The organism is Nitrosomonas eutropha (assembly GCF_003201195.1).
GTDB lineage: Bacteria > Pseudomonadota > Gammaproteobacteria > Burkholderiales > Nitrosomonadaceae > Nitrosomonas > Nitrosomonas eutropha.
The window spans coordinates 1-55,732 of record NZ_QICQ01000018.1 but is presented as its reverse complement, the minus strand read 5'-3'; the positions used below and the strand labels follow the sequence as shown (position 1 = coordinate 55,732).

The 55,732-nt window shown below is 47.9% G+C and carries 49 protein-coding genes, 2 tRNA genes and 2 pseudogenes; 22 read left to right on the top strand and 31 right to left on the bottom strand.

Features of this window, described 5'->3' with window-relative positions; translation table 11 throughout:
- The 4 genes and pseudogenes from C8R14_RS07935 to C8R14_RS14075 all read left to right on the top strand — a co-directional run.
- Positions 1-86, top strand: a pseudogene (locus C8R14_RS07935) (IS5/IS1182 family transposase); the annotation flags it as partial.
- A gap of 784 nt (positions 87-870) precedes the next feature.
- Positions 871-1,929, top strand: a complete 1,059-nt coding sequence (locus tag C8R14_RS07930; protein ID WP_011633498.1) for a sulfite exporter TauE/SafE family protein — start codon at positions 871-873, stop codon at positions 1,927-1,929.
- Between the two features lie 17 nt (positions 1,930-1,946).
- Positions 1,947-2,117, top strand: a complete 171-nt coding sequence (locus C8R14_RS14080; RefSeq protein WP_502526225.1) for a hypothetical protein — start codon at positions 1,947-1,949, stop codon at positions 2,115-2,117.
- Complete coding sequence (locus C8R14_RS14075; RefSeq protein ID WP_242500189.1) at positions 2,114-2,296, top strand: hypothetical protein; 183 nt, start codon at positions 2,114-2,116, stop codon at positions 2,294-2,296. The genes C8R14_RS14080 and C8R14_RS14075 overlap by 4 nt, the downstream gene beginning before the upstream one ends.
- Positions 2,297-2,369: 73 nt before the next feature.
- Here C8R14_RS14075 and C8R14_RS07920 read toward each other — a convergent pair whose 3' ends face one another.
- The 5 genes from C8R14_RS07920 to trhP all read right to left on the bottom strand — a co-directional run bounded on the left by C8R14_RS07920 (position 2,370) and on the right by trhP (position 7,531).
- Positions 2,370-3,068, bottom strand: coding sequence for a tetratricopeptide repeat protein (locus C8R14_RS07920; RefSeq protein ID WP_011633499.1), 699 nt, complete (start codon positions 3,066-3,068; stop codon positions 2,370-2,372).
- Positions 3,069-3,173: 105 nt separating this feature from the next.
- Positions 3,174-4,298 carry a deoxyguanosinetriphosphate triphosphohydrolase gene (locus C8R14_RS07915; protein ID WP_011633500.1) on the bottom strand — a complete coding sequence of 375 codons (1,125 nt, stop codon included), beginning with the start codon at positions 4,296-4,298 and terminating at the stop codon, positions 3,174-3,176.
- Positions 4,291-5,400 (bottom strand): 3-dehydroquinate synthase, encoded by a 1,110-nt coding sequence (aroB, locus tag C8R14_RS07910; RefSeq protein ID WP_011633501.1) that lies wholly within the window; start codon positions 5,398-5,400, stop codon positions 4,291-4,293. The genes C8R14_RS07915 and aroB overlap by 8 nt, the downstream gene beginning before the upstream one ends.
- 48 nt (positions 5,401-5,448) lie before the next feature.
- A complete protein-coding gene (locus tag C8R14_RS07905; protein ID WP_011633502.1) occupies positions 5,449-6,096 on the bottom strand; it encodes a shikimate kinase in 648 nt (215 codons plus the stop codon).
- A gap of 73 nt (positions 6,097-6,169) precedes the next feature.
- Entirely contained in the window at positions 6,170-7,531 is a 1,362-nt protein-coding gene (gene trhP / locus C8R14_RS07900) for a prephenate-dependent tRNA uridine(34) hydroxylase TrhP (protein ID WP_011633503.1), read from the bottom strand.
- A gap of 90 nt (positions 7,532-7,621) precedes the next feature.
- On the opposite strand from trhP, the gene dnaE reads away from it, so the two are divergent.
- Complete coding sequence (gene dnaE, locus C8R14_RS07895) at positions 7,622-11,122, top strand: DNA polymerase III subunit alpha (protein ID WP_011633504.1); 3,501 nt, start codon at positions 7,622-7,624, stop codon at positions 11,120-11,122.
- Between the two features lie 13 nt (positions 11,123-11,135).
- On the opposite strand, the gene C8R14_RS07890 is transcribed toward dnaE, so the two are convergent.
- Entirely contained in the window at positions 11,136-11,327 is a 192-nt protein-coding gene (locus tag C8R14_RS07890; protein WP_011633505.1) for a twin transmembrane helix small protein, read from the bottom strand.
- A 150-nt stretch (positions 11,328-11,477) separates the two neighbouring features.
- Between C8R14_RS07890 and miaA the strand changes: the two genes are divergently transcribed.
- A complete protein-coding gene (gene miaA / locus C8R14_RS07885; RefSeq protein WP_011633506.1) occupies positions 11,478-12,431 on the top strand; it encodes a tRNA (adenosine(37)-N6)-dimethylallyltransferase MiaA in 954 nt (317 codons plus the stop codon).
- A 228-nt stretch (positions 12,432-12,659) separates the two neighbouring features.
- On the opposite strand, the gene C8R14_RS07880 is transcribed toward miaA, so the two are convergent.
- The 9 genes from C8R14_RS07880 to def all read right to left on the bottom strand — a co-directional run bounded on the left by C8R14_RS07880 (position 12,660) and on the right by def (position 20,133).
- Positions 12,660-12,735 (bottom strand) — tRNA-Glu (locus C8R14_RS07880).
- A 25-nt stretch (positions 12,736-12,760) separates the two neighbouring features.
- Positions 12,761-12,836: transfer RNA gene (locus C8R14_RS07875), tRNA-Ala, on the bottom strand.
- 127 nt (positions 12,837-12,963) lie between these two features.
- Positions 12,964-14,229, bottom strand: a complete 1,266-nt coding sequence (locus tag C8R14_RS07870; RefSeq protein WP_011633507.1) for a sigma-54-dependent transcriptional regulator — start codon at positions 14,227-14,229, stop codon at positions 12,964-12,966.
- A 101-nt stretch (positions 14,230-14,330) separates the two neighbouring features.
- Positions 14,331-14,537 (bottom strand): hypothetical protein, encoded by a 207-nt coding sequence (locus tag C8R14_RS07865; RefSeq protein ID WP_041353415.1) that lies wholly within the window; start codon positions 14,535-14,537, stop codon positions 14,331-14,333.
- Positions 14,530-16,704: a sensor histidine kinase gene (locus C8R14_RS07860; protein WP_011633508.1), complete on the bottom strand. Its 2,175-nt coding sequence runs from the start codon at positions 16,702-16,704 to the stop codon at positions 14,530-14,532. The genes C8R14_RS07865 and C8R14_RS07860 overlap by 8 nt, the downstream gene beginning before the upstream one ends.
- Positions 16,705-16,713: 9 nt before the next feature.
- Entirely contained in the window at positions 16,714-17,319 is a 606-nt protein-coding gene (locus C8R14_RS07855; protein WP_011633509.1) for a DUF4390 domain-containing protein, read from the bottom strand.
- 1 nt (position 17,320) lies between these two features.
- The gene (gene rsmB, locus C8R14_RS07850; RefSeq protein WP_011633510.1) at positions 17,321-18,601 is read right to left on the bottom strand and encodes a 16S rRNA (cytosine(967)-C(5))-methyltransferase RsmB; all 1,281 of its coding nucleotides are present in this window, start codon (positions 18,599-18,601) and stop codon (positions 17,321-17,323) included.
- A gap of 12 nt (positions 18,602-18,613) precedes the next feature.
- The gene (gene fmt / locus C8R14_RS07845) at positions 18,614-19,564 is read right to left on the bottom strand and encodes a methionyl-tRNA formyltransferase (RefSeq protein ID WP_011633511.1); all 951 of its coding nucleotides are present in this window, start codon (positions 19,562-19,564) and stop codon (positions 18,614-18,616) included.
- Between the two features lie 62 nt (positions 19,565-19,626).
- On the bottom strand, positions 19,627-20,133 hold the full coding sequence (gene def, locus C8R14_RS07840; RefSeq protein WP_011633512.1) for a peptide deformylase: 507 nt from the start codon (positions 20,131-20,133) through the stop codon (positions 19,627-19,629).
- Between the two features lie 174 nt (positions 20,134-20,307).
- Here def and C8R14_RS07835 point away from each other — a divergent pair, with 174 nt between their 5' ends.
- The 4 genes from C8R14_RS07835 (at position 20,308) to C8R14_RS07820 (ending at position 25,722) form a co-directional block, all read left to right on the top strand.
- Positions 20,308-21,336, top strand: a complete 1,029-nt coding sequence (locus C8R14_RS07835) for a LysM peptidoglycan-binding domain-containing protein (protein WP_011633513.1) — start codon at positions 20,308-20,310, stop codon at positions 21,334-21,336.
- A gap of 98 nt (positions 21,337-21,434) precedes the next feature.
- Complete coding sequence (gene dprA, locus C8R14_RS07830; protein ID WP_011633514.1) at positions 21,435-22,556, top strand: DNA-processing protein DprA; 1,122 nt, start codon at positions 21,435-21,437, stop codon at positions 22,554-22,556.
- 81 nt (positions 22,557-22,637) lie between these two features.
- The gene (locus C8R14_RS07825; RefSeq protein ID WP_011633515.1) at positions 22,638-23,096 is read left to right on the top strand and encodes a Smg family protein; all 459 of its coding nucleotides are present in this window, start codon (positions 22,638-22,640) and stop codon (positions 23,094-23,096) included.
- A gap of 127 nt (positions 23,097-23,223) precedes the next feature.
- Positions 23,224-25,722 (top strand): DNA topoisomerase III, encoded by a 2,499-nt coding sequence (locus tag C8R14_RS07820; protein WP_110332593.1) that lies wholly within the window; start codon positions 23,224-23,226, stop codon positions 25,720-25,722.
- Between the two features lie 52 nt (positions 25,723-25,774).
- Here the strand turns inward: C8R14_RS07820 and C8R14_RS07815 are convergent, their stop codons facing one another.
- Entirely contained in the window at positions 25,775-26,026 is a 252-nt protein-coding gene (locus C8R14_RS07815) for a hypothetical protein (RefSeq protein ID WP_011633517.1), read from the bottom strand.
- 351 nt (positions 26,027-26,377) lie between these two features.
- On the opposite strand from C8R14_RS07815, the gene aroA reads away from it, so the two are divergent.
- The 6 genes from aroA to pyrF all read left to right on the top strand — a co-directional run bounded on the left by aroA (position 26,378) and on the right by pyrF (position 31,791).
- Positions 26,378-27,679: a 3-phosphoshikimate 1-carboxyvinyltransferase gene (aroA, locus tag C8R14_RS07810; RefSeq protein ID WP_011633518.1), complete on the top strand. Its 1,302-nt coding sequence runs from the start codon at positions 26,378-26,380 to the stop codon at positions 27,677-27,679.
- Between the two features lie 79 nt (positions 27,680-27,758).
- The gene (cmk, locus tag C8R14_RS07805; RefSeq protein WP_011633519.1) at positions 27,759-28,433 is read left to right on the top strand and encodes a (d)CMP kinase; all 675 of its coding nucleotides are present in this window, start codon (positions 27,759-27,761) and stop codon (positions 28,431-28,433) included.
- Between the two features lie 100 nt (positions 28,434-28,533).
- Positions 28,534-30,246: a 30S ribosomal protein S1 gene (rpsA, locus tag C8R14_RS07800; RefSeq protein ID WP_011633520.1), complete on the top strand. Its 1,713-nt coding sequence runs from the start codon at positions 28,534-28,536 to the stop codon at positions 30,244-30,246.
- Between the two features lie 9 nt (positions 30,247-30,255).
- Complete coding sequence (locus C8R14_RS07795; protein WP_011633521.1) at positions 30,256-30,573, top strand: integration host factor subunit beta; 318 nt, start codon at positions 30,256-30,258, stop codon at positions 30,571-30,573.
- 299 nt (positions 30,574-30,872) lie between these two features.
- Positions 30,873-31,082 carry a LapA family protein gene (locus C8R14_RS14385; protein WP_074684678.1) on the top strand — a complete coding sequence of 70 codons (210 nt, stop codon included), beginning with the start codon at positions 30,873-30,875 and terminating at the stop codon, positions 31,080-31,082.
- A gap of 13 nt (positions 31,083-31,095) precedes the next feature.
- Positions 31,096-31,791 (top strand): orotidine-5'-phosphate decarboxylase, encoded by a 696-nt coding sequence (pyrF, locus tag C8R14_RS07785; protein WP_011633522.1) that lies wholly within the window; start codon positions 31,096-31,098, stop codon positions 31,789-31,791.
- Here the strand turns inward: pyrF and C8R14_RS07780 are convergent.
- From C8R14_RS07780 to C8R14_RS07760, 6 genes are read right to left on the bottom strand one after another with little or no spacing between them, the layout of a single operon-like run.
- Positions 31,786-32,826: a phytoene/squalene synthase family protein gene (locus C8R14_RS07780; RefSeq protein ID WP_011633523.1), complete on the bottom strand. Its 1,041-nt coding sequence runs from the start codon at positions 32,824-32,826 to the stop codon at positions 31,786-31,788. The genes pyrF and C8R14_RS07780 overlap by 6 nt on opposite strands.
- Before the next feature lie 21 nt (positions 32,827-32,847).
- Entirely contained in the window at positions 32,848-34,101 is a 1,254-nt protein-coding gene (lysA, locus tag C8R14_RS07775) for a diaminopimelate decarboxylase (protein ID WP_011633524.1), read from the bottom strand.
- Entirely contained in the window at positions 34,098-34,217 is a 120-nt protein-coding gene (gene lptM, locus C8R14_RS13745) for an LPS translocon maturation chaperone LptM (RefSeq protein ID WP_219907249.1), read from the bottom strand. The genes lysA and lptM overlap by 4 nt, the downstream gene beginning before the upstream one ends.
- A 28-nt stretch (positions 34,218-34,245) precedes the next feature.
- Positions 34,246-34,848, bottom strand: a complete 603-nt coding sequence (locus C8R14_RS07770; RefSeq protein WP_011633525.1) for an ABC-type transport auxiliary lipoprotein family protein — start codon at positions 34,846-34,848, stop codon at positions 34,246-34,248.
- Positions 34,845-35,750 (bottom strand): MlaD family protein, encoded by a 906-nt coding sequence (locus C8R14_RS07765; protein WP_011633526.1) that lies wholly within the window; start codon positions 35,748-35,750, stop codon positions 34,845-34,847. Before C8R14_RS07765 ends, C8R14_RS07770 begins: the two co-directional genes overlap by 4 nt.
- A 25-nt stretch (positions 35,751-35,775) precedes the next feature.
- Positions 35,776-36,603 carry an inositol monophosphatase family protein gene (locus C8R14_RS07760; RefSeq protein ID WP_011633527.1) on the bottom strand — a complete coding sequence of 276 codons (828 nt, stop codon included), beginning with the start codon at positions 36,601-36,603 and terminating at the stop codon, positions 35,776-35,778.
- 50 nt (positions 36,604-36,653) lie between these two features.
- On the opposite strand from C8R14_RS07760, the gene C8R14_RS07755 reads away from it, so the two are divergent.
- Positions 36,654-37,400, top strand: coding sequence for an RNA methyltransferase (locus C8R14_RS07755; protein ID WP_011633528.1), 747 nt, complete (start codon positions 36,654-36,656; stop codon positions 37,398-37,400).
- 83 nt (positions 37,401-37,483) lie between these two features.
- Here the strand turns inward: C8R14_RS07755 and C8R14_RS07750 are convergent, their stop codons facing one another.
- Positions 37,484-38,098 carry a glutathione S-transferase gene (locus C8R14_RS07750; protein WP_011633529.1) on the bottom strand — a complete coding sequence of 205 codons (615 nt, stop codon included), beginning with the start codon at positions 38,096-38,098 and terminating at the stop codon, positions 37,484-37,486.
- A gap of 136 nt (positions 38,099-38,234) precedes the next feature.
- Between C8R14_RS07750 and purB the strand changes: the two genes are divergently transcribed.
- The 4 genes from purB to dnaJ all read left to right on the top strand — a co-directional run bounded on the left by purB (position 38,235) and on the right by dnaJ (position 43,646).
- Positions 38,235-39,611, top strand: coding sequence for an adenylosuccinate lyase (gene purB / locus C8R14_RS07745; protein ID WP_011633530.1), 1,377 nt, complete (start codon positions 38,235-38,237; stop codon positions 39,609-39,611).
- A 137-nt stretch (positions 39,612-39,748) separates the two neighbouring features.
- Positions 39,749-40,339 (top strand): nucleotide exchange factor GrpE, encoded by a 591-nt coding sequence (gene grpE / locus C8R14_RS07740; protein ID WP_011633531.1) that lies wholly within the window; start codon positions 39,749-39,751, stop codon positions 40,337-40,339.
- 63 nt (positions 40,340-40,402) lie between these two features.
- Positions 40,403-42,346, top strand: coding sequence for a molecular chaperone DnaK (dnaK, locus tag C8R14_RS07735; protein WP_011633532.1), 1,944 nt, complete (start codon positions 40,403-40,405; stop codon positions 42,344-42,346).
- A gap of 190 nt (positions 42,347-42,536) precedes the next feature.
- Complete coding sequence (dnaJ, locus tag C8R14_RS07730) at positions 42,537-43,646, top strand: molecular chaperone DnaJ (RefSeq protein WP_011633533.1); 1,110 nt, start codon at positions 42,537-42,539, stop codon at positions 43,644-43,646.
- 97 nt (positions 43,647-43,743) lie between these two features.
- Here dnaJ and C8R14_RS07725 read toward each other — a convergent pair whose 3' ends face one another.
- From C8R14_RS07725 to msrA, 7 genes are all read right to left on the bottom strand, one after another.
- Positions 43,744-47,088: a mechanosensitive ion channel domain-containing protein gene (locus C8R14_RS07725; protein ID WP_011633534.1), complete on the bottom strand. Its 3,345-nt coding sequence runs from the start codon at positions 47,086-47,088 to the stop codon at positions 43,744-43,746.
- Positions 47,089-47,343: 255 nt separating this feature from the next.
- Positions 47,344-47,493: a hypothetical protein gene (locus tag C8R14_RS13525; RefSeq protein WP_166484987.1), complete on the bottom strand. Its 150-nt coding sequence runs from the start codon at positions 47,491-47,493 to the stop codon at positions 47,344-47,346.
- 58 nt (positions 47,494-47,551) lie between these two features.
- Positions 47,552-48,118, bottom strand: coding sequence for a TetR/AcrR family transcriptional regulator (locus C8R14_RS07720; RefSeq protein WP_011633535.1), 567 nt, complete (start codon positions 48,116-48,118; stop codon positions 47,552-47,554).
- A 57-nt stretch (positions 48,119-48,175) separates the two neighbouring features.
- Positions 48,176-49,369 carry a flavin-containing monooxygenase gene (locus C8R14_RS07715; protein ID WP_011633536.1) on the bottom strand — a complete coding sequence of 398 codons (1,194 nt, stop codon included), beginning with the start codon at positions 49,367-49,369 and terminating at the stop codon, positions 48,176-48,178.
- Positions 49,370-49,430: 61 nt separating this feature from the next.
- Positions 49,431-49,973, bottom strand: coding sequence for an OsmC family protein (locus C8R14_RS07710; protein ID WP_011633537.1), 543 nt, complete (start codon positions 49,971-49,973; stop codon positions 49,431-49,433).
- Positions 49,974-50,718: 745 nt separating this feature from the next.
- Positions 50,719-53,340: an aminopeptidase N gene (gene pepN, locus C8R14_RS07705; RefSeq protein WP_011633538.1), complete on the bottom strand. Its 2,622-nt coding sequence runs from the start codon at positions 53,338-53,340 to the stop codon at positions 50,719-50,721.
- 72 nt (positions 53,341-53,412) lie between these two features.
- The gene (gene msrA / locus C8R14_RS07700; RefSeq protein ID WP_011633539.1) at positions 53,413-54,672 is read right to left on the bottom strand and encodes a peptide-methionine (S)-S-oxide reductase MsrA; all 1,260 of its coding nucleotides are present in this window, start codon (positions 54,670-54,672) and stop codon (positions 53,413-53,415) included.
- 334 nt (positions 54,673-55,006) lie between these two features.
- Between msrA and C8R14_RS07695 the strand changes: the two genes are divergently transcribed.
- Positions 55,007-55,549: a response regulator gene (locus C8R14_RS07695; protein ID WP_011633540.1), complete on the top strand. Its 543-nt coding sequence runs from the start codon at positions 55,007-55,009 to the stop codon at positions 55,547-55,549.
- Here the strand turns inward: C8R14_RS07695 and C8R14_RS14070 are convergent.
- Positions 55,544-55,732, bottom strand: a pseudogene (locus C8R14_RS14070) (IS481 family transposase); the annotation flags it as partial. The gene C8R14_RS07695 and the pseudogene C8R14_RS14070 sit on opposite strands and share 6 nt — an antisense overlap.

Below are 55,732 nucleotides of genomic sequence, written 5' to 3'. Positions count from 1 at the left end.
TGTGGAAGAACTGTGAGCGCTTACTCAACACCAGCTTGCAGTTTATTCACCTGGCCTTCCTGGCCCTTCTACTCAAAAGACTTTGAACAGGTTCTAACAAGATTATTGGCTGGCTTGCAGCTGGTAGTTGAAAAATACAAATAAGGATTGTTCGTGTTCAGGAGTTAACTCTTGACTACAGTAATTAGGTTGATCCCGGAGTGAGGATGATAAACATGCGCGCGTTATCAACTGCTTGAATGCGCATTCTTCAAAGCAGTTGGCCTATGTGTGCGTAATGTGTAAATCAAATATTCTTTATTATTTAATTTTTAATAAGAATAATTATAATTAATGTTAACGTTAGTATCAATATTTTTATGCTTTATGGGAACTATTTGAAATTGATACCTTGCCAGATGGGGAAAAATACGTGATTAAGGCGGGTAGAGAGTGGCAGATAAGAAGTGAATCCCAGATATTTCACTAGGAAAGGCAGATGATAGAGATCTGAATGTGAGTCGAGCGGAAAGCACCATACTACTTTTCCGCATTTGTAAACATCAGCAAACCTTGACTGCAAACCACGAACAAAGTGTGGCAAGCAGTGGAATAAAGCAATTCGGAATAATATTGATGGAATGTGCGAGACTACTTATACGCCTGTTGCGGTCAGGTACTTTCACAGCGGTTATTCCTTAATTGTTTCGCTCTAGAATATTGGCAACATCTATTCCAGACGAAAATTCAGGTATAAGAAGATAGTGGTTGAATCATTGAAATAGAGATAGTCTGATAAAAACGGATATTCTTTCTGGGTACAATGATTAAAACCGGGATGTTGCCAGGTTCGTTTTGATGCAGAAAAATCGATTTATTTAAGGCTGATTAATGTTACTGAAGATAGCTTTGCTTTTTCCTGGCATGATTTTGACTTTCTGGGTTAGTGCTATATGTGGAGGGGGGGCCAGCCTGATTCTGATCCCGCTGCTTAGCTTGTTTCTTCCTGCTTCGCTGGTCCCTTTTTCGCTGACGCTGGGTACATTTGCCAGTGCAGCATCACGTATCGTTGTTTTCAGAAAACACGTCAATACCCGGATATTTCTCTGGTTTATTCCATTTGCCATTCCAGCGGTGCTTCTGGGGGCGTGGTTGATCAAGTTTATTAATCCCCTATATCTTCAATTTGGGGTGGCTTTTTTTCTCTTGTTTAATATTCCACAGCTATTTCAGTCAGGGCAAGAACTGCAAAAAGGTGAAAAACCTTACCCCAATTATATACTGGCTCTGGTTGGCTTCCTTTGTGGCTTTGTTTCAGGAGTGATTGGGGCGGTAGGGTTACTTTTTAATCGCTTTTATTTGAGATATGGATTAAGCAAGGAAGAAATTATCGCAACCCGGGCTGCCAATGAGGTATACCTGCATGTGATAAAACTGGTTGTTTATACTTCACTTGATCTGTATTCGGAAGCAGCCTTGAGTTTGGGGCTGCTGATAGCGCTGGCAGCTATCGTATCTTCTTTTTCCATAAAGTTTATCTTGCCTCTAATCAGCAATTTTGTTTTTAGAAAAGTTGGATATGGAGTAATGGTGGCCTCGGGTTTTGTCATGTTGTTCAGTACATCGTCACATGTTATCGAGCAAGATAATCTGCACTTTCTTTCACAAAGTAGAGGGTATGAAAACGAGATTGCGATTTCATGGCGTAGCAGTCATTTTGTACTCGAATATGACGCCAAGGATGGTGAGTTTGGAATTGAATGGCCAGTTGGTTATGAGGATTTGCCTCAGGATCTGAAGCGATATTTTGATGAATTGAAGGATCAATATGACAAAATACTGCTTGAAAAAGTTTTCAAGTTCAAAGGAGTATCAAGCTATGAATTTTACTGCTATAAGAACGGTGCACTTACCAGGATGGATTTTAAATCTGTTCTGACAGCGAGCTGAAATACGGTTAGCAAGTGATGTGGCAATATGGCATCAAAATTTTTATTACGGTTGTTCTGGTTGTTGCTGTTTCCGAGATCAGTCGGCGCAGCTCGTTTTGGGGTGCAATTGTTGCGTCCTTGCCGATCACTTCTCTGCTTGCGTTTAATGGCTCTACACTGGCACTGGCGATATTGAAGTCGTGGTGAAGCTCTCATACAGCATTTTCTGGCTTGTCCTGGCATCATTACCGTTGTTCCTCGTGTTGCCCGCCCTGCTCAGACACGACATCATGTTCTGGCCTGCGCTTGCAATTGCGTGTGGTGTTACGGTCGTCGTATACCTCAGTTTGATCTGGGTACTGGGGCGTTTTAATGTGCGGCTGTAATATTTGCTATACGCCACTTCACTCAAGATACTGTCCGGCCAGGTAGATGCTGGCCGGATTTTATTTGACTCGATTATTTTTGTTCGCCACTGGGTTTTTGGGAAGCTTTCTGTGAAGCGCGGACCGCTTCCAGATTTTTGATGGCTTCTTCATTTCCTTGTTCGGCAGCTTTTTCAAACCATTCGACTGCTTTATTGGTGTTTTGCTCGACGCCTTCCCCCAACAGGTAAATAACGCCCAGATTATTTTGTGCGTCAATATTTCCTTGTTCGGCAGCTTTAGTGAATAGCTCTACGGCCTTGGTTTTGTCCTGAGGAACGCCTTCGCCAGTGAAATACAGCAACCCGAGGTTAAATTGTGCGTCAGCATGACCTTGCTCTGCTGCCCGGTAGAACCACCCTGCCGCAGCTTCTGGATCTTTACTCAAGGGGTTTCCCTGGGCGTCGTGTGAAACGGCTTCTCCTGAAAAATACATGGAACCCAGGCCATTTTGTGCTTCTGCATCACCAGCTTCTGCTTTCTTACGCAGATTCAGAAAGCGCTGCTCAGGAGTCAGTCCGTCATCCAGTGTTGGCATGATTTTTTTCTTCAGTTCATCTTGCTCTTTTTCTGACAAACCTTCTTTCAGGAATGATGGAAGTTCGCCGGCGGTGGTGGATTCACCCATTAATGTAACTTCTGCTTCATTGGTTGCTGTTTTTTCGGTGGAGCTCTTGTTCCCACAGCCGGCGGCCAACAAGAGTGCTGCCAAAAGAACTGCGATAGTTTTCATGCTGTTTTCCTTTTTTCTGATTTATTGGATAAAGATCAACCGGATAGCTCCGGTGTTGTTGCATTGGCTGGTTTCATGTATTTCGTTGATTGGTAATAAATTAGTTCAATCTTCAATGATGGCAAACATGCGCCGGTATTCCTTGATTGCATAGCGATCGGTCATGCCGGCAATATAGTCGGCGATTATCTGATGCCCATGGTCGCGAAATTTGTGCTGGTATTTGGGAGGCAATAATGCAGGTTCAGCCGCAAATGCTGAAAACAGTTTTTCAACGATATGGTGTGCTTTATTGCTCATGCGCATCACCTGATAATGCTTATAGAGATTTTTATGCAGAAAACGTTTCAGCTCCTGTTGCTGTTGCCTGATCGTATCGCTGAAACCGACCAGGGTCGGCATTTCTCGCACGTTGTCCGGGCTGTTCGGGTTGGCCGCTTCAATGTGGACTTTGCTTTGTGTCGTCAGGTCAGTTGCTAAAGTATTGATCATGCCACGTACAGTTTCATGAACCAGACGTCGTCCGGCAATATCCGGGTAGTGTTGCTTTACCTGATGCAAATGCCGAGCGAATATTTCGATTTCTTCCAGTTGTGCCTGTGTAATGAGGCCGGAACGCACCCCGTCATCTACGTCATGATTGTTGTAGGCGATTTCGTCTGCCAGGTTAGCCAGCTGTGCTTCCAGTGATGCACTACGGCCATGCAGGAAACGTTCACCCAATTCTCCCAGTGCTTGGGCCTTGGATTTCGTGGCTCTTTTCAGAATTCCTTCGCGGGTCTCAAAACATAAATTTAATCCATCAAATCGGGCATAACGTTCTTCCAGTACATCTACTACCCGGAGTGACTGCAGGTTGTGTTCGAATCCACCATGGGCTTTCATGCAGTTATCCAGGGCATCCTGCCCGGCATGGCCAAACGGAGTGTGGCCCAGATCATGTGCCAGTGAGATGGCTTCCACCAGCTCTTCGTTGAGTTGTAAGTTGCGTGCGATGGAGCGGCCGATCTGGGCAACTTCTAAACTGTGCGTCAGGCGTGTGCGGAACAGGTCGCCTTCATGATTGACGAATACTTGGGTCTTGTATTCCAGCCGCCGGAATGCGGTGGAATGAATGACACGATCCCGATCGCGCTGAAACTGGCTGCGCCCGATCGGCGGATCTTCATGGATGCGGCGACCGCGCGAGTTGGTATCGGATACGGCGTAGGGGGGCAGATTATTACGCATTGGCAACACAGGCTGACAATGTTTCAAGCAGCAGCAGAGTGGGAACAGTGTTGTCCAGTGAAGCCTTGCCGATCCGATCCAGCAGGATGAAACGGATTGCGCCGTCCTTCACTTTTTTATCGAGTTGCATTGATTCCAGGTAGCGTTCAGGTGTGATACGTGGGCCTTTTACTGGCAGCCCGGCATTTTCAAACAAGTGCTGGATACGATCGGTATCCTGTGAAGTGATGCGTTGCAGGCGCTTGGAGAGATCGGCCGCCATGAGGGTGCCGGCAGCAACGGCTTCACCATGCAGCCATGCGCCATAGCCCATAGTGTTTTCGATAGCATGGCCAAATGTATGCCCAAGATTGAGCAGTGCACGCACACCGCTTTCACGTTCATCCAGCGAAACAATTTCTGCCTTGATTTCGCAGCTGCGGCGTATGGCATAATTCATCGTTTCAGGATCACGCGCCAGCAGCTGCTGCATGTGACGCTCCAGCCAATCGAAGAAATCTGCATCATGGATCAATCCATATTTGATGACTTCTGCAATCCCGGCACGTAATTCTCTGTCCGGCAGGGTAGTGAGCGTGGCGGAGTCGGCTAAAACCAGGCGTGGCTGGTAAAAAGCGCCGATCATGTTTTTACCCAGGGGATGATTAATGCCGGTTTTTCCACCTACGGATGAATCCACCTGGGCGAGCAGCGTGGTGGGAATCTGGATAAAGGGTACGCCACGCAAATAGCTGGCAGCTGCAAAACCGGTCAGATCACCGACTACCCCGCCTCCGAGTGCGATCAGCGGTGTCTTGCGTTCACAGCGATGTTCCAGCAGCGCATCGAAAATCAGATTCAGGGTTTCCCAGTTTTTATATTGCTCACCGTCCGGCAGAATGACCGCAAAGGTTTCTACCTGGTGTTCAGCCAGCGCGCTGCGCAGTTTTTCCAGATAAAGCGGCGCGATGGTGGTGTTGGTAACAATTGCAGCTTTCTTGCCGGGCAGATGAGGGAGCAATAGGTCAATCCTGGTGAGCAGCTCCTGTCCGATATGAATGGTGTAACTGCGATTTTCCGGGAGAGTATCAAGTGCGACTTCAACTGATTCCATGGCATTCATCTGGCGCTCTTCAAAGGTTGGTTTGCCTGGTATAAAATTAATCTGCTGTTATTTCGGCTGTTTAACGGAGGGATGATTTTTCAGCTCAGCGCCGGTTGATTCCTGATTGAGCTGATGCAATCTCTGCAGCAGTTTCTGTACGAAGGTGCGGGCGCTTTGTTTGCCGCTGTCCATGATGATGTGTGCTGTTTCACGATACAGCGGGTCGCGTTGTGTAAACAGCCCGGCCAGCTTGGCATGTGCATTTCCTGTTTGCAGCAGTGGACGGTTTTTATCCTGATGCGTACGGCGACGTAACTCGGAGACAGGTGCGCATAGATAAATCACAGTGCCGTGTTGCCGCAATAAAGTGCGATTATCTGGATATAATATTGCACCACCTCCTGTCGCCAGGACGATATTCTGCTGCTGGACGACTTCCCGCAGCACTTCGCTTTCACGTTTGCGAAACCCGGCCTCTCCCTCTATTTCGAAGATCACGGGGATCCCCACTCCCGTACGTTGCTGGATTTCATGATCGACATCGATGAAAGTTTTGCCGACAAGATTGGCCAGCAATTTTCCAACCGTTGTTTTACCAGCGCCCATCATCCCGATCAGAATGATGTTGCCCGGTATCAACTCGGCATCAGAATTTTTTGTGGTTGGGGTTTTACTGCGTTGCATAATGCAATTGTACTGTAAATCCACAGCCATCCTGCGAGTTCCCCTAGGGTGGATCCTGATTTAATGGAATAAAAATACAGCAAAAATAGAATTAACCGCCAGTTTATAAAAACCTGGCAACAAATGCTTTCTCGACATTTCCGGTGAGTGGGATTTTAACGCGATAGCCGCTGCCGGGAGCAACGCTGACAGTGTTGCCGTCAAGATCCTGCATGTATTCGAGCTGGATGATACGATTACCGGAGGGATGAACGATTTCCAGGCGATCACCGATTTGAAAGCGATTTTTGACCAGAATTTCGGCCATACCGGAAGCAGCATCAACCTGTTCGATATCTCCGACATACTGGCTGCGGGAGGATTCGGAGTGGCCACGCAGGTAGTTCTGGGTTTCCTCGCTGTGATGACGCTGATAGAAGCCATCGGTATAGCCGCGATTGGCCAGCCCTTCCAGCTGACCCAGCAAGGCGGGATCAAAGGGGCGCTGGTGGGTGGCGTCGTCAATTGCCTGACGATAAACCTGTGCAGTGCGCGCAACGTAATAGGTTGATTTGGTACGCCCTTCAATTTTGAGCGAATCAATGCCAATCTCGGCTAGGCGTGCGACATGCTCAACTGCGCGCAAATCTTTTGAATTCATGATGTAGGTACCATGTTCGTCTTCCATGACGGGCATCAGTTGTCCCGGCCGTTTGCCTTCTTCAATCAGGTAAACCTGATCGGCGTTAGGGTGGCGTTGCGTGGGAACATTGTCAAAGGGAGAAGATTGCGATGACAACAGCGCTTCATTGAAGTCGAAGTCAATTTTTTGCAGTGGCTCGATGTCTCCACTGGCATTTTCTGTGGCAGGCTTTACCTTGTAGTCCCAGCGACAAGAGTTGGTGCAGGTACCCTGGTTGGGATCGCGATGATTGAAATAACCGGACAGCAGGCATCTACCAGAATAGGCAATGCATAAGGCGCCATGCACAAATACTTCCAGTTCCATATCCGGACAGAGTTCGCGAATTTCGGTAATTTCCTCCAGCGACAGTTCACGCGATAGGATCACGCGCGGCAGACCAAGCGATTGCCAGAATTTGACGGCGGCGTAATTGACGGTATTGGCTTGGACAGACAGATGAATCGGGACATCCGGCCATTTTTCCCGGACCAGCATGATCAGACCCGGGTCGGCCATGATCAGCGCATCGGGTTGCAACTCAATGACCGATTCCATATCGCGCAGATAGGTTTTGACCTTGGCGTTATGCGGCATCAGATTACTGGCCACAAAAAACTTTTTGCCAAGCTGACGCGCTTCGGTAATCCCGGCACGCAGTTGTGGCAGTGTGAATTCGTTATTGCGGGCACGCAGTGAATAGCGTGGCTGGCCGGCGTAGACTGCATCTGCGCCGAAGGCATAGGCAGCACGCATTTTTTCCAGGGAGCCGGCGGGCAGGAGTAATTCGGGGGCTTTCAGCATGATGTAAAATGAGGTGATGTGTCAGCAATAATTTCCGCCGCACTGATTATCCGGTTTTTCAAAATTTCACTTGGTTTTTATTGTATCACCATGCTGATTAACCCTGTTTTTGTTCATTTGCGGTTGCACAGTGAATATTCCGTTGTAGACGGTATTGTGCGGATTGAAGAAGCGGTTGCCAAAGCGCGCGATACTGGTATGCCGGCGCTGGCGCTGACTGATCTGTCTAACCTTTTCGGATTGGTCAAGTTTTATCAGCATGCCTGCAAGGCTGGAATCAAGCCGATTGCCGGATGTGATGTCTGGATCAGTAATGAGAATGATGCGGACCGGCCGTTTCGCTTGCTGCTGTTGTGCCAGTCATTTTCCGGTTATTTGCTGCTGAGCCGTCTGTTGTCGCGCGCCTATCGGGAGAACATGCAGCGTGGTCGTGCGGAACTGAAGAAAGACTGGTTTCGGGAGGGAGCCGGGACAGAAGGATTGATTGCCCTGTCCGGAGGGGAGCAGGGCGAAGTGGAGCGATTGTTGCTGGCGGATCCAGACGCCGCAACAACAGCTGCTCAGGAATGGGCAGCGTTATTCCCTGAAAGGTTTTATCTGGAAATTCAGCGCTGTGGCCGGCCTGATGAGGAAGTAACAAATCATGCCATGCTGGAGCTGGTTTCTGGTCTAAAACTACCTGTGGTAGCAACGCATCCGGTGCAGTTTATGCAGCCGGAAGATTTCAGAGCGCATGAGGCACGGGTGTGTATCGCACAGGGTTATGTGCTGGGAGATCGCCGACGCCCCCGGGAGTTTACCGAGCAGCAGTATTTCAAGACAGCGGCAGAAATGAGTGAGCTGTTTGGTGATGTGCCGGAAGCACTGGCCAATAGCGTGGAAATTGCCCGTCGCTGTTCACTGATGCTGGAATTGGGAGTCAACCGGCTGCCGGATTTTCCAACCCCGGCGGGAATTAGTGTTGAGCAGTATTTGCGTGATCGGGCGCAAGCAGGGCTGGTTGTACGGATGACACAGCTGTTTCCGGAAGCAGCGCAGCGTGATGAAAAATATCCGGCTTATCAGGCACGGCTGGATTTTGAAGTGGAAACTATCATTCAGATGGGGTTTGCCGGTTACTTCCTGATTGTGTCTGACTTTATCAGCTGGGCGAAGCAGCACGATGTACCGGTCGGACCGGGGCGTGGTTCCGGAGCGGGCTCGCTGGTGGCCTATTCGCTGGATATTACTGATCTGGATCCGCTGCGTTACGACTTGCTGTTTGAGCGTTTCCTCAATCCAGAGCGGGTTTCCATGCCGGATTTTGATATTGATTTCTGTCAGGATCGGCGTGAGCAGGTTATTGAATATGTGCGTGATCGTTACGGTGCAGAGAGCGTGGCGCAGATCGCAACGTTCGGCACAATGGCGGCCAAGGCAGTGGTGCGTGATGTCGGTCGCGTGCTCGATCTGCCTTACAATTTTGTCGATCAACTAGCCAAGCTGGTGCCATTCGAGTTGGGTATGACCCTGCACAAGGCGCGTGAAATTGAGCCATTACTTAATCAACGTGCAGAAGCGGAAGAAGATGTGCGCAATCTGCTGGAACTGGCCGAGCGTCTGGAGGGATTGACGCGCAACGTGGGAATGCATGCCGGGGGGGTATTGATTGCTCCAGGGAAAATAACCGATTTTTGCCCGGTTTACTGTGCTGATTCGGGGGATGCGGTCGTCAGCCAGTATGATAAGGATGATGTCGAGAAAATTGGGCTGGTAAAATTCGACTTCCTCGGGCTGCGGACATTAACCATTCTCGATCGGGCGGTTGCTGATATCCGACAGTACCAGTTGGCTTCATTGGGTGGGAAAGATGCTGGTGAGCAATCTGTGGAAGAAAATCGCTTTTCACTGGGCGATATTTCCCTTGAGGATGCAGCAACTTTTGCATTAATGGCAAAAGGCAACACCGTCGGAATTTTTCAGTTTGAATCACGCGGCATGAAAGATCTGCTGCAGAAGGCGAAACCGGACCGCTTTGAAGATCTGATTGCGCTGGTGGCGCTTTATCGGCCGGGACCGATGGATCTAATTCCCGATTTCATCGAGCGTAAACATGGCAAACGGGTGGAGTATCTGGATCCTCGCTTGCAGCCAATTCTCGGGCCGACTTACGGCATCATGATTTATCAGGAACAGGTGATGCAGATTGCCCAGGTGATTGGCGGTTACAGTCTGGGCGGAGCTGATTTACTGCGGCGCGCCATGGGTAAAAAGAAAGTGGAGGAAATGGCGCAGCAGCGCGCGGTTTTTGTTGAAGGCGCTATCAGAAATGGCATGATGGAAGCAGATGCCGTAACGTTGTTCAGTCTGATGGAAAAATTCGCCGGCTACGGCTTTAATAAATCCCACGCGGCAGCGTATGCGCTGATTGCTTACCAGACTGCCTATCTCAAGGCACATTATCCTGCAGAATTCATGGCAGCCTGTATGTCATCGGATATGGATGACACTGACAAGGTGAATGTGTTTTATGAGGATTGTAAGCTGAACGGTATTGCCATTCTGCCGCCGGATATTAATCAGTCTGCCTATTATTTTGTTCCGGTTGATCGCAAAACTATCCGCTATGGGTTGGGTGCTATCAAGGGAACGGGGGAGGCGGCTATTTCGGCAATCGTGCGGGCACGGGAGCAGGGAATAGCATTTACCGGCCTGTTCGATTTCTGTCAACGAGTTGATCGGCGTATTGTTAATCGCCGTACCATTGAGGCGCTGATCCGCGCAGGGGCATTTGATACGGTTGAAGCTAATCGTGCTGCACTTATGGCATCTGTCGGGATGGCACTCGAATACGCAGAACATTGCAGCCTGACTGCCAGCCAGGTCAGTCTGTTTGATGACAATGCTGATCTATTGCAGCAGCCGGTTATAACGGAGATCGCACAATGGCCGGAGAAAGAAAAGCTGCAGTATGAAAAAATGTCATTGGGGTTTTATCTGAGTGGTCATCCGTATGACAGTTATGCCAAAGAACTAAGCCGTTTTATCCCGGCGCGCCTTGGACGGATTGCTCCCGGGCGTGAGCCGCAGCTGATTGCCGGTGTGATCTACGCGATCCGGACACAAATGTCCCGGCGTGGGAAGATGGCGATTGTTACACTGGATGATGGTATGGCGAGAGTTGAACTCGTGGTTTACAGTGATTTGCTAAGTACGAATTCGCAGTTTTTGAAGGCGGATCAGCTGCTGGTGGTAAGCGCTGTGGTCAGCCATGGTAATGGAGAAAATGCTGAAAAACGTATTGTGGCAAAAGAGGTTTTTGATTACGCGACTGCTCGCTCAATGCATGCCAGAAAACTGAGAATCGTGATTGATAGCCCGGTGCTTCTCACTCCCGCGCAACTCAAGGAATTATTGACTGCATATCTTCCAGGAAGTAGTGTGCATAATGTGCTGCCTTCAGCAGTTTGTCCGGTGTCAATTGATTTTCGCAATGAGGGGGCCGGATGTGAAATTGACTTGAGCAGTCGCTGGCGTGTTCATTTGCATGAAAGGCTGATCGAGGCGCTTATGGATAGTCTTGGTCATGACAAGGTGGAGGTGATTTACTGATAACCGGTCTGCCTCAGGTTCCGTGAATGTACTCCACATAAACCCATAACATCATGATTGCAAACAATGTCAGAGATAGTATGACGCGTGCGGTGAGCGCCTTGACCATCCGCGTGCTGTTACCCTTGTCTTTGATCATGTAATACACTGCAGAGCCGAGGGTATACAGAATGGATAGTAAAAGCAGGATGGCGAGTATTTTCAAGGATTCTCCCGGTGGATAATGATGGTATTAGTAAACCATTTTAATATTCCTTGTTGTCATTTGAAAACTTCAGCTGACAACATTAAAAATCATGATTCGAATAACCGATCGGTTGTTCACACTTTTTATTGTAACTGATAACAGTTGGCCGTGAATCTTCCTGATACAGAATCTCCAGCAGCCATTTTTCTGATGGGGCCTACTGCCAGCGGTAAGTCTGGCTTGGCAATAGAAATCGCACGTCACTTCCCGGTAGAAGTTGTTAGTGTTGATTCAGCGCAGGTTTACCGGTATATGGATATCGGCAGCGCCAAGCCGGACAAATCGATTCAGATAGAAATCCCGCATCATTTGATTAATTTGATTAACCCTGATGAAAGTTATTCTGCTGCGCAATTCAGGGAGGATGCCTTGTCTGTCATGCATGGGATTACAGCACGCGGCAGAATACCGCTGTTAGTTGGCGGTACCATGCTTTATTTCAAGGTGTTGCAACAAGGATTGGCCACACTGCCTGCAGCTGATGAGGCTGTGCGCAAGGAGCTGGAACAATCAGCCCGCGAACAAGGATGGCCTGCTATGCATACTGTTCTGAGTCGGCTTGATCCTGTCATAGCAGAACGCATCAAACCGAATGACAGTCAGCGTATTCAGCGCGCACTGGAAGTCTGTTATCTGACTGGCAGACCTATGTCAGCAGTGCTGAAACAACAGCAGAGCCGTGATTTTCCATATCGTGTTTTTAATATCGCTCTACTTCCGGGTGATCGCAGCGTTTTACATGCTCGCATCAGTCAGCGGTTTGACAAAATGCTGGAAATAGGGTTGGTGGATGAAGTACGTATGATCCGTGATCAATTCCAGGTGACCGCTGATATGCCTGCAATGCGTTGCGTCGGATATCGTCAGGTATATATGTATCTGGAGAATGAAATCAGCTTGGCTGAAATGCGGGAGAGGGGTGTTTTTGCAACCAGACAGCTGGCCAAGCGCCAATTAACCTGGCTGAGAGCAATGAATGAACTGCATGGCTTTGACTGCCTGGCTAATCAGTTAGCCCAACAGATTATCGGCTTTATACAGAAGCAGCGTATCTTTGCCTGAGCAGTGTTTCAGCAGTGGTGGTTGTCTGTTTTGTGCCTGCAACTGGAATGATGTTTGCATCCCGCAGCTACAACGCTACACCCACGTCGGAATTGTATAGTCTGATTTATCAATCACACAACGATATCAAGGAAGAATACGCAGGGATTGCGCAATAGAACAAGATTGATCTTCCACCCGGCATGCTGGACAGATTATATGAATATTGATGACGCCAGGATTTGTTGATGGCGTCCCCAAGGGGATTCGAACCCCTGTACCCACCGTGAAAGGGTGGTGTCCTAGGCCTCTAGACGATGGGGACCAGTATTGCGGATAAAGTAAAAAGCTGGTGGAGATAAGCGGGATCGAACCGCTGACCTCTTGCATGCCATGCAAGCGCTCTCCCAGCTGAGCTATACCCCCGGTTAAGACAAGTCGGCAATTATACTGATCGCCCTATTTATTGTAAAGCTGCCTGTTGGAATTGCTAATTTTCATATGGTCCTGTATTCAGTTAGGATTGAAGATTGCTCCCCAGTTCCGTGTTCTTTTAATAATTTTGGCTGCGCGGCTTGATGCCCAATGTTTTAATTTTCCGGTAAAGATGAGTACGTTCCAAGCCTGCGCGCTCAGCAACACGGGTCATGTTGCCGTTTTCCTGTTCGATCAGTTTCTCAAAATAATTCTTTTCGAAAATATCCCGTGCTTCGCGCAGCGATATGTTGAGCGGAATATCTGAAACAACAGACACGGCTTCGCGTGAGGAGAATGCCAGGGCCTGTTGTACAGCATCGACAGAGATCTCATCATCCGCACAGGTTAGCGCCAGTGAATGCACGATACTTGTCAGTTGTGCAAGATTGCCTGGCCAGTCATAATTACGCAGTGCATTAAGTGTAGCTGTACTGAAATGCATGAGAGGTACTTCTCCTGATTCAATCCAGCTTGAAAGCAATTGGTTGGCTATTTCCGGCACATCTTCGCGGTGAGCACGCAAGGGAGGGATGGTGATACAGAGATTGCTCAGTATTTCAAACAGTTTTGGGTGATAGGCTCCCTGCGCCGTCAACTCTGCCAGAGAGCGTGTTGTTGCACAAACCAGTCGTACCCCATATTGCTCCAGCTTGCCGAGCAGCAGTAACAAGCCTTTCTGTTCCAGTTTGCTGAGATCTCCAACTTCTCCGAGGAAAAGTAATCCGCCTTTTGCCTGTTCCAATTGTGCCAAAGGGCTTTCTGCAAGGAATGAACAGGATTCCGGAGCAACCCAGGCCGTGTTAGGACGATGCAGGAATCGTGCGCAGTGTTCCACGCCAACCCCCGGCTCGCCGGTTAACAAGACGGGAATTTTAAGGTTTTCCACTTGCTCTAGTTTTTTTCGCAGCTCCGTGATTAGTCCGCTGTGTCCCAAATGTGACAGGGAAAGAGCCGGCGAAGATTTATGTTGTCTGCCGCCGCGCATGACCTGCCCGACCGTATTGAGTAATTTCTGCAGTGGAATTGGTTTTTCCAGATAACCAACTGCACCGACACGGGTTGCTTCTACTGCTGTATCAATTGTGCCGTGGCCAGACATCATGACGACCGGCATGGTCAGGAGGCCGTTATTCGCCCAATCTTTCAGCAGTGTGATGCCGTCTGTATCCGGCATCCAGATATCCAGCAATACCAGATCGGGGCGTGTCTGGTTGCGATAGTTTCTCGCCTGTTCTGCATTTTCCGCGAGTGCAACGCTGTAACCTTCATCCCCCAGTATCTCGGATAATAATTCGCGTATCCCCAGCTCATCATCCACAACGAGAATAGTGTTATTGGCCATGTGATCCTTATCCTTTCATGTGACTGGGGTACGAGAATTTGTTTCTGCGGGCGGTATCCATCCCTGTTTACGCTTGTTATGGTGCAGATTCAGATTCAGATTCAGATTTGATTCCAGCCTTCTGGTCGGGTGTTGTCCCGGAGCTCTGTTGTTAAGAGTTTTCGATTTTGTAAATGGCGATGGACTGCTTTGGGCAGAGCAGTTATCTCTATATTGTGCCTTGCATGTTTTGCCTGTGCAAAATTTTGTGAAAATGCCAACTGATTTACTTTGCAATCTGCAATTGGATCACTGAGCATCTCAGGCATGAGCTGCCTCAGATGAAACATGCGAACTGTTGTGGAGGAATGCAGGCAGAATGATTGAAACCTGTGCACCATGCGGCTGAATATTTTGTATTTTGACAGTGCCACCGTGCTCATCCACAATTTTTTTGACAATCGGCAACCCGAGCCCGGTACCTCTTGGTTTGGTGGTGACATAGGGCTCAAATACATGTGTTTTGACCTGCTCCGGGAATCCTTTGCCATTATCAGTCACACTCAGCTCGATTCCGTTATTAACGGATCTGGTCCGCACAGTAATAGCAGCTTCTTTTATATTGGCCAGTGCATCTTGCGCGTTCTGCAGCAAGTTGTGAATGACTTGACGCAACCTCGCCGGATCTCCTCTGACAGGGGCAAGCTCTCCTGCTAGTTCTATCGTGATTGGCGGCAGTGGTGATTCGTTTTCTGTGTTGTCAGTCGTCTGATAAAGCGCCAGAATCTCCCGTACCAGCCGGTTGATATCTACCTGGTATAACTCGGGTTCAGGTACTCGTGCGTATTCCCGGAATTCGTTCACCATTTTTTTCAGGGCTTCAACCTGATTCACGATTGTTTCTGTAGAACGCTTCAGAATTCTGGCATCTGGCTCGTCGAGTTTGCTGATCAGCTTATGCTGCAAACGCTCAGCGGATAACTGGATCGGCGTAAGTGGATTTTTAATCTCATGCGCCAGGCGTCGTGCTACTTCTCCCCATGCTACGGTACGCTGGACTTGTAACAGGCTGGTGATGTCGTCGAATACCACAACACCGCCACCGGATGCCTGGGGTAGGCGAGAGCCTCGCAGAAGCAGCACCTGCTCCTTATCTGCATTGAAGTGCAATACTTGTCTTTGCCATTCACCAACCTCTTCAGAATCAAAGCCGCTTCTTATTTCCCCGGCCAATAACCGCAATCCCGCTTCCTGTTTGGCGCATTCTTCTATGGTTAATCCCTCGAAATTGGTCAGCGGAATTTGCAGTATTTGCTCTGCACTCTGATTGACTGCACGTATTCTCAATACTTTATCAAAGACGATAACACCTGATGACAGATTGGCCAGAATATTTTCGAGATAGGCACGTGCATTTTCAATTTCCTGTTGATGCTGCTGTGCGATGGTGCGTGCGGCCTCCAGTTGTTCAGTCATGAGATTGAATGATTCAGTCAAGATACCGAATTCATCGGTACTGTGAATCTGGTGTCGCCGGCTGAAATCACCCTGAGCTACGGCGCGTGTTCCTTCTGCCAATGACCCCAGTGGCGCGCTTAATTTTTCGCTGATCAGAAATGCACCGGCCAGTGCGGAAAACAGAGCAAGCAACAAGGCCAGGGTCAATGTTACGCTGTACAGCCGAGTCAATCCCTGACGAGACAGCATTAATTCCTGATAATCACTAAAGCCAGCCTGAACGATTTCCGCGTTGTGTGCGATGGATTGCGGCACCCGTTGCAGTACCTGTAGTACTCGGATATCTTCGTTGGCGCTTAGTATGTTGACTGGAACAAGTACTCGCAGATACAGCGTGTTATTCGCGAGTGTTTCGACCGCACTGTAATCCCTCTGCATCCGGATGCGCCGCATCGCTTCTGTATTGGGGATTTCGGGAAACAATACGGTATCATCCAAACCGGTAAAGGCGATGACCTTTCCATCCTGGTTGAACAGGGTAGCTTCCTGTATTTGTGATTGAATTAGAAGCTGATTCAAAACGGTCAAAGGAAATGATGACGGTTCAGCCAGATCAATTGCGGCGGCCCGCGCCTTTTTCTGCAATTCCTCCAGCAGGTTATCCAGTATCGTTTGCCCCAGCGTTAGTCCACCTTCCAGTGCGCGATCCACTTTGACATCAAACCAGGATTCAATACTTTTTCCCAGAAACTGTACTGAAATACCATACACCAGCGCGCCGGGCAGAATGGCCATCAGGGAAAAAACCATCAGAAGCCGCAGTGCCAACTTTGAACCGAATACACCAGTCTTGAGTCTGCGCCGTAATCGTCCGAGTAGAAATCCAACGATTCCAATCAAGAGCAGCAGAAAAATTACGATGCTGACAATCAGCCAGCGGTAATGGCGTTCAAAAAATTCGGTATTGGCTCCGGCTGAGGCCAGCAGGAATAGCATAATGGTACTTAATCCTGCGACAACGAAAATAACGTATTTCATAAACGGGCTCTAACGATAATCAGATTCGTTGTCAGCTTCAGGGGTAGGCGGAAATGTAACCTGCCAGATTTTTTTTTCAGAAATGAGATTCCAGTCCTGAGTATCAAGCCATTCCAGTTGAAACGGTTTAGATAGCCGTGAGACATCCAGCCATACCTGCAGAACTGCGGTGTAAGTGGTGTCCGGGAGGAGTGGGGTGTGTTCCCTGATCAAAAGATCTGGCTGATGTCCCAAAGCCTGTAATGCTGCTTTTAGTGTTGGAAAATTTTGTGACTGGCCGCGTTGAACCAGGCGATATTGCCTGGTTAGTGCCTGATAGCTGAGCGTGGTTCTTTCTTTATAGCGAGCGACTTCTTCATTCAGCCAATACCAGCGTGGTTTCATAATCAAAAGCCGGGTGACGAAATAAAGATCGACCCCCTTTTTCAGGGCTTGCTTCATCGTTTTGCTCAAACCAATGTCAGCCTGGACATCGATATAAAAGCGTTTGCCTGATTCTTTAAGCTGGAAAGACTCTATTTCTATATGTCCTTTGGCGGCAAGTGTGGTTGATGAAAACAGCACGATTAACAATAAAACGATACTGAGCCAGGGACTCCTTATGTCAGCGTGCATGTCAGTTTTTTTGGAGCAAGGCATAAAAAAAGCCATCATGGTGCGGTCCCGGCAGCAGCTGGCCGTTGTTAATTTCTTCGTGGGAGCAGGGTAATCTGCTGGCATCCTGATGGATTGACAGGAATTTTTCAGTAATCAGGTTATTTTCTTCATTGAATACGGAGCAGGTGGCATACAGCAGTTTTCCTCCATGCCGCAGTAATGGCCACAGTTCATTCAATATGGTTGTCTGAATTTGTGCGAAGTTATCTGTGTCACCTGGTCTTCTGAGCCATTTGATATCCGGGTGGCGGTTGACCACGCCTGAAGCAGAACACGGGACATCAGCCAGGATTCGATCATACAATTGGCCATTCCACCATTGCGACGGATTCATTGCATCGCCACAAATCAACTGATAATCAGTTATTTGCAGGCGAGAGAAATTTTCTGTCAACCTGGTAAGCCGATCTTCATATTTATCCAGCACCGTCAATTTGATATTTTCAGTTAACTCAGCCAGATGGGTGCTTTTTCCGCCTGGTGCGGCACAGGCATCCAGCACACGCATCCCTGCTTTGACATCCAGCAGGGGGGCGGCAAATTGTGCGCCCGCGTCCTGTACAGTCACCAGTCCTTCGGAAAACCCGGGTAATTTCTCCACAGAGACCGGCCTGATAAGTTGCAGGGCGCTGCCCCCCAACCATTCGGAGCCAATCCCCTGAGCATCCAGCATTGCCTGATAATGATTAACCGAGGTGCGTAACGAATTAATGCGTAAAATCATAGCAGGGTGCTCATTGCCTGCGAGCAGAATGGCTTTATAGTCCTGCGGATATTGCTGACGCAGTTTGTCAATCCACCATTGCGGATAGGAATAGCGGGCGACTTCATTGCTCTTGATTTGATCAAGCAATAAAGTGCGCTGCCGCATGAAATTACGTAACACAGCGTTGATCAATCCCGATGCGGCAGGATTGCGTGTGATTTTGCGGGAAGATGACACGGCGTGATCGACAATGGCATGTGCCGGGGCTTTGCTGTAACAAAGCTGGTAGAGTGCGATTGCCAACAGGTAATGAAGTGATTTGTCTTGTGCCGGTTTATTTAATAATTGATGAAGGATGGCGTCAAGCTGACCATAATGGCGGAGCGTGCCATAGGCAATGTCCTGAATGGCGCCGCGTTGTTGGGGCGTAAGCCGGGAATTGATCTGCCAGATGTTACGCAATACTTCGTTCAGATTGGCGCCTGCAAAAACCTCCCCGATTGCCTGTATAGCCAGTAATTGAATTTCAATCATTTTCAAGAAAAATCACAGGTGACCCTGTGTGGTTTTTTGGAAATGTTCTCCAGGTTGCAAAGGGTGCCCGGCAAGGAATTGCGCGGCAGTCAGTTTTTTTCCACCTGCTTTTTGCAGAATGTTGATGGATAAAGCATCTCGTCCGCATGCCACGATTATCCCGTTATGGTCAGCAGCAATAATCTCACCGGCCTGACGGGTGTCGCTGCGATTGATGATATTGGCCTGCCATAGTTTGATCATGCTGCCATGCAGGCTGGTAAATGCGCCGGGATACGGGTTAAATGTCCGGATCATCCGGTCAATATGGGTGGAATCACGTGTCCAATCGATCTCAGCCTCGGATTTTCTGATTTTTGCTGCATAACAGGCGCTTGCATTATCCTGTAACGTGGGAGTTAGTTTGTCCTGATCCAGCAATGTCAGGGTTTCCACAATACATTTACCACCCAGATCAGCCAGCTTGTCGTGCAAGGTGGCGGCAGTGTCATGTGGTTCTATGAGAAATGCGCGTTTTAGCAGAACTGCTCCGGTATCCAGCCCTTGATCCATTTGCATGATGGAAATACCGGTTTCTGCATCACCCTCCAAAAGAGCGCGTTGAATAGGGGCGGCGCCACGCCAGCGTGGCAGCAGGGAGGCGTGGATGTTGATGCAACCGTGACGCGGGATACGCAATACCGCTTCCGGTAATATTAGTCCGTAGGCTGCGACAATCATTACGTCAGGCTTGAGTGTTTCAAGTTGTGTTTGTATATCCGGTGACTTTAATGTTTCTGGTTGTAATAGTGGAATGTTGTATTGCTGCGCCAGTATCTTAACCGGACTTGCCTGTAGTTTCATGCCGCGTCCAGCCGGTCGATCCGGTTGGGTCAGGACCAGGAGGATATCGAATCCTGATTTTTGTACTGCCTCCAGGGCTTTCGCCGCAAAAACGGGAGTGCCTGCGAAGATGATTTTCATGCGTGACCGTGCTCGCTGGATCAATGTGAGTTACCGGAATATGAGCGCTGGTTGGTATCTGGTCAGGCAATTTGTTTACGCGCCTGTTTTTTTAGCTTGCTCAGAATACGGGATTGCTTGAAAGGTGATAGATATTCGACAAATACCTTCCCGATAAGATGATCCATTTCATGCTGAATACAAACCGCCAGCAATCCGGTTGCATCCATTTCAAATGATTTTCCATCAATATCAGTTGCCCGGACAGTAATCTGTTCGGCGCGAGAAACTTTGTCAAAAATACCGGGTACGGAAAGACAGCCTTCCTGTGTTTCCGATTTTCCTGTGCTGGCGATAATTTCCGGATTGATTAAAACCAGCAGTTCGTCACGAGTTTCGGAGGTATCAATTACGACGACTCGCTTATGAACATCCACTTGGGTGGCTGCCAGGCCAACACCGGCAGCGGCATACATGGTTTCGGCCATATTGCTGGCCAGGATGCGTATTTCCCGAGTGACTGATGGTACGACGGCTGCAATTTTATGCAATCGTTCATCGGGATATCGAAGTATGTTCAGAATTGCCATAACAAATTTGCATAGTTCAAATACTGGAGTTTTGGGGAAGGTTCTATCATTGTGCACTGGTCAATTTTTATGATCAATCCGGTGCTCTGTCCAGTCTGGTGATTTTGTGGTTCGTCCGGAACAAACAAAATAACTTTACTTTTCCGGGTACCTTGATGGAGATGAAGAACCCTTATGCGTACTTTGACAATTATATCTGCGATTTTGTTTATCAACCTGTTTTCCGGGTTGTCTTCTGCGGCTGGTGAAACCAGATTGCGAGAGAATGCACCTGAGCATTACCAGGTTGTTCCCGGTGATACGCTCTGGGGCATTGCTTCCCGGTTTCTCAGAGAGCCGTGGCGCTGGCCTGAAATCTGGCGGATGAACCGTGAGCAGATCAGGAATCCGCATCGGATTTATCCAGGAGATGTCATCATTGTGGAAAATACTTTGTATGGCAGCCGCCTGAGAATGGCAAGTGAAAAAGGTACCGTCCGGCTTTCTCCCGGGATTCGCGTTGAGAAGTCAGCGGTGCGGGCCATTCCTGGTATTCCTGCTGAGAAAATAGAACCTTTTCTAAGTCAACCACTGGTAATCGAAAAGGGTAGATTGGATGGAGCCCCTGTTATTTTAGGAGCAAGTGATGATCGGGTGATTCTGAGCACCGGTGACAAAATTTATATACGTGATCTGCCCGTTGATCAGGGTGTAATCTGGCAGGTATTTCGTGACGGGAAGGCATTAACTGATCCTGATCGCGATAATCGCATCCTGGGTTATGAAGCAGTTTATCTGGGGACTGTTGAAATTACTGATTTTGCAGCTATCAGTACCGCAATAATTTCCCGTTCGGTACAGGAAATTCTGAAAGGCGATCGTCTGCTTCCGCTTTCATCGGCAAAAATAGATAATTACTTGCCGCATGCCCCTGATTTTTCCGTGGTCGGTCGAATCATTTCAGTTTATGGTGGAGTGAATGAAATTGGCGAGAATATGATTGTTACGCTTAATCTGGGGAGCAACAGTGGAATTGAACCGGGGCATGTATTGGCTGTTTATCACGAGAACAATATTCGGTCGCATGAGGGAAAGCAGATTGGTTTGCCTGATGAGCGGGTGGGTTTAGCGATGGTTTTCCGTGTATTTGATACAGTTTCCTATGCGCTGATTATGCAGAGTACCCGGTCAATCAAGGTGGTGGATGTTGTAAAAACACCCTGACAAGGTGGTGCAAAGTTACTATACTCGCCCGCGTGTTAATTTTTGTAGTACAGCTTTTCAGTTGTTTAAAGTTGTTATCGGGATGAGTTCTTTTTTCTATGCAGATTGACCGGGATATTGAATCTTGGCTGCGCCTTGGCCTGACAGAGGGTGTAGGGAGTGGAAGCTTGCGCCGATTGCTGGTCGCTTTTGGCGATCCAGCTGAGGTGCTTGCTGCAAATCAGCGTGCGCTTGAAGGTGTCGTAAAAAAAACAGTTGCCACCAGTATTTTTCAGCGCAAAGTGGATGAGGATAAGTTTGCCAAAACGATTGAATGGCTGCAAGACCCGCTTAATTCACTGATTACGTTAGCAGATCCGGATTATCCAGGACTTCTGCTCAATATTCCTGATCCCCCTCCAATCCTGTATTTTAAAGGCCAGCGGAAATTTCTGGCGCGACCGGCCCTGGCAATAGTCGGCAGTCGCAATGCAACGCCACAGGGATTTGCAAATGCCGATGCTTTTGCCGAGGCTGCCAGTAACGCAGGATTCTGTGTGATCAGTGGTCTGGCGCAAGGTATTGATACAGCGGCCCATCAGGGTGGGCTGCGCGGTGCATCTTCCAGCATGGCTATTGTTGGCACCGGACTTGATCTGGTCTATCCCTCCAAGAATCGTGAACTTGCTCATAAGCTGGCAGATGAGGGTGCTCTGATTTCCGAGTTTCCCTTGGGGGTGCCCGCCATGAGCAAAAATTTTCCGCGCAGAAATCGTATCATCAGCGGTATGTGTCATGCATGTTTAGTTGTGGAAGCTACGTTGTATAGTGGGTCACTCATTACTGCCAGGCTGGCGCTGGAGCAAGGGCGTGATGTGATGGCCATACCCGGTTCTATCCATTCTCCTTTGTCAAAAGGCTGCCATGCGTTGATTAAACAGGGCGCGAAACTGGTTGAGAATATCCAGGATATTCTGGATGAATTGAATCATCAGCCGATACAACAAATTGAAGCTGCTCCGGTTAATCATAATGAAACGGGTGGATTGGTAGATGCAAGTAGTGATTGTATTGATGATACCGGGCTACTAATATATTTTGACTATGATTCCATCGATATTGATACGCTTTGCATACGCAGTGGCTTGACGGTTGAGGCGGTATCCGCCATGCTACTGATCTTGGAATTGGAAGGTAAGATTGGTAGTCTTCCTGGAGGAAGATACCAACGTGTTCGTTGATTCATTGAGTGTTTGGTGGTAATTCGTTACCCTGTTTAAGGTGTCTTGTAGTAATTTTAATTTGAGGTTGCAGGGTGGGCTATGTTCGATATTCTTGTGTACTTGTTTGAAAATTACTTCGATACCGGAAACTATCCGGATTCTGCTACGTTGACCCGGAAATTAACCATGGCGGGCTTTGATGACGAAGAAATTACGCTGGCACTTGACTGGTTGTCCGAATTTTCTCATCACGATACGGAGGGTTATCTGGCTGGGCTGGCTGAAAGCAATTCAATGCGCCATTTTACAAAAGAAGAGATGGAGATTATTGATACGGAAGGACGCGGATTCATTTTCTTTCTTGAACAGGCTGGTGTCATTAATCCGCTGCAACGTGAATTGTTAATCGATCGGGTCATCCGCATGGATGGTGATACTTCCAGCGTGGAAAAGATAAAACTGGTGGTGCTGTTTGATCTTTGGATCCAGAATCAGCTGGCCGACAGCAATACCATCGAAAAATTATTTGTAGTCAGTGATTCCCACCAGCGGCACTAATGCCTTGCAGATACTCTTTCCATCCAACCCGTTCATGACCGGCAGCCAGGAGACCGGATGATTTGATCGGCTGACGTAGCCCGTGTGTCAGTTGTTCATTGTGTCTATAGCAGTTTATAAGTACCTTATGAGTAAAAAACTAATCATCGCCGAGAAACCTTCTGTTGCTAATGATATAGCGCGTGTCCTGGGCGGATTTACCAAGCAGGGTGACTATTTCGAGAGTGATGAATATGTCTTGTCCTCCGCAATCGGGCATTTGCTGGAATTAATTGTCCCGGAGGAATATGAGGTTAAGCGAGGGAAATGGAGTTTTGATCATTTACCCGTTATTCCTCCACGCTTTGATCTTGCTCCGATCGAGAAAACCATGGATCGCCTCAAGCTGTTGAGCAAGCTGATCAAGCGCAAAGATGTTGATGTGTTAATTAATGCATGCGATGCAGGACGTGAAGGTGAACTGATTTTTCGTTATATCGTGCGTCATACTGGCAGCAAAAAACCGATTAAACGTTTGTGGTTGCAATCTATGACACCCGTGGCCATACGGGAAGCTTTTACAAATCTGCTGGAAGATAGCGAAGTGCAGCCTTTGGCAGATGCGGCCGTTAGCCGTTCTGAAGCGGATTGGCTAGTAGGTATTAATGGCACGCGTGTCATGACTGCATTCAACTCGCAGGAAGGCGGATTTCATAAAACGACAGTCGGGCGTGTGCAAACGCCTACACTGGCCATACTGGTTGAACGAGAAGAGGCGATCAAGAAGTTTGTGGCCAGGGACTATTGGGAGATTCATGCTGTTTTTCAGGCAGAAAATGGTTCCTATAAAGCAAAATGGTTTGATGAAAGCTTTAGCAAGCGTAAGGATGAATCTGAATCCAGGGCGGATCGGATTTGGGATCATGCCAGAGCTGAAGCGATTCGGGATAAATGCGATGGGCGAACCGGGATTGTTTCCGAAGAAAGCAAACCGACCAGGGAGAACTGTCCTTTACTATACGATCTGACCAGTCTGCAACGGGAGGCCAATAGCCGTTTTGGTTTTTCTGCCAAAACGACGTTAGGACTTGCTCAGGCTTTGTATGAGAAACATAAGGTGCTAACTTATCCTCGTACTGATTCGCGTGCACTTCCTGAAGATTATTCGGAAACAGTCAAGGATACGCTGCAGGCGCTGAAAGAATCACATTATGATCAGTTTGCCAGTCAGATTTTAAAATCTGACTGGGTAAAACCGAACAAACGGATTTTCAATAATGCAAAGGTTTCAGACCACTTCGCAATTATCCCTACAGCGCTGGTTCCAAAAAAACTCAATGAGGCGGAAGAGAAGCTCTACGACCTGGTGACCAAACGGTTTCTGGCAATTTTCTACCCGGCAGCCGAGTTTTTGGTTACAACCCGCATTACTAGGGTGGAAGATGAGCCTTTTAAAACGGAAGGTAAGGTTTTGGTGCATGCTGGCTGGCAGACTGTTTATGGCAAGGTGGAATCTGTCCGGGGGCAGGAAGAAGAGTCAGTGCTGGTGGCAGTGACACCGGGCGAAACGGTTCTAGCCCAGGAAGTAACTGCAGTTGCCAATCAAACGCATCCCCCTGCCAGATATAACGAATCCACGTTGTTATCCGCGATGGAGGGTGCCGGAAAACTGGTGGAAGATGAAGAGTTGCGTGCAGCCATGAGTACTAAAGGGTTAGGTACACCCGCTACACGTGCTGCCATCATAGAAGGCCTGATTCATGAAAATTATGTTGAGCGTTCAGGGAGGGAGTTGCAACCGACAGCCAAAGCATTCTCGTTAGTGACTTTGTTGCGGGGAATCAAGGTTTCCGAGCTGATTTCACCCGAGTTGACCGGAGACTGGGAATTCAAGTTGCGTCAAATTGAGCAGGGCCAGCTTAAGCGTGATGTCTTCATGGAGAAGATTGCTACGATGACTCGTCATATCGTCGAGCAAGCTAAAAATCATCGAGGTAAGACTATCAGCGGAGATTTTGCAACCCTCCAGGTACCTTGTCCTAAATGCAGTGGCGTAATAAAGGAAACCTATAAAAAATTTCAATGTCAGCAATGTGATTTTGCATTGTGGAAGAATCTGGCAGGGCGGCAGTTCGAGGTGAATGAAATGGAAACGCTGATTTCCACCCGCGAGGTTGGTCCTTTGTCAGGCTTTCGCAGCAAGATGGGACGTGCATTCAACGCCCTTGTCAGGTTGACAGATGATCATGAAATGAAGTTTGATTTTGGCAACGAAGCCACCCAAACAGAAGAGGAAGTTGATTTTTCGGCACAGCAAGTGCTTGGAAAATGTCCTCAGTGTGGACATTCTGTATATGAACACAAATTATTTTATGTTTGTGAAAAGGCGGTAGGGCCAAGCCCTTCCTGCAGTTTCAGAACTGGAAAAATTATTCTGAATCGCGCTATCGATACGGAACAGGTGATCAAACTGCTTCAGACGGGCAGAACCGATTTGCTGACAGGATTTATTTCCAAGAAAGGGCGGCCTTTTTCTGCTTACCTAGTTGTAGGGCCGGAAGGCAAGATCGGATTTGAGTTTGAGCAGAAAAAAGTGAAGAGCAAGCGTGCTGACGCTGTTCCGGAAACCGGTAAAGCAGCTTCTTGATCTGACCGGTAGATACCTTTCGTTTTTTTGTGTTCCCGGAACAGACGTCAGATCAGCCATATATATAAATAATATAGCGAACGATGCCTGAAACAGCGGTGATAAGGATGGACAGGCTGCCTACCAGCGCAAGTCCTTCGACTACGAAGAAAGATAGCGCGTGTCCCAGGCTCCTGTATTCTATTTCTCCCGATTCATTGCGGTGCCGGTCTTTGCGAATTTTAACCCAATAGAGAACCATAAAGGCAATCGGAAGGGCCAGTATCGAATAAAGCAAGTTGGCTATCGGTGCAGTATCTTCCATCAGTTAACCTCGTTGAATATGAATAAAGTTATTATAAGAATAAGGGTTGTATTGTATTTGATCTGAGGTGGCTTTAGTAGAGTCGGTTGCGTTAATGTTTCGGTGACAGATGTAAATTGTTAATTTACAGATAGGTTCATTCAGTAAGGATTATCGGTACAAAAAATATCCGGGGCTTAAAGTGGGTATAAATTCGGCTGGATAATCTAAAAACAGAATTACCACTTTAATGTACATTTGCCTAATTTGAAGATGATTCACGAAGCTGGATCAATTATTGTTGAACAAATGAAAAGAAATCATTATGTTTTGATTGATTCCTGCCTTTTACTGGCAGAAGGTCGCTAGCTTATGGAATGGCTTGATCTTCCTCTGGTTCGTTGTGCAGCAGGTAAGGTACGTTTGCCGGGTTCGAAAAGTATTTCTAACCGTGTTCTTCTGTTGTCTGCACTTGCTGAAGGCACTACAACGATCAGTAATCTGCTCGAATCCGATGATACCGGGCGGATGTTGGATGCTCTGAAGATGCTTGGGGTAGCTGTTACCCGCACTGATGAAGATCAGTATCTGATAACGGGGTGCAGTGGGAGATTTTCCGTAAAGGAAGCTGATCTGTTTTTGGGTAATGCCGGAACAGCCTTTCGTCCGTTAACTGCGGTATTGTCATTGATGCATGGTCATTATCATCTTTCAGGTGTGCCACGCATGCATGAGCGGCCGATTGGCGATTTAGTGGATGCGTTACGTCAAGTTGGGGCTGTAATTACCTATCTTGAGCGAGAGCATTTTCCCCCATTGGAGATCCATCCGGCTGCAATCCACCCAGCTGATATTCTTATCAATGGAAATATTTCCAGTCAGTTTCTCAGTGGATTGCTGATGGCGTTGCCTCTGGCTGGTGAACCAGCAACCATCATTGTCAACGGTACACTTATCTCACAACCCTACGTAACACTCACCATTGCGCAAATGGCCTATTTTGGCGTGCAGGTTGAACGGGAATCCTGGCTGCGTTTTATCGTGCCAGGGAATCAGATTTATCACAGCCCGGGAAAGATCGTTGTTGAAGGGGATGCGTCGTCTGCTTCCTATTTTCTTGCTGCCGGAGCTATAGCAGGTGGCCCGGTGCGTGTTGATGGCGTAGGACGCGATAGCTGTCAGGGAGATATCCGCTTTGTTGAAGCGCTGGAAGCGATGGGGGCTTGCATCAAAATGGGGAGTGACTGGATAGAATCCAGTGCTCCAGGCTGCAGATCTGACGGCAAGGTTTTAAAGGCGATTGATTTTGATTGTAATCATATCCCTGATGCTGCTATGACACTGGCTACAACCGCATTGTTTGCGCAAGGGACGACTACGCTCAGGAACATAGCGAGTTGGCGGGTCAAGGAAACAGACCGGATCACTGCGATGTCAACAGAACTTCGCAAGCTGGGTGCTCAAGTGGAATCTGGTGATGATTTTCTGCGGATTACGCCGCCGGACGACCCTTTGGTGGCCAATACTGTGATTGATACCTACGATGATCACCGGATGGCGATGTGCTTTTCCCTGATATCTTTGGGTACACCGGTGCGCATCAATGACCCACATTGTGTAGCTAAAACTTTCCCGGATTATTTTGAAAAATTCACAGCCATTACACACCAATAATTTCCAGAAGTGTATTGAACCCAAATTTCACAAGCAACAATTTAAATACCGGAAGTATCTTGCTTGGATCGAGTGAACCATGAAAAATCAATATGTTCCGGTAATTACACTGGATGGTCCTTCCGCATCAGGGAAAGGTACAATCGCCCGTCTTGTATCACAGGCGCTCGGGTTTCATTATCTTGATAGCGGTGCACTTTATCGTCTGGTGGCGCTGGCTGCCATGAAGCGCGGTGTAGATGCCGGTGATGAGCAAGGAGTGGTTGGTATTGCCCGGAGTCTGGATGTGTCTTTTGCAGATTCATCAATCAGGCTGGACGGGATAGATGTAAGTGATGAGATCCGCGCAGAAGCATGCGGAGAGTATGCTTCTAAAATCGCACAATATTCTGCGCTCAGAGTGGAACTGCTGGAGCGTCAGCGGGATCTCCGTAAACTACCGGGTCTGGTGGCTGACGGACGCGACATGGGATCAGTCATTTTTCCTGATGCCACTTTGAAAATTTATCTTACTGCCAATGAAGAAGAGCGCGCGCGTCGGCGTCATAAGCAGTTGATGGAGAAGGGAATAAATGCTAGTATCGCGCATCTTGTCCTGGCTCTTCGCGAGCGTGATGAGCGTGACAGCAAGCGTGTTGCGTCGCCACTGCAACAGTGTGAAGATACACGTTTGCTGGATACAACTGGCCTCAATATAGATCAGGTTGTCGGCAAGGTATTGGGTATGTATGCTGACTCCGGTAGTATTGAGTGACTTTGGAATTTAAGTTTTTCAGTTGTTATTTTTATTAACCAACCAACCTGTCCCCTTTTGTTTTTTAGAGGGGAATTGTTTACGATCGGGTATTTTTTAAATGACTATTGCAACCAGTGTAGCGGATTCTACAGAAAGCTTTGCCGAACTTTTCAATGAGAGCCTTTCGCATAAGGAAATGCGTGTGGGTGAAGTAATTACTGCTGAAATTATTCGTGTTGATTACAACTTTGTTGTGGTTAATGCAGGGCTTAAATCCGAGAGCTATATCCCGATTGAAGAATTCAAGAATGACAGGGGCGAGGTTGAGGCTCATGAGGGCGACTTTGTCAGTGTTGCTATTGAAGCGCTTGAAAATGGTTACGGTGAAAGCCGATTGTCGAGAGATAAGGCAAAGCGCCTGAATGCTTGGTATGAGCTGGAAGATGCCATGGAAAAAGGCACAATTGTTACCGGCATGGTTAACGGAAAAGTAAAAGGCGGGTTAACAGCCACAATCAATGGTATTCGTGCTTTTCTGCCAGGTTCCCTGGTGGATATCCGTCCGGTTAAAGACATGACACCTTATGAAAACAAGGAAATGGAATTCAAGGTGATCAAGCTTGATCGCAAGCGTAATAACGTGGTTGTATCCAGGCGTGCGGTGCTGGAAGAGACTCAAGGAGCAGACCGGGATGAGTTGCTGGCCAGTTTGCAGGAGGGGGCGGTTGTCCAAGGGATTGTCAAGAACATTACGGACTACGGTGCATTTGTCGATCTGGGTGGTATTGATGGATTGTTGCACATTACCGATCTTGCCTGGCGCCGTGTCAAACATCCAACTGAAGTTATCAATGTTGGCGATGAAGTTTCTGCCAAAATCCTGAAATTTGATCAGGAAAAAAATCGTGTGTCCCTGGGACTGAAACAGCTCACGGAGGATCCGTGGATTGGCCTTTCCAGGCGTTATCCTCAAGGTACGCGCATGTTCGGCAAAGTTACCAATATGACTGATTATGGTGCCTTTGTTGAAATTGAACAGGGTATCGAAGGCTTGGTGCATGTCTCGGAAATGGACTGGACCAACAAGAATGTTTATCCGTCCAAAATTGTGCAGCTGGGTGACGAAGTCGAAGTCATGATTCTTGAGATTGATGAAGATCGTCGGCGTATTTCACTGGGCATGAAACAGTGTAAACCTAATCCTTGGGAAGAATTTTCACTGAGTCATGAAAAAGGCAACAAAGTTACTGGTCAAATTAAATCTATTACAGATTTCGGTTTATTCATCGGGTTGCCAGGGAATATTGATGGTTTGGTACATCTGTCCGATCTTTCCTGGATTCAGACAGGTGAAAAAGCAATCAGTGAATTTAGAAAAGGTGATGAGGTGGAAGCTGTAGTGTTGTCCATCGATGTAGAAAAAGAGCGTATTTCTTTGGGTATCAAACAGTTGGAAGGTGATCCCTTTAATATTTATGTCGCTTCGCATGATAAAGGCAGCCTTGTCAAGGGTACCGTGAAATCTGTGGATGCCAAGGGTGCCGTTATTGCACTGACGGATGATGTAGAGGGTTATTTGCGCGCTTCTGAATTTTCTCGTGACAAGATCGAAGATATTCGTACTCGTGTTAACGAAGGGGATGAGCTTGAGGCCGCGATTATTAATATTGATCGTAAGAGCCGAAGTATCAGTTTGTCAGTTAAAGCCAGGATCCAGGAGGAAGAAGATAAAGCGATCAGATCGCTGGCTCCATCTCCAGCCAGTGCGGGTACTACTAATCTGGGTGCATTACTTAAAGCCAAGATTGATAGTAAATCTTCAGAAGAATAAAAGCTGGCCATGACGAAATCCGAACTGATTTCCAAGCTGGCGGAACGCTTTCCTCAGCTGCTGGCAAAGGATGCAGAATTAGTCGTCAAGATTATTCTGGATGCAATGGCGAAAAGCCTTGCCAGAGGGGAACGTATCGAGATTCGTGGATTTGGCAGTTTCGATCTAAATTACAGGCCTTCACGTGTCGGGCGCAACCCTAAATCAGGTGAAAAGGTTCATGTGCCGGAGAAATATGTTCCTCACTTCAAGGCAGGTAAAAAAATGCGAGAACTGATTGATTCCAGCCATAAACAGCATAACCTGCTTGATCAGGCTACAGGCTAGAAATCCGTGTCTCTTGAAAATAACGTTGCACCAGAAGAAAGCGTGTCTCATTTCTTTCCGATTTTTGTTGCGTAAATCTACAATATGCTCGGAAATCAGTGAATTACTGATCACGCTTTCCTGCGTGATTACTTGGAATAGGCAGGTGTTCCGAGTATGTTGCAATCAGATAAATAAGTGAGAGAGCGGCTTTAGGTTGATTTTATGGGTATTTCCGGGAACACTAATCGGAGTTGCTACAGGGTCTTTATGACCTCGTGTCTTCCTTTGTTTTACTTTTCTGAGTTGAATCAGAAGAAATGCACATATTTATGACCCTTGTACGCCTGATTGTTTTTTTGTTTCTACTCAGTGTTGCTGTCAAGAATTCCGAGAGGGTGACAATACACTATTATCTTGGAATGGAATGGGAAGTCCCTGTAGTAGTCGTGCTTTTCCTCTGTTTCGCAGCAGGTGCCCTATTCGGGTATTTATCCTGTCTCATTAAAAAAATCCGTAGGAAACCCTGATATTACTGGCTGTATGAATGATTCGCGTATTATCGTCGCACTGGATTTTTCTGACCAAGGCACGGCGTTGAATTTTGCAGCCACGCTGGATAGCAGACTTTGTCGGATTAAGGTTGGGAAAGAACTTTTTACCCTGGCAGGTCCACAGCTGATCGAGAAATTGATGCGACTGGGCTTTGATGTTTTTCTTGATTTGAAATTTCACGATATTCCGAACACTGTTGCGGCGGCCTGTAGTGTTGCGTCTAGTTTGGGTGTATGGATGATCAATGTACATGCGCTGGGAGGAAGCAAAATGTTGCTTGCTGCCCGGCAGGCGTTGGATGGAAAGAGAACCAGACTCATCGCTGTAACCTTGCTTACCAGTATGAATCATGATGACTTAAGTGAGCTAGGCATATCTGGCTCGCCGGAAATTATCGTGCAGCGACTGGCTCTGCTTGCACAGCGCTGTGGTTTGGATGGTGTGGTTTGCTCGGCGCTGGAAGCAGCCAGTCTGAGAGAGAAGGCAGGTAAGGATTTCTGGCTGATAACTCCCGGTATTCGATCATCAAATGATAATAGGGATGATCAGGCAAGGATTGCGACGCCGACTATGGCAATACGGAACGGGGCTAGCTACCTTGTTATAGGCAGGCCGATTACCCGGTCACCAGATCCGCTTAAAGCGCTTCAGCGATTTAATGACGAGATTGTTTCGGCTTTATAATTCAGTAATTTGTACTTCCGGCAGCTTTCTGGAAGATATTGAAAAAACCTTTCTAAGTGCCCAATCCTGACTGGCCAGAAGGCTGGTGATTAAAACGGTTGCTTTGACGCTCCTGCGAGAAATTTTTACCTGTACCCCAGCAGTAAAATTACGCTTGTTATTAATTTTATTTAAAGTAAGTACAGCCATACCTATTGCCCACAGACAGAAGCGGCGTATCCCTGTTTCATGCGATGGGATCAGGCGGGTGTAGATCATCGCGTTGTGCAGATGTGATTTTGCAATACCAATCAGGGTACCCAGTCCATCATGAAAACCTTGCGCGCAACGGCCTGGTTGTAAATTATCGAGATCAAACCCTTCTTCCAGAAAAATATCTCTTGGTAACCAGCATGCCCCTCGTTTTCTGTCTTCCCAGATATCTTTCAGAATATTGGTCATCTGTAATCCCTGACCAAAAGATACAGCCAGTTTCATCAGGGTCGATTTATGTTGATTGATTTCTGGGGAGTAATCACAGAATAATTCAGTCAGCATTTCACCAACCACACCGGCAACGTGGTAGCAATAAAGATCCATCTCGGCCAGGTTTTCAAGGCCTGCCAAAGATTCTTTTTCCTGATATGCGGCCATTCCTTGCCCCATGATACGAATACAGCGTTCCAGCGCCTGGCGCTGCACAGAATTGAAGCTGTGTGTCATTCGTATGACGGCAGGGGTATTCTTGATGAGATCATGCTCTGCTGGAATAGTGTGTTCTGAAAGTAGAGGGTACAGGGCTTGTGCAAAAATTTCAGCTTCGATGCTACCGCTGACGACCTCGGTGAACATTCCAGCCAGTTCGCGTGTTTGCTCCAATGTGAGGGCGCTATCATCCTCAACTGTATCGACAATGCGACATAACAGATAGGCATTTCCTATCACTGCACGCAATGCTGGCGGCAATTGAGGAATAGTGAGCGCGAAAGTGCGTGATACGCCTTGTAGAATGAATTCCTGGTAGCGCGCATCGTCGAGTGTGGTGATATCCGACATAATTGGAGTTATGTGCGGGTTTCAGGTTGGTATCTTTTCCAGAGCATATAGATCTTCTATTGTTTCACGTGCACGAATGAGATGTACTGAGCTGCCGTCCACCATGACTTCAACTGCACGTGGGCGGGTATTGTAATTTGAGCTCATACTCATACCATACGCGCCTGCAGACATAACGGCCAATAAATCATTACTTTCCAGAGTCAGGTTACGGTCATGGCCGAGAAAATCGCCTGTCTCGCAAACAGGTCCGACGATCTGGTAAATTTTTGTCTCTCCTGTACGCTTGGCGATTGGTAATATTGAATGATAGGCCTGATACAGAGCTGGCCTCAACATGTCGTTCATTGCAGCATCAACAATTGCGAAATTGCGGTGTGGTGCGTGTTTGAGATAATGCACTCGGGTCAGCAGTAGTCCGGCGTTCCCTACCATTGAACGTCCGGGCTCGATAAGCAATTGCTGCGGATAATTTTCTGTAGCCGCGCATAATGCCTTGACATACTCCTCTATCGTGGGAGGGATTTCCAGATCATAACGAACTCCTAGTCCTCCACCAAGATCCAGGTGCTCAATGGAAATACCTGTTGCTTGTAATCGTGCCAGCAAATCCAGCATTTTATGGGCTGCTTCAATGAATGGCGCAATTTCAGTCAATTGCGAGCCAATATGACAATCTAGCCCTGAGACACGGATGTAGGGGAGCTGTTGCGCTATTGCGTATATCCGTTCAGCCTCTGCAGCCGGGATACCAAACTTGTTTTCCTTCATTCCTGTGGAAATGTAAGGGTGAGTGTTGGCATCCACATCCGGGTTGACGCGCAGACTGACTGGCGCGATCTTTCCCATTTGTCCGGCAATTTCATTCAATGCGATCAGTTCCATTTCTGATTCAACATTGAAACAGAAAATATTGGCCGCCAGTGCTATACGAATTTCCTCAAATGTTTTGCCTACTCCAGAGAAAACCGTTTTTTGCAGATCGCCTCCTGCTTTCAATACTCGCTGCAATTCCCCGCCAGAGACGATATCAAAGCCGCTGCCCAAGCGGGCAAGCAGGTTCAATACAGCAAGATTTGAATTGGCTTTTACTGCGTAGCAGATCAGATGGTTTCTCTGACCGAAGGCGCGATCAAAGCTTTGGTAAGCCGTGCGGATTGCCGCACTTGAGTAAACATAGCAAGGGGTGCCAAACTCAGCTGCAATTGCTGTCAGTGGAATTTCTTCTGCAAAAAGCTGGTGGTTTCGATAATTAAATGAGCTGAAATGGCTCATGACTTTTCCTGCTTATTGTTTTTAACGGGTTGATCCTGTGGGAGATAAAGTGAACTTTTATAGCCACAGGCAGACAGGAGCAACTGTAATAAAAGAATCAGACCAAGTATGCGCATCATTGATTAGCCAAAGATACTGTATTCATTATTGACGAATGTCGGATAACCACTGTACCAGCTCATTCAACAAGTTGTCACTTACCTGAATAAAGGCTGTAACTGCACCCGCTGCATCCGCTGTTTGAGTTTCTTGCCTTCCCAGAAAGTGCTGGTGTGCAATTGGCAAGCGTGAGGTTGGTTCATACAGAGAAGCACGTAGTTGAACAACAACCTGGCTATTACCCGGTGTATTAAAAATCTGGGTGAACTCACCCAGATCAATTTTTAACAGATAGTTTACAGGCGTATCGTCTTTATGGTGTCTATCAATGTTTCCAGTCGCAAAATACTGCCTGAAGCGCTCGGTCAACAGTTCTGCTGGTGGTGCATTCCAGCGACTGTCAGCATAGGTATAGATGCGGGCAGGATCATGGTAGGCAAGCCGGTAATGGATTGATTGAGTATCCAGCCAGACGGGTGCGGCGATATCTATAATCTGAATAGTCGCTTGAGAGGACAGGGAAGATCCGAGTGTGATAGCAGATGGCGGGCCAAGATCGTAAACTGAGACGGAGGATGGTGCTTTGGGTGTCAAGGTACACCCTGTCAACAAAATAGCCAGAAGGGCAATAGAAACTTTCGTCATCATTTTATCGGCTGTGGTGGCGTGAATCCTGGTTCGCCAGGGCCAGGCAAGGCGGGTGGTTTGCCAAATACCAGGCTTTGTGGATGTGCTTCCAGCAAATTTAGTAATTGATTCAGTTTGCGCGTACTTTGCGTGACAGCCTGGCCAGTTTCATTCAGGCTATCCAGGGTGTGAGCCATCTCCAGCGATCCTTGGGTCAGGTTGTCTATTAATCCTTGCTGCTGATTCAGTTTTTGTAGTACCTGGCTGGTATTTTCCATGACCTGACGAGTTTGCCTGAATGTCGACGTGAATTCGCCAGTCAACTGCGGCAAAGCTTGCAAACCATTCTGGAGCTCTTCTGTCAATTTGTCATAATGCTGAACTGTCTGTTCCAAGTGGCTTAAAATCTTGCCAATATGCGCCTGATTTTTTTTATTAAGCAGATTGTTTATCTGCTTAATTACTGTGTTTGAATTCTTGAGGATTTCTTCCAGAGAGTCGGAAAGGGTTTTGATAAGTGAAGATCTCAGGAAAATATGTGCCTCGTTTTCCAGATAACCGGCTCCTGCTTCAGAGACATCATCATTCAGTTCGACGTAAGTCAATCCGGTGATACCCTGGCTGGCCAGCTGTGCGTAGATATTTTTGGGAAGCGTAACGTGACTGCTGACAGCGATACGGACGATGATGTTGCGTATATTTTCCTTATCAAAGTAAATTTCTTCGACTTTCCCAATATTTACTCCACGGTAACGAACGGATGCTTCCGGATTCAATCCGGATACAGAGCCACCAGCAGAAATCAGAAAATAATGATTGTGATTAATATTGTCACGACTAAGCCATTTGACCGCCATGACCGCCGCTACTCCCAGGAGGAGTACGAACAGACCGGCAGCAAATGCGTGTGCTCGGTTCTCCATCAGGTTCTCCTGTGATTAACTCAAATTACTTGGGCAACTCGCGGTTCTCGGCAAGAAGCTGTTCGGTCAGATGGGGGGTGATAATTTGCAGAAGCTGGGAGAAGATTTTGGGATTGCCTGCAACGATCTGCCCACTTTGCATGTAATGTCCGTTCCCTTCCAAATCACCAACCATACCTCCTGCTTCGAGAATAAGCAGACATCCGGCTGCAATGTCCCACGGCGCCAACCCGGTTTCCCAGAAGCCATCGTAACGTCCGGCGGCAACGTAAGCGAGATCCAGTGCCGCAGAGCCCGGGCGGCGAATGCCGGCTGTTTTGGGAATCATGTCTCTGAACATGGCCAGATAGGCATCCATATGTGTGAAATCTCTAAACGGGAATCCAGTGCCGATCAGGCATTCGCCTAACTGCGCTCGTTTGCCAACACGAATACGATGATCATTGAGAAAGGCACCGCTGCCGCGCGTGGCAGTAAATAATTCATCGCTTACCGGATCGTAGATGACAGCTTGTGACAAAATTCCACGGTGTAACAACGCGATCGAGACGCAGTATTTTGGAAATCCGTGCAGGAAATTGGTGGTGCCGTCCAATGGATCAATTATCCACTGATATTCCGATTTGTTTGCATTCCCGCTGGCACCGCTTTCTTCTGCTAGAATCGAATGATCAGGGTATGCATCCAGCAATATTTTGATAATGGCATCTTCAGCAGCTTTGTCCACTTCGCTGACAAAATCGCTGTGAGCTTTGCGCGAAACAGTCAGCCGATCCAAATCCATTGAGGCACGATTGATGATGTTGCCGGCCCGGCGAGCTGCCTTAACTGCGATGGTAAGCGTGGGATGCATGGTAAAAAATTTACTTTAGAAACAAATGACTGGAAAACCGCTATTCTAATATGAATCCTGCCTCGCCGCTCGATAATGTCCGGATTGTGTTGAGCCATACCAGCCATCCGGGCAATATCGGTGCAACGGCCCGTGCCATGAAAACCATGGGGCTGAACAAGCTTTACCTGATCAACCCGAAATCCTTTCCGGATAGTGAGGCGGATGCCCGCGCCTCCAATGCACGCGACATACTTGAAACGGCGCACGTCTGCAGTAACCTGGAGGAGGCGCTGGGGGATACTTTTCTGGCTGCTGCCCTGACTGCTCGCCGGCGTGATTTGCCGCACCCGACCTGTAATGCCAGGCAGGCAGCCATTGAGCTGATCCGGCATGCACAGCATCATCCGGTAGCGTTGCTGTTTGGCCGGGAAAGTGCCGGATTGACCGCAGCGGAAATCAGTCATTGCCAGGTAACGGTGCAGATTCCGGCTAACCCTGATTGTTCTTCGCTTAACCTGGCAGCTGCGGTACAAGTTATGGCTTATGAGCTGCGCATGGTACTTGAAGAAGATGCTGCTGCGCATTATTTTGCATCCCGATTGCCGGATGCCGCCAGCCTGCATGAAATTGAAGGATTACACTATCACCTGGAACGGGTCATGATCCACAGTGGATTTATGGATCCTGACCAACCCAAACACCTCATGCGCCGGATACGTCGTTTGTTTGCACGTACCCGGCTGGAAAAGGAAGAGGTGAATCTTTTGCGTGGTCTGCTGACTGCGGTCGATCCGCATAATTCATCCAAAAGCTGATTTTCTCCGGGCGCTCAGCCTATTCTGGCTGATGTTCCTAAAGCCACGCTGTTTCCTGGCTCTGTTTTTGGTGATTCGGTTGATTAATTCGGAGCAACGGTTGTTTTAAATGATTGACGTTCTGCCAGTTTATTAGCCAACCGAACGAGATTGGGGTAAGTATCACGCCATTTGATCTCGGCGAAACGAGCATCCAGATAACCGAATGCACAGCCGAGTGCGATGTCAGCCAAGGTCATGGATGCTCCTTCGCACCATGCTTGATCACCCAGATCCGATGAAGCTGCCTGCAGCCCCTGGTCAATTTTCTTTTGCTGACGTTCTATCCATTCCTGGCTTTGCTGTGATTCAGGGCGTTTCCGTTCAAGATAAATTGCCACGCAGGCGTCGATGATCCCGTCAGCAAGCACTTCCCAGCGCTTGACGCGCAGTCGTTCAGGTCCGGAAGCCGGAATCAGCCGGGTGGAACTGGCGCTGTCCTGGTCATCCAGATATTCAACAATCACACGTGAATCAAACAGGATAAAGCCGTCATCCATAATCAGAGCCGGTACCTTACCCAGCGGATTAACCTGGGCAACCTTGGTGTCAGGGCTGAACGGAGGATCATTGGTAAATTCATAGTCGATGCTTTTTTCAACAAGCATGATGCGTACCTTGCGTACATACGGGCTGGTCAGTGATCCAATAAGCTGCATTTCATTGTCCTTTTTGTTTTTGGAATATTGATTATGTCATTTTATCCCAGCCGGAGAGATGATGGCGAGCTGTGATAAAATGCGCGCTCCCGCACCGTGAATGACCGAATTCAAACAATCATTTAAGTATTAATTGATGGATATCCCGACACTTCTCTCACTTTCTCCATTAGATGGCCGATACCAGCAGAAGGTGGCAGCCTTGCGTCCCTTCTTCAGCGAATATGCATTAATCCGCCACCGGATTCATGTGGAAATTGAGTGGTTTAAAGCAGTAGCGAATATCCCGGTCTTGACCGGTGTTTCATCGCTGTCAGCTAGCGTAATTGCACAGTTGAATCAGCTTTCGGAGAATTTTTCCATTGCCGATGCAGAAGCTGTCAAAGCTATCGAAGCGCGCACCAATCATGATGTAAAGGCGGTAGAGTACTGGCTGAAGGAAAAACTGGCTGGAGATCAGGAAATTGTGGCGCTCTCCGAGTTTATTCATTTTGCCTGCACTTCAGAAGATATCAACAACCTGTCACACGGTCTGATGCTCAAACATAGTCGGGATCAGGTCATGCTCCCCGCGCTTGATGACATCATTAAACAACTCACAACGCTTGCCAGGGAATTGGCTGATGTTCCCATGCTTGCCCGTACGCATGGACAGGCAGCCACGCCGACTACCATGGGTAAGGAAATGGCCAATTTTGTCTACCGGTTGCGTCAGGGGCGTGAGTGTCTTGCCGCTATCACCATTTCCGGTAAAATCAATGGAGCGGTGGGTAATTACAATGCCCACATGATTGCCCTTCCAGAATTCGACTGGGAAACGTTTGCTCGTTCCTTTGTCGAGAAGCTCGGCATCACCTTTAATCCCTATACGATCCAAATCGAACCGCATGACACCATGGCCGAGCTGTTCGATGCCTACGCTCGCATCAATACGATCCTGCTTGATCTGAACCGTGACATCTGGGGCTACGTTTCACTGGGTTACTTTCGGCAGAAAACCAAAGCAGATGAGGTTGGCTCTTCCACCATGCCGCATAAGGTCAACCCAATTGATTTTGAAAATTCGGAAGGCAATCTGGGTATCGCCAATGCCTTGCTCAGGCATTTGAGTGAAAAATTACCGATCTCACGCTGGCAGCGTGATCTTACCGACTCGACCGTGCTGCGCAATATGGGGGTGGCGCTTGGTCATACGTTACTGGCCTATGACTCATGTCTTAAGGGGCTTGGAAAGCTGCAAGCAGATCCAATGCGTTTATCGGAGGATTTGCAGCATGCCTGGGAAGTTCTGGCCGAACCGATTCAAACCGTGATGCGTCGTTATGGAATAGTCAACCCGTATGAACAGCTCAAGGCTTTAACGCGCGGGAAAACGGGAATCGACCGCAGCACACTTCAACAGTTTATCGAACAACTTGATATTCCCGTGGCTGAAAGAGAACGCCTACTGCAGCTTACTCCTGCAAGTTACATTGGTCTGGCAGCGCACCTGGCAAAAAATATTAGCAACTGATCCCAGGAAGCTGATCTTCCCCGCCGCCAATCTTTACCCATTGAAACCGAGTACAGCTCCAATGATTTTTTTGTGATTTGGGGTTGAAAAGGGAAATATTGACCCCAATATCACCGGCACCGTTATAGGAGGAATCTATGCAAGAGCCACATAACCAGGAACCTATCGAAGAACAGAAACTGTCGGAAATGGAGGATACTCTGGAAAAACAGCATTCCGGTGCATCAACGGAAAATACAGAAAGAGCCGAGGAGGGTGTTGTTATTCCAGATCTTGAGCAACAGCTGAAAGAAGCAGAGATAAGAGCAGCCGAGCATCATGATGCCTGGTTGCGTGCCAAGGCAGAAACCGAGAATATCCGCAAACGCGCGCAAACAGATATTGCCAATGCACATAAGTATGCTATTGATAATTTTGCCACCCAGTTGCTGGCCGTGATGGATAGTCTGGATGCTGCGCTGGCTGTGGAAAATTCCACCATTGAGAGTTTGAAAGATGGTGTGGAGCTTACGCGCAAGCAGCTTGCAGCAGTCTTTGAAAAATTCAACATTCATACCATCAATCCACAAGGAGAAAAGTTCGACCCACACCAGCATGAAGCCATGTGCACAGTGGAATCGGATATACCTCCCAACACAGTTACACAAGTCATGCAAAAGGGGTATGTATTACATGAGCGGGTAATCCGGCCTGCCATGGTTGCTGTTTCCAAGGCAAAGAGCACTTGAGATTTTCAGGAAGACCCTTATTTCATGTTGGTAGGATAAATTTCAACTTTTAAAGGACATACTATGGCAAAAATAATTGGCATTGATCTTGGAACGACCAACTCATGCGTTGCCGTCATGGAAAACAACAAACCTAAGGTCATCGAGAATGCTGAAGGTACAAGAACGACTCCGTCGATTGTGGCTTATGCAGAAGACAATGAAGTTCTGGTGGGCGCATCGGCCAAACGTCAGGCGGTTACTAATCCGGAAAATACTCTGTTTGCCATCAAGCGACTGATTGGCCGCAAGTTCGATGAAGAAGTAGTGCAAAAGGATATCAGTGTTACACCATACAAGATTGTGCGCGCTGATAACAACGATGCGTGGATAGAAGTGCGCGGCAGGAAAATTGCTCCACCAGAGGTTTCTGCACAAGTGTTGATGAAGATGAAAAAAACAGCCGAGGATTATCTGGGTGAATCGGTTACGGAGGCGGTTATCACTGTTCCGGCATATTTCAATGATTCTCAGCGGCAGGCCACCAAGGATGCAGGGCGTATTGCGGGACTGGAAGTCAAGCGAATCATTAATGAGCCAACTGCAGCAGCGCTTGCATTCGGGATGGACAAGAAGGAAGGTGATCGCAAAATTGCGGTATATGATCTGGGAGGGGGTACGTTTGATATTTCAATCATTGAAATCGCAGAAATAGAAGGTGAACATCAGTTTGAAGTACTGGCGACCAATGGCGATACTTTTTTGGGAGGAGAGGACTTTGACTCCAGTGTGATCAGTTATCTGGTAGAAGAGTTCAGGAAAGAGAGTGGAATTGATCTGAAAAAAGACATGCTGGCACTGCAGCGGCTCAAGGATGCGGCAGAAAAAGCTAAGATCGAGTTGTCTTCCAGTCAGCAGACGGAAGTAAATCTGCCATACATTACAGCAGATGCTTCGGGTCCCAAACATCTGGCAGTCAAGATTACACGAGCCAAACTGGAAAGTCTGGTTGAAGAGCTGATCGAACGCACCGCAGGTCCTTGCCGGACTGCGCTTAAAGATGCGGGGTTGTCTGTGTCTGACATTGATGACGTGATTCTGGTTGGCGGTCAGACTCGCATGCCGAAAGTTCAGGATAAGGTTAAGGAAATTTTTGGAAAAGAGCCGCGTAAGGACGTCAATCCTGACGAGGCGGTTGCAATTGGCGCCGCGATTCAAGGCGGAGTATTGCAGGGAGACGTCAAGGATGTGCTGCTGTTGGATGTTACGCCGCTATCATTAGGAATCGAGACACTGGGTGGTGTCATGACCAAGCTGATCCAGAAAAACACCACTATTCCGACCAAGGCCCAGCAAATATTTTCAACAGCGGAGGATAGCCAGACAGCGGTTACCATCCATGTGCTTCAGGGTGAACGGGAAATGGCATCTGGCAATAAAAGTCTGGGTCAGTTTAACCTGACTGATATTCCGCCGGCACAGCGCGGAATGCCGCAGATTGAGGTGACTTTTGATATTGATGCCAATGGAATCTTGCATGTCTCGGCCAAAGATAAGGCAACTGGCAAAGAGAACAAGATCAAGATCCAGGCAAGCTCCGGGTTATCCGAGGATGAAATCCAGAAAATGGTAAAAGACGCCGAGACACATGCGGAAGAGGACAAGAAGGCGTTGGAGCTGGTTAACAGCCGTAATCAGTGTGACGCCATGATTCATTCAGTTAAAAAATCATTGACTGAATATGGCGACAAGCTGGAGGCGGATGAAAAATCCAAAATTGAGGCAGCCTTGAAAGATGCCGAGGAAGCGCTCAAGTCTGGGGACAAAGAGGCAATTGATGCGAAAACACAGGTATTGACCGAAGCCTCACACAAGCTGGCCGAAAAAATGTATGCCCAGGAACAGGCACAAGCCGGTCAGCAGGCAGGTCCGGGTGCCGGATCAGCCTCTGCTGGTCAATCCGGAGAAAAGCCGGTTGAAGGCGAGGTTGTTGATGCTGAGTTCGAGGAAGTCAAGGATAAAAAATGATTTTCCGCAGGGCTGATGCAAAGTTCACATAGCAGTAACTCGTACTGAAAATATACGCAGAGAAAAGAGGAAATGACTATTTTCTCTGACCTCTGCGTTTTATATCCCTTATTACAATGGACCTTTTATCAAATTGCTGGAGTAATCGGCACAACGATGTCTGGATGATTTCTACCAGCAGGAATTTTTTATGAGTCAACGTGATTATTATGAAGTACTCGGTGTCGGCCGGGATGCGGATGAGAGCGAGCTGAAGAAGGTATATCGGAAGCTGGCAATGAAATACCATCCTGACCGGAATGCGGGTGATGCGAAGGCGGAAGAACGATTCAAGGAAATCAAGGAAGCCTATGAGGTGCTGTCTGATTCCAACAAACGTGCTGCTTACGATCAGTTTGGTCATGCCGGCCTGAATGGCGGAGTGGGCGGAGCGGGAGCGCAGGGATTCAGTGACGCTTTCAGTGATATTTTCAGTGATCTGTTTGGCATGCGCGGAGGTGGACGCTCTAGTGTCCATCGTGGCGCTGATCTGCGCTATAACCTGGAGATTACACTGGAACAGGCGGCGCGTGGTACAGAAACCAAAATACGTATTCCCAGGCAGGAAGCCTGTGATACCTGCCATGGCAGCGGTGCAAAACCGGGGACATCTCCCAAAACCTGCCCAACTTGTAACGGACATGGCCAGGTTCGTATGCAACAGGGTTTTTTTTCGATTCAGCAAACCTGCTCACATTGTCATGGCAGCGGCAAGATTGTTTCCGATCCTTGCACGGATTGCCAGGGAGCAGGGCGAGTCAAGCGTCATAAAACCCTGTCTGTCAGAATTCCGGCTGGTGTAGATGAGGGCGACAGTATACGCTTGACTGGGGAAGGAGAGGCTGGTGCAAGCGGCGGGTTGGCAGGTGATCTGTATGTGGTCATTCATCTGGCCAGCCACCCTGTTTTTCAGAGAGAGGGAAACCACTTGCATTGCGAGATACCAATCAGTTTTACCGTGGCGGCATTGGGGGGGGAAATCGAAGTGCCCACGCTTGATGGTCATGCTCGCATCAAGGTACCAACTGGAACCCAGACCGGTAAGATTTTCCGTTTGCGCAGCAAGGGAATTACCGGTGTACGTAATCAGTCAACAGGCGATCTGCTGTGCCATGTTGCAGTGGAAACACCAGTTAATCTGACTCCGCGCCAGAAGGAATTGCTCGAAGAATTCGAGTCTATCAGCCAGAAAGATGGCTCATTGCATCATCCACGTGCAAAATCCTGGATGGAGAAAGCACGCGAGTTCTTCACTGAGTGAAGCCAACTTAACGATAATCAGCGGTGGATATTTCCGTAAACCTTAATCTGCCGCTGATTACCAAGTTACCTGAAGGGCGTCTCTGAAAATCCAGTAGCTATTCTGTCTTTTTCGCTTGATCGATGGCTGCCTTTTCTGTGCTTTCTGGTTGCAAATGTACATCCATCTGCGGGAATGCAATTTCGATTCCTTCTTCTGAGAAATGTTGGTTGATTAACACATGCAGCTCATGCATCAATTTCATTCTGTCTGACAATTGTCCGGCAAATACCCACAATTCAAAGTTCAGAGAACTAGCACCAAATCCCAAGAGTAATGCGGCCGGTTCTGGATCGCGTAATACCAACGGATGATCATGTGCAATTTTCAGTAACAGTGCACGCGCCTTATCACAATCCGAGCGGTAGGCAATCCCTACCGGAATTATTATGCGCGTAGTCGGATCACTCAACGTCCAGTTAGTGAACTGTTGCGTGATGAATATCTTGTTGGGCACGATGACTTCTTTGCGATCACCGTCGATCAAGGTTGTTGCACGAATGTGAATCTTGCTGACAGTACCGCTGATATTGTTTAATGTAATCACATCTCCGATTCTGATGGGGCGTTCAAACAACAGAATCAGACCGGAAACAAAATTGGCAAATACTTCCTGCAGGCCGAAGCCCAATCCGACGCTCAGTGCAGCGACCAGCCACTGAATGTTTGACCACTGCATCCCCAGTTTCTGAAGAGTTACCATCAACCCAATGATCACGATTGTGTATCGGAGCAAGGTGGTCATGGCATATCCCGTACCACGGTCGAGCGATAAATGTCGCAACACCAACAGTTCAAGTGTGCCGGGCAGGTTATGCGCAGCAATCATGACAAGGCTCAGAATAACGATTGCAGCCAGTAATGTTTTTAATGTAATGGGTTGTAGAATAACTTCACTATCGATTTCCACCGATGTACGCCAGATCGTGATCTTCTCCAAAAAACTGAGTGCGGGCAGTACATCGATCCAGATAAAGCCAAGTCCGGTAATCAGCAATGCCCAAATGCTGATTTTCAGCACAGTGGCGGACTGCTTGCTGATCGTTTTGACATCAATGTAGTTGTCATCGAGTATATCCGCTTCACTTTTGCCTGATGCTGAACGTTGGGCCTGTATCTCCTCCCGTTTCTCGATTGCACGTTCGAATGCGATTCTGCGCTGGATGATTAACAGGCTGCGAAAACTTACAAAAAAGGTCAACGCGCAGAATATGATCCAGCTGATCGACTGGAATATGAGCAGGTATTGATAAATGGCAGCAAAATAGTAACCAATGGCTGCCATGATGATCATGCCGATTTGTAACACGAACAGGAGCGTCATCCAGAATCTGGGGTTGAGCATCAGATAGAATGATTCACCCTGATAAAGCGCCTTGCCGGAACGTGTGACGGCTATCCATCCCGAAGCGAACACTGCGAGTACCAGACACAGCAGGATGAAAGTCAGCCGGCCAAAGCCATTGCGGACGAGATCATCGTCTAGCGCGTCGGTGAAGGCGATGATGATGCACAATAACGCTATGACAGGTGCAAAGCGTCTGGTATCCCGGTGTATTTTATCGGCTAATTTTTCGGAACATCTGAATTGACCGATCAGTAGGCCTTCCGGGTGAAACAGCAACAATATGAACGTCCAGATAAAAGCGGCAATTGCTGCTACATGCAGGCTTACCGAGAATGCATGGCCGATTTCTGTATTGGTACCATGATGCAGAATCACCGATGACAACTGGAAAGGGAGGTAAACCAACCCTGATATCAGCAGTGTAGCCAATAGCATCCCTACGGGATATAACAGCCTGTCTTGATTGACCTTTCCCCGCAAACTGTTTCCGATACGCGCCCAGGAAAGGTAAACAGGCCAGTATGTGTACCGGAAGATGGTAATTATCAGCGCAAATATCGCATAAACGATCAGGATATTTTTCCATGTTGCATTGATTACTTTCTCGGTTGCTGCCTGTGTTTTACTTGAGGTTAACCAAGTGATGGCATCCTGAATATCCTGTACGACATCTAGAGAAATGGGTTCTGCGCTGCGTGTCACCAGCAGGTTCTCTTTCAGTAACAGCTTGTGCTGACCAATTTTCTCGATAAGCTGTTGTTGAATGGTAAGAAGGAGTTGCAGTTCCTTGATATAACCGTGCAGTACCTGGGAAAACTGGTCGATTATCTGCTCGCGGGATTGTTTCAGTTCATGAAACGCATCAGTGAGCTGCTGGTAAGCAGGGGTGTTGTCTGCCGGTATTTCTTCCCCGTTCATAATCTGCTTGAAATAGCCATGCTCGTTCAGCATTTGCAATTTTTCCTGCTCGAGCTGGAATAGCTCCAACCTGGCACTGTTCAAGTCTTTTTCGGTTTGTGTGATAGCCGGCTCGACCATGATTTCCTTGAATTGCTTTCTGACTTCCGTTCCCAGAGCAGTATCCTCCACCTTGAGTTCGAGCCGTTGTTGTAGTGCCGCATAACTTCGTGTGATGAGAGTAAGACGCTTTTCACTACCAGTTTTCTGGTTGATCAACCGGGTTGAAAGTTCGGCGTAGCTGCTGAGCTTTTTGGCCAGTGACTGATTATCCAAGGCATATTTCTCTAGTCCCGGATACTGCCACGTTTTTTCGACCAGCAATTGCTGGGATTTTTCGACCACTTGTTCAGTTTCAGCACGCTTTTTCCGATTGATTTCTTCAGCGAGTAACTCGGTTTTCTGCTCTAACGCCTGAATTTTGGGCTGCAGGGAGAGTTTTTCCTGAAGCGTGGTGATTTCTATGGCATTGGGCAATACCAGCGCTTCCAATTCCAGCATGCGCGTTTTGTCAGTCAGCGCCTGTAATTGTGCTTCACGATAGTTTTCCAGCGCAGTAAGTATCTTTTTGTCTGTTGTTTTGTGGGTTTCAGAAGAATCTTCTGTCAGTTCTGCCCGTAAAGTGTTGATGGATGCCAGCTCTTCCCGTATGGTGACTGCACGTTGTCGCAGTTTGGAGATCTCAGCCATCAGCTTCTGTTGCTGGTTTTGCAGATCGGATAAGTCAGCCTGTGCTGCAATATGGCGTTGCTCTAGTTCTTCCGGCGGCAATTTGGCCAGCTTGTCCGGCGTGGTGATAGCGATTCCTGGCGGTACCTGGCTCTTTTTTAGATTCTCCAGCTGTTTTGGATACTGTTCCAGTTGCCGGGAATAATTGGCAGTCTTTTTCAGATATTCCTGATGATCAAGCAATACCTGTTGATGGTTATTATAAATTTCGTGCAACCGCTTCTTTTGTGGCGTTTCCTCACCATTGCCCGATACGCTGAGTTTTGCTTGAATCGCCTGGAGTTCTTCATCCAGCTCGCTGGCATGGACGTATCCAATACCTGTCATGATCAGTAATAAGAAAACCGTAATGTGAAGCAATCTGTTCATGTATTAATCGTAATGAAGGAAATCTGTCGAACCGATTTTTATCGGCCGCTGAGGTCTGTGCTGGTTCTTTATCAGCCAGGATGAATGACTTATGCTACCAGTTTTTTTCTGGCGTGGAATTCCGGATATCTCATAACGACAGTTATCAGTCCGGGAAAATATCAAGCTGGCCCAGAGAGTCGCAGGATAATTTTCCAGGCTCCTGAATACGCGCTTCCTGCGAAATGATGCCTGATAGATAGCTTTCAGCAGGAATTAATTGATAAGCCTTCCGGGTAGGTTTCCGCCGCTTCCCCGCGTATTGATATGAAGCTGCATGCCGATCAGTACAACACTTGTCACCACGACAGGAGCAATGAAGAGGCGTTTAATGTTGATAGATAAGTTTTCCCAGATTGTGATCATTCTTTCCCTCCTTATCCTCGGATTTACGTGGTTGCTAAGAAATCAAAAAAACATGAATTTATTTGGAGCTGCGTAAAATATCGGCAGCGGCCAGCTTGCCGACATGTGCAATCTCGCCATTACCGGTAACCATGGCCGCTACAATTGTCCCGTCGATCAACAAATTCAGCTTTTCCGTGACCATTTCAGGATCACGTGCACCGCTTTCTACCACTATTGCTACGAGTCTGGCAGTAATTTTTTCTCTGTGATCGTTGGCGATTTCCTGTATCCAGTTGTTACATTTTTCATGCTCGGCGACGGCGTTGATAAATACACAGCCGTAAAAAATTTCACTATCGAACCAGTCCTGCATTAAATCGAACAAGGCCAGAACGCGCTCATCTGGTGGACAGGTCATTTGCGGGAGATCGCAGTCGAACCAGTGGAACCATATACTGGCCTCCGCCTCAAATACGGCCTTGAGCAGATTCTCCTTCGATCCATAGTGGGTATAGAGGCTACGCCGGGATACACCGGATTCTTCGATAATCCTGGCAATCCCCGTTGCGTGAATACCCACCTGGCAGAACAGACGTCGTGCTGTCTGCAGGATTCTTTCCTCGACAGAGATTTTTTTGGGCATTGTTTTTAGATTAACCAGTGCTTTATCAGGTAGCAGGGAAAGGCGGAAAAATTCCTGTTAATTTTCCTGCCTTGTACCGAGTTGTTGACTGAGTTTTCGGGCAATTTTGTCGGCCTCCAGCCGGATTTCATTTAACTGGCCGCTGAGTGGATTGACCTGCCCGATAAAATACAGGCGTGGTGCATCCGGAAACTCCTGATCACCTGCAATTTTGGCTCGGCCTTTTTCATCAGTAATGCCAGGTATTTGAATGAGCTCAGGGAAGCCGGTGCGGAATCCGGTCCCTGCAACGATGATATCCGGCTGCAGAGTCGTAGTACCCGGATTGGTATTTTGTGCTGCTGGAATGGCGCTTAGAACTTCTACTGTTCCACCCGATATTTTCTGAATCGGCCCGACAATTTTGATACGACCGGCACGGATATCGTCCACGAAAGGCCGATAAAGAATTGGTACGACATTATTGATGGCGTACTGCTTTAACGTTGACATGGTGGGAGAGGGAAGCCCGTATGCGGACAGATCACCAATCATGGTGCGCCGCAAGAAACTCAGCACGCTATCCGCCAGTGAATTCGGCAGTTGCCTTAACACTATTCCAAGCCCGACAAAAGGAATACCCAAAATACTCTTGGGCAGAAGTTGTGGCGGTGTTCTGACGGACATAATGACTGAACTGGCGTATTCGGCCAGCCGACTGGCAATTTCGGCGGATGAATTGCCGCTACCAACCACCAGCACATGCTTGTCTGCATATTCCTGTGCATTTTTGAATTGCGAGGAATGAATGATTTTTCCGGCAAAAGTATTCTTGCCTTCCCATTCAGGAATAACCGGAATGCGATTGGTACCTGTTGCAATAACTACGGCGCGGGATTCAAATTGCTGGTTATCGATACTGGTAATCTGCCAGATATCGCGTTCATGGCCGTAGCGGATTTTTTCAATCTCGATGCTGGTCTGTACCGTAAAACCACCACGTTCAGGCATGTTCTCAAGCAGTGCTACCACTTCATCACGTGAAGGCCAGCCACCGGCTGACAGGGGAAATTTGTTACCCGGCAATGCAGAACAGAAACGGCCCGTATTCAGGCGTAGCCCGTCGTAATGATTCCGCCAGACATCGCCGACAGCAGGCGTGCGTTCCAGCACCAGCGGGGTGAAGCCTGCTTTGGTCAGTTCATGTGCGGCTGACAGACCGGCCGGACCGGCGCCTACTATGGCTACATCATGGATATCACTGGTATTCATCTGTTCTCTCCTTTCGGTTTCAATCAGAACTGCCTCGTAGATACATGATTCGTGGCATGCTTTACTTCGGCTGGTGATGAATTTCGATATTGACCGGTACCGGGCGCATGATGGTATCGGGTATCGGCGCAGTTTGTTTCAGCTTCTCTAGTAGTGCGAGTACTTTTTCTTGTGGTGTATCGGTTTGAATTTCCACGACTACGTTGATGTCCTCAAATCCCGGGTTGCCTGCCTCAACTGCATAAGCCACGCCGAAATTGACGCGCCCCGAAACATGTAATCGCAATGATTCCACGTTGATACGGGCAGCAGATAATCCACCGATATAAGAGGCAGCCAGGCAGTGACCGACAGCAGTCAGCAACATATCCTGCGGAGAGATGCCCGTGCCTTTGCCACCGTAACGCGGAGGTTCATCGCCGATAATCGTCTGGCCATCGGTAACATTTGCAGTGGTATGGTAGCCGCTATCCCAGACAACCGTTGCCTGGTATTTGGGTTTGGCCATATCACCGCTGCGATCTTCACTGATTTGTTTTTGTATGACAAAAGATTGTTCAATATTGATTCCATTGACAATATTTTTAGTATCCGGGGCACTCATTGTTAACCTCCTGATATGAGCTATTGCTATAAGTAGACCATTCGTTCTCTTTCTGGCCAATAATATACCGGGAAGAATGAAATGGCAAGGTTGGGGTGATCTACTTACTCTGTCATTGTGAAAATCCATGGGATTGAAGCAATCCAGTAATGAGCAAGTTGCGAACCCTAACAGGGGAAGCTTATGAAGAAAGAGAGATCAAGCAATGTCTGCTACCAAAGTCAGGCAATCTTTGAACGGCATAGATGTTACGCGGCTGGTAGCATTACTGGCACCATTAAAAAATCCAGAACCGACCTCCTGCTGATTTCGTGCAACCAGTATAGTACCCGGCTCGGCGGAGGCGTTCACGGACAGCGATTTAAGGTTTCTGGGGAGCCGGGCGAGAAGATACTCCCTGTACCCAGCTTTTCTATTGGGATGGTGGTGAACCATCGGCATTATTGGGTACCAATCACGGGCCTAAAGCGGTAGAAGCAGTGTTACACAGTTGGACCTCGGATCTGGGCTACGCGCGTTACTTATAATGCTGCAGCGCGTGGTATATTGATTCAAAACTTTAAGTTTGATCTGGAGGGAGAGCTTGATAGACAGACATTTCTCGGTTTTTCTGATGAAATCAGGCCTGGTTATAGCTAAATTCAGGTGACTCATCGGATAAGAACCTGTTCCAAGTTGTTTTACGGATGTTCCAACTCTGATGAGAGAGACGTTGACATGTACTGAAGACACGCAAAAATACCCTTTAGTTCATCAGGCTCTTGCTCACCACCTCGTAAACATCCTTGCTTAATTCACATTGCGACAATGATTCCAGTGCTTTTCGCATTAATATGGCGTGCTCGTCAATAAACTGATGCCAATGTGTTAATGGTGTCAACAAGCGAGCAGCCATTTGCGGGTTGCGTTGATCAATGTCGGCGATCTGGTCAGCCAGGAATTGGTAGGCTTTACCGGAGCGATCATGAAAACTGGCAAAGTTTTGATTGGTAAAAGCAGCGATCACGGCACGCAATTTATTCGGGTTGCGGGCATCAAACGCTGCGTGGTTTAAGAGCTTGTGTACTGCCTGCAATACATTACCCCAAGGCCGTGTGACCTGTACCTGGAACCACATATTGACGACCAGTGTTTCGTGCTGCCATTGCTGGTAAAAAGCCTGCAGCGCTTCCTGTGCGGTTGATCCTGCATGTTCAGTATGCACCAGTGCTCGCAAGGCAGCAAATTGATCGGTCATGTTGTTTGCCTGGGCAAATTGCAGCTGCGCTAGATTGCGGTAGCGCGCATCATTAATATGCAGCAAATAAGCCAGTGCACGGTTACGTAAACTGCGTGCTGCCATCGCTGGTGCGGATAATCCTTGTATCTTGTCCTGCAAAGTCTGATAACAACCCAGCAGTTCTGGCTGTAACTGTATGGCAAGCTGTTGCTGTAATTGCGTTCTGGCCTGGCTGATCGCTGTCGGGTTGGCTTTATCGTACAGGCTGGCCAGATACTGTTCGCTGGGTAAGTCCAGCATGCAGGCCAATAAAGCCACATCCATGGATGCATGGTCAGCCAGCAATTGTTTGAGTGTATCCACCAGCATAATTTGTTCTGCATGGTTATCCTTGCCGTCGATAGCGTTGCACAACACTATGCGCATCAGGCTTTGCATGGCATCCCAGCGACAAAAGCCATCGCTATCCAGCAGAATCAATTGCTGCAATTGTGCTAACTGATAAGCATAGAAAATCTTCACTGGTGCTGAAAAGCCACGTAATAAAGATGGTACCGGATTCTCAGCCACCTGCTCAAAGATGATGGTTTGCTGATCCTGACAAATATCCAGTACAGTTTCTGTGCCTTTGTTCTGTCCATCAATCACCAAAGCAAGCACACCCTTGCTACCATAAAGCGCGATTTTGAGGGGAATGTGCAGCGCTTGCTTTTCTGTTTGTCCGGGTGTTGCGGGCGTATGCTGGCGGACGGTCAGGCTGTATTGCTGGCGAGCAGCATCGTAGCTGTCGCTGATATGCAGTTGCGGGGTGCCAGCTTGTGAATACCACAGACAAAACTGGCGCAAATCCTTGCCGGATACTGCTTCCATACACTGGACAAAATCATCGCAGGTGACTGCCTGGCCATCGAAGCGGCTGAAATACAAATCAGTAGCACGACGATACTGTTCTGGCCCCAGAATATTGGCCAGCATGCGCACTACTTCAGCACCTTTTTCATAAATTGTTACGGTATAGAAATTGGATATTTCTATATAGGAATCCGGCCGTACCGGGTGTGCCATCGGGCCGGCATCTTCAACAAACTGCACGCTGCGTATCACGTTGGCATCTTCGATGCGCTTGACTGCACGGCTGTTCGTGTCCGCTGAAAATTCAGAATCACGATAAACGGTTAAGCCTTCTTTCAGGCTTAACTGAAACCAGTCGCGGCAAGTGATCCGGTTGCCGGACCAGTTATGAAAATATTCGTGACCAATTACTCTTTCCACACGCTGGAACGCCGCATCGGTGGTGCTGGCCGGGTGAGCCAATACGCAGGAAGTGTTGAATATATTCAGCCCCTTATTTTCCATTGCCCCCATATTAAAATCATCTACGGCGACAATCATAAAACGATCCAGATCATATTCCCGGCCATAGGTTTGCTCATCCCAGCACATGGCTTTTTTTAATGACCGCATGGCAAAGTGGCATTTATCGCTGTCTTTTGCTTCAGTATAGATTTGCAGCAAAACCTGACGGCCTGACTGGGTAGAAAAGTGATCTTCCAGGCAGACTAAATTACCTGCAACCAGCGCAAACAGATAGCTGGGTTTCTTGAAAGGATCGTGCCAGTGTACGATGCGCTTGCCAGCGTACACTGTATCAGACAGGCAGTTGCCGTTGGAAAGCATAGTCGAAAAAGCACCTTCCTCAGCAATGATGACTGTTTCAAATTCGCTCATAACATCCGGGCGATCCAGATAGTAGGTAATCTTGCGGAAACCCTCGGCTTCGCATTGTGTGCAATACATGCCGCTAGAGCGATACAGCCCTTCCAATGCGGTGTTTTTCTCGGGATAGATACGTGTTTTGCACTGCAGGATAAAGTGCTCAGGCACGTTGTGAACGGTCATGTTTTGCGGGGTGATCTGATAATCCCCGGCACCAAGTGGGTGTTCATCAACTGCCAGAGAAAGTAATTCCAGTTGCTCGCCGTGTAGAACCAGGTGATCGGCGTGAGTGCTGTGCGGGTTGCGGACAATGGTCAGCTGACTATTGACATCGGTATAGCCTTCATGCAATTTGAAGGTCAGATGGGTTTTTTCAATTAGAAATTCAGGTGCGCGGTAATCAGCAAGGTAGGTAACAGTGGTGGTAGACATGATCAGCCATGAGAAAAATAGTTCTAAACAGGTATTAACCCACTTCAGCCTTCTGATTTCAAGTTACGCAGATTAATCCGGCACAAACTTCAGGACATTGCCGTTGATGCAGTAGCGTTTATGACTGGGGGGAGGGCCGTCATTGAATACATGGCCGAGATGAATGCCAGAGCTGGCACTGCGCACTTCAATCCGCTGCATATAGCCGGAGTTGTCTTTGTGATAGGTGACAGATCCTTCAGCCGGTTCAAAGAAACTGGGCCAGCCGGTTCCGCTGTTAAATTTGGTCTGGCTACGAAACAGCGTGACACCAGTGATCGGGTCAACAAACCTGCCCGGACGTTTCTCGTCCAGATTGGAGCCGGTGAAAGCGCGCTCGGTCCCCTGCTCGAAAGCAATTTTCTGTTGTTCCGGTGTCAATAATTGAAACCCGAGCCATTGCCAGAATTTTTCCTTTTCTCCGTTGTAACCAGTATAACGCGCCACCTCCTTGCCTTTGCTGAACAACACCATTGTGGGAGACGCAAATAAGGGTTTGTCCAGTACCCAATCGGTAGGCGGGTTGGCATTCATTGTCACGATCATGGGAACGTCTGCCTGCCAGTGGTCGAGGATATCCTGTTTGAATTGTACGCAAAATTCGCAGTTTTCTGATTCAAACACCACCAGTTGCCGATCAAAGTTTAAATCCTTGCTGTCAAGCGGCTGTACGGAAGGGGCGGCTGAAGTTGTGGTTGTATCTTTTGTATGATCTGCAGCAGGGTATTTCACACCTATGCCGCCCAAGCCACAGTAGCCATCCGGATTTTTCTTCAAATAATTTTGATGGTATTCTTCCGCGGTGATGTAGTTTTTGAGAGGCAGGATTTCAGTCGTAATCTGGCCATATCCAGCTGCTGTCAGCGCTTGCTGGTAGGTATCACGTGTGGCCAGCGCGAGGGTTTTTTGATCCTCATCGTGATAGTAGATAGCGCTACGATAATTACTGCCGATGTCATTCCCTTGGCGATCACCCTGAGTGGGATTATGACTTTCCCAGAATTTTGCCAGCACGCTTTCCAATGATACTTGTTCAGGAGCAAACGTCACTTTAACTACTTCGGCATGATTGCGTCCGGCAGCTCTGCCGATACGCAACGCGCGTTCAAAATTCAGAATATCCTCATAACCTACACCGGCGTGGTCACCACCTGCATAGCCGCTTTCCACATCAACCACCCCGGGCAGCTCTCCCATGCGCTTCTCGGCACCCCAGAAACAACCCATGCCCAGAACAATATAATTTGATTTTGAATCAGTAGTTTGATTTGAGTTTACAGAGCTGGGTGTCACGATTTTCTCCATTGCAAAGACAGTTATAACCATTGTTATTATCAAGATAATTAATGCAGCAATAATTGTTTTCATTTTTAGTGTGCTTTAACAAATATATTTTTCAGACATCCTGGAGTATCGCAAGTTCTCGTTTTATCAGGTTGTCATGATAAGTTCATACTTGCCGAAGCGTTATTCCTGTTGCCGTGAAGCGACAGAAATATTTGATATGCCTGTGATTCCAGAGCCATTTCTTATATTATCGAGCCGGTCAATTTTGATAGTTCTATGGATGTGGCATAACAAGTGACGATTTGCCAGGGTAATTTGCTCAATTGAGTAATCAACAATAATGCGTGTTCTTTATATCTCATGCAGTCAAAGTGATGTTGATAGCGTACAACGTGCATTAGTGCAGGAGGCAGCCGGGATTAAGTTGGCTACGGTGACGAATGTACAGGATGCGCTGGCGCTCTTGCCCGCTGGTCCGGAACGAACTGCTGATTTCGATGTACTGCTGGTCGATTATTGTTTGCCGGGGATGGATGGTCTTGAATTTATCAGGTTGTTGCGCAAAGAGCGCAAACTGGACATTCCTGTTGTGCTGATGACCGGCCAGGACACCGATGCGGCAACTGCACTGGCACAGTGTCCGGAGGTGGAAGGTTATCTGATCAAGCATAAAAACTATCTCTCCGGGATTCTTGCAACATTAGAGAAGGCGCAGTGGCTGGCCGAGTTGACGCGTGAGCGAGTCAATACAAAACGGGCAAATTTGCGCCTCTCCCATTTGCTGGCAGCTAGCCCGGTGATTCTGTACAACCTGCATTTTACAGAGGATTTGCCGCGACTTGTCTGGGTTAGTGAGAACGTTGAACAGGTACTTGGTGTTTAGTCCCACGGTGTGCTGGAATGGATCAAAGATAAAACGATCTGGCTCATTTTTCCAGATTTTGCAGATGTATTCATAGGGTGTTAGGCCTTTGAGAGCTTTTAGTCTTTTGGCGAAGTTATAAGCCATCACAAAGCGATGGAGATGGGCCTTCAACTGATCGTGTGAGTCGTAATAATACCGTTT

Excerpts from the sequence above, each read along its gene's own strand:
- C8R14_RS07780 (WP_011633523.1), bottom strand. The coding sequence starts at position 32,826 with ATGTCGGATATCACCACACTCGACGATGCGCGCTACCAGGAATTCATT.
- grpE (WP_011633531.1), top strand. The coding sequence starts at position 39,749 with ATGCAAGAGCCACATAACCAGGAACCTATCGAAGAACAGAAACTGTCG.
- C8R14_RS07770 (WP_011633525.1), bottom strand. The coding sequence starts at position 34,848 with ATGATGACGAAAGTTTCTATTGCCCTTCTGGCTATTTTGTTGACAGGG.
- lptM (WP_219907249.1), bottom strand. The coding sequence starts at position 34,217 with ATGCGCATACTTGGTCTGATTCTTTTATTACAGTTGCTCCTGTCTGCC.
- C8R14_RS07920 (WP_011633499.1), bottom strand. The coding sequence starts at position 3,068 with ATGAAAACTATCGCAGTTCTTTTGGCAGCACTCTTGTTGGCCGCCGGC.
- C8R14_RS07720 (WP_011633535.1), bottom strand. The coding sequence starts at position 48,118 with ATGCCCAAAAAAATCTCTGTCGAGGAAAGAATCCTGCAGACAGCACGA.
- pepN (WP_011633538.1), bottom strand. The coding sequence starts at position 53,340 with ATGTCTACCACCACTGTTACCTACCTTGCTGATTACCGCGCACCTGAA.
- purB (WP_011633530.1), top strand. The coding sequence starts at position 38,235 with ATGGATATCCCGACACTTCTCTCACTTTCTCCATTAGATGGCCGATAC.
- C8R14_RS14385 (WP_074684678.1), top strand. The coding sequence starts at position 30,873 with ATGCACATATTTATGACCCTTGTACGCCTGATTGTTTTTTTGTTTCTA.
- C8R14_RS07750 (WP_011633529.1), bottom strand. The coding sequence starts at position 38,098 with ATGCAGCTTATTGGATCACTGACCAGCCCGTATGTACGCAAGGTACGC.
- C8R14_RS07825 (WP_011633515.1), top strand. The coding sequence starts at position 22,638 with ATGTTCGATATTCTTGTGTACTTGTTTGAAAATTACTTCGATACCGGA.
- C8R14_RS07905 (WP_011633502.1), bottom strand. The coding sequence starts at position 6,096 with ATGGCTGTGGATTTACAGTACAATTGCATTATGCAACGCAGTAAAACC.
- C8R14_RS07865 (WP_041353415.1), bottom strand. The coding sequence starts at position 14,537 with ATGCCTGAGATGCTCAGTGATCCAATTGCAGATTGCAAAGTAAATCAG.
- C8R14_RS07725 (WP_011633534.1), bottom strand. The coding sequence starts at position 47,088 with ATGAACAGATTGCTTCACATTACGGTTTTCTTATTACTGATCATGACA.
- cmk (WP_011633519.1), top strand. The coding sequence starts at position 27,759 with ATGAAAAATCAATATGTTCCGGTAATTACACTGGATGGTCCTTCCGCA.
- dnaJ (WP_011633533.1), top strand. The coding sequence starts at position 42,537 with ATGAGTCAACGTGATTATTATGAAGTACTCGGTGTCGGCCGGGATGCG.
- C8R14_RS07915 (WP_011633500.1), bottom strand. The coding sequence starts at position 4,298 with ATGCGTAATAATCTGCCCCCCTACGCCGTATCCGATACCAACTCGCGC.
- C8R14_RS07715 (WP_011633536.1), bottom strand. The coding sequence starts at position 49,369 with ATGAATACCAGTGATATCCATGATGTAGCCATAGTAGGCGCCGGTCCG.
- C8R14_RS07930 (WP_011633498.1), top strand. The coding sequence starts at position 871 with ATGTTACTGAAGATAGCTTTGCTTTTTCCTGGCATGATTTTGACTTTC.
- C8R14_RS07765 (WP_011633526.1), bottom strand. The coding sequence starts at position 35,750 with ATGGAGAACCGAGCACACGCATTTGCTGCCGGTCTGTTCGTACTCCTC.
- C8R14_RS07820 (WP_110332593.1), top strand. The coding sequence starts at position 23,224 with ATGAGTAAAAAACTAATCATCGCCGAGAAACCTTCTGTTGCTAATGAT.
- rpsA (WP_011633520.1), top strand. The coding sequence starts at position 28,534 with ATGACTATTGCAACCAGTGTAGCGGATTCTACAGAAAGCTTTGCCGAA.
- C8R14_RS07860 (WP_011633508.1), bottom strand. The coding sequence starts at position 16,704 with ATGAAATACGTTATTTTCGTTGTCGCAGGATTAAGTACCATTATGCTA.
- C8R14_RS07710 (WP_011633537.1), bottom strand. The coding sequence starts at position 49,973 with ATGAGTGCCCCGGATACTAAAAATATTGTCAATGGAATCAATATTGAA.
- dprA (WP_011633514.1), top strand. The coding sequence starts at position 21,435 with ATGCAGATTGACCGGGATATTGAATCTTGGCTGCGCCTTGGCCTGACA.
- dnaE (WP_011633504.1), top strand. The coding sequence starts at position 7,622 with ATGCTGATTAACCCTGTTTTTGTTCATTTGCGGTTGCACAGTGAATAT.
- pyrF (WP_011633522.1), top strand. The coding sequence starts at position 31,096 with ATGAATGATTCGCGTATTATCGTCGCACTGGATTTTTCTGACCAAGGC.
- dnaK (WP_011633532.1), top strand. The coding sequence starts at position 40,403 with ATGGCAAAAATAATTGGCATTGATCTTGGAACGACCAACTCATGCGTT.
- lysA (WP_011633524.1), bottom strand. The coding sequence starts at position 34,101 with ATGAGCCATTTCAGCTCATTTAATTATCGAAACCACCAGCTTTTTGCA.
- fmt (WP_011633511.1), bottom strand. The coding sequence starts at position 19,564 with ATGAAAATCATCTTCGCAGGCACTCCCGTTTTTGCGGCGAAAGCCCTG.
- C8R14_RS07855 (WP_011633509.1), bottom strand. The coding sequence starts at position 17,319 with ATGCACGCTGACATAAGGAGTCCCTGGCTCAGTATCGTTTTATTGTTA.
- C8R14_RS14080 (WP_502526225.1), top strand. The coding sequence starts at position 1,947 with ATGTGGCAATATGGCATCAAAATTTTTATTACGGTTGTTCTGGTTGTT.
- C8R14_RS13525 (WP_166484987.1), bottom strand. The coding sequence starts at position 47,493 with ATGATCACAATCTGGGAAAACTTATCTATCAACATTAAACGCCTCTTC.
- C8R14_RS07695 (WP_011633540.1), top strand. The coding sequence starts at position 55,007 with ATGCGTGTTCTTTATATCTCATGCAGTCAAAGTGATGTTGATAGCGTA.
- def (WP_011633512.1), bottom strand. The coding sequence starts at position 20,133 with ATGGCAATTCTGAACATACTTCGATATCCCGATGAACGATTGCATAAA.
- C8R14_RS07760 (WP_011633527.1), bottom strand. The coding sequence starts at position 36,603 with ATGCATCCCACGCTTACCATCGCAGTTAAGGCAGCTCGCCGGGCCGGC.
- C8R14_RS07815 (WP_011633517.1), bottom strand. The coding sequence starts at position 26,026 with ATGGAAGATACTGCACCGATAGCCAACTTGCTTTATTCGATACTGGCC.
- trhP (WP_011633503.1), bottom strand. The coding sequence starts at position 7,531 with ATGCTGAAAGCCCCCGAATTACTCCTGCCCGCCGGCTCCCTGGAAAAA.
- aroA (WP_011633518.1), top strand. The coding sequence starts at position 26,378 with ATGGAATGGCTTGATCTTCCTCTGGTTCGTTGTGCAGCAGGTAAGGTA.
- rsmB (WP_011633510.1), bottom strand. The coding sequence starts at position 18,601 with ATGATTGAAATTCAATTACTGGCTATACAGGCAATCGGGGAGGTTTTT.
- C8R14_RS07755 (WP_011633528.1), top strand. The coding sequence starts at position 36,654 with ATGAATCCTGCCTCGCCGCTCGATAATGTCCGGATTGTGTTGAGCCAT.
- C8R14_RS07870 (WP_011633507.1), bottom strand. The coding sequence starts at position 14,229 with ATGGCCAATAACACTATTCTCGTTGTGGATGATGAGCTGGGGATACGC.
- C8R14_RS07835 (WP_011633513.1), top strand. The coding sequence starts at position 20,308 with ATGCGTACTTTGACAATTATATCTGCGATTTTGTTTATCAACCTGTTT.
- aroB (WP_011633501.1), bottom strand. The coding sequence starts at position 5,400 with ATGAATGCCATGGAATCAGTTGAAGTCGCACTTGATACTCTCCCGGAA.
- C8R14_RS07795 (WP_011633521.1), top strand. The coding sequence starts at position 30,256 with ATGACGAAATCCGAACTGATTTCCAAGCTGGCGGAACGCTTTCCTCAG.